The sequence below is a fragment of the Ruegeria sp. AB10 genome (genome assembly GCF_056542745.1).
Genome location: NZ_JBQGAI010000006.1, coordinates 165054 through 211899 on the forward strand (window position 1 = coordinate 165054; position 46846 = coordinate 211899).

Here is a 46846-nt window from a genome sequence, read left to right on the forward strand (position 1 = left end):
CAGCCGAAGTCGCGGTATTTTTCGGTGCGATAGCCGATCATGCTGTCGGCGGTGTTGACCGCCTTGTAGATCAGCAGGCCCGGCAACCCGGCGACCAGAAACCAGAAAACAGGCGCGATGACACCGTCGCTGAGGTTTTCCGCGGCGCTTTCGATTGCGGACCGGGCCACCTGCGCCTCGGTCATGTCGCGCGTGTCGCGCGAGACGATCATGGCGACCTTCGCCCGCCCTTCGGCAAGCGATGCGCGCAGCCCTTCACCCACGTCCCGCACATGGGTCACCAGAGATTTCTGGGCCAGCAGGATGGCGCAGATGACGATCTCAACCACCGGTCCCAGCAGGGTCAGCAGCCGCCCGAGAATCAGCGCGCCGCAAATCAGCAGGATCGCCACACCGACACCTTTCAACTGCCGCTGCGCCCCATGATTCAGGCGCCGGTCCAGCCAGCCGATTAGGTTACCCGTCATCACCGCCGGATGTTTCACCCGCGACCACAACCAGTCCGGTTCACCCAAAGCGGCGTCCATGCACATGGCACAGACGAGCAGGAAGGCCGTGCTCACAACGCGGCCTCCAACCTGCTCCAACCGTCAGCGGGGGGCAGGCCAAGCCGCAGGTAGGTTTTGGAATAGGGGAAGATGCGGCTCCAGATATGGGCGCGGGCCAGTCGGTCCTGCCAACCGGCGGCGCTGTCCACCTCATACAGGCGGAACAGGGTGGTGCCGCCCACAAGGGTCGCGCCCTTGGTGGTTATCAGATCGTCCAATCGGGCGGCCTCGGCGGTCAGGTGCCGTCGGGTGGCCTTGGCCCATTCATCGTCCTGTAACGCGCGTGTTCCGATCCGCAGGGCGGGGCCGGACACGGCCCAGGGTCCGGTCAGGTCGTTCAAGCGCGAGATCAGGTCAGGCTGACCAATGGCGAAACCCAGCCGCAATCCGGCCAGGCCCCAGAATTTGCCGAAGCTCTTCAGTACGATCACGCCGGGCCGGGCAGCAAGATGGATCAGCGACGCCTCGGGGCTGACATCGCAAAAGCTCTCGTCGATCACGGTCAGCGGGGCGTTTGCGTCCGCCTCGGTCCAGATCCGCCCGTCGGGGTTGTTCGGGTGCACGATAACGCGGGCCTCGGCCGGAGTGTCGGGCTGTACGGACCAACCCTGTGCGGCAAAGGCGGCGGCGTGTTCGTTATAGGTGGGCGTCGTGATCTGCACTCGGCCCTTCGGTGCAAGTGCCGGAATGCGCGCAATCACGGCCGAGGCGCCGGGCGCGGGCAGGATCGCCGCGCTTTTGGGAACGGACCAGAACCGTCGGGCGGCCTCTGTCAGGTGTTCGAACGCGCCGTGATCGGGCAATTCGGTCCAGTCCGAGGGGATCAGGCCGTTAACCTGATACGGGTGCGGGTTGATCCCGGTGGACAAGTCCATCCATTCGGCGCGGGTTCCGCCATAGCTGGCGATGGCCCCGTCCAGTCCCCCGCCATGATCGCGCGCGGCGCGTGGGTTCAAATTCTCGTTATCGCCTGCCATGGGGTTTCTCGCCGGAATCGCTTGTTTCGGCCTGCTTCAAGCGGATTTTTGCCGTTTATACAAGCAAATCCGCCCGTTCGGAGCCGCCAACTGATGCCGTTAACACTTTGTTAAGGATTAAGCGTGATCACGATTAATGGGGGACGGCACCAGACACCACATCATGGGCCGAGGTTGTTGCGAATGAATGTTTTGATTGTTGAGAGTAACCCCGATCTTGCGCGGGTCTGGAAAAGGCATCTGGAACGGCACGGCGCCGAAGTGACGCTGGTGCCGGGGCAAGAGGCCGCGATTCTTGCGCTTTATGGCCAGGATTTCGATATCATCGTGCTGGATCTGGTGCTGGAAACCGGCAGCGCGCTGGCGGTGGCCGATTTCGCCAGCTACCGCCGCCCCGAGGCACGGGTGATCTTTGTCACCAACACCACATTTTTCTCGGACGGGTCGATCTTTGCCCATAGTCCCAACGCCTGCGCCTATGTGCAAAGCGCAACGCCGCCAGAGGATCTGGCGGCGATGGTCGAACATTACGCCGCGGGCCGCTGATCGCGCCTGTGCGGTTCCAGATAATCCAGAACAGGGTTCACCGGGATGATCCGGTGCGGGTTTATCGTGTCGTGGCTGTAGTGGTAATGACGCACGATATGGGTCATGTTCACGGTCCCCGCGACACCCGGCCACTGGTACAACTCGCGGGTATAGGCCCATAGGTTCGGGTAATCGACCAGCCGCTGGCGGTTGCATTTGAAGTGCAGGTGGTAGACCGGGTCAAAGCGGATCAGGGTGGTGAACAGGCGCCAGTCTGCCTCGGTCACGCGGTCGCCCATCAGGTAGCGGTTCCGGGTCAGGCGATCTTCGAGCCAGTCCAGCGTGTCGAACAGCGGGGTTACGGCTGCGTCATAAGCCTGTTGGGTGGTGGCAAAGCCCGCTTTGTAGACGCCGTTATTGACGTCGGAATAGATGCGCGCGTTGACCTTTTCGATCTCGTCCCGCATCGCTTTGGGCCAATAGTCGTCGGTGTTGCCGGTGATCCCGTCAAAGGCCGCGTTGAACATGCGGATGATTTCCGAGCTTTCGTTGGAAACGATGGTCTCTTGCCGTTTGTCCCACAGGATCGGCACGGTGACACGGCCCGTATAGGCGGGGTCGGCCTTGGTATAAATCTGATGCGCGAAGTCGAAGCCATAGAGCGTATCCCCGGTCGCACCGTAATCATCCGTTTCGAAGGTCCATCCCTTGTCCAGCATGTCCGGATGCACAACCGAGACCGAGATCAGGTCGCTCAGCCCTTTCAGTTCGCGGAAGATCAGCGTGCGGTGCGCCCAGGGGCAGGCGTGGCTGACATAGAGGTGATAGCGGTCAGCCTCTGCCTTGAAGCCGCCCGTACCGGATGGGCCTACGCTGCCATCGGCGGTCAGCCAGTTGCGAAACTGCGCGGCGCTGCGTTTGAAGGCGCCGCCGGTGGATTTGGTGTCATACCAGGTGTCGTGCCATTTGCCGTCGACCAACAGGCCCATTGCGTATCCTCCGCTTATACGTTTCGGCAAACATAGGGTTCCGAAAGGGGCCTTCCCACGTCAGGTACCGCGCACCAAGTCTGCGTGGGTGCACAAGCCGGATTGAGATTTCCGCGCAACAGATCGAATTGCTGCCACGCTATGTGACCGTCTTCACTGGATTTTTACAGTCAATGCCGCACAATGGAGTCCGTTTTCCGGGGGGAATTTATTATGACAACCTATGTTTCTAAGGAGATGAGCGCCGAATTGTATGCGGCGCGAATCGCGGGATTAAAGAAAACCAGCCGCCTTCGCGTCGAATTTGGCGACAATACCTTTAAAATTCTGAGATTGTGGAAAGATGGTTTTACGGTTGAGGCCGAAACCACGCCACAACTGCGCGGGCTGGTCGATATCTACGATGGCGCGCGCCACCTCTACCAATGCCTGATCATCGCGGATGACGAGGAAGCGGGTGAGATGCGTTACGAGTTCAAGCGCAGTACCGCCGCCGCCGACAAGGCTCCGCTGGATTTCTACCGCGCGCCGGACGCTCCGATCGCGTTGCTGGGGTATGAGGACTAGGGGGCAACTAGGGGCGGATTTCAACCACTGTGCCGTTGCGTGTCAGGCTCCAAAGCTGCGTCATCTCGGCATTTGGCAGGGCGATGCAGCCCGCCGTCCAGTCTCCGGGCAATGTCAGACCTGCGACGCCGTTCGGTTGCCCGTGGATGAAGATGTCTCCGCCGGGATCAATGCCCTGACTTTGGGCGCGGTCGATATCTTCGGGTAAGGGGTAGTTGATCCCGAGTGAGAGGTGAAAAGCGCTCTGCGGATTGCGCCGGTCGATCCGAAATATCCCAACCGGGGTCTTGCCGTCACCTTCCTGCTGTTTATCGCCTTCGGGCTCGAACCCCAAGGCCACATCCGCCTGCATGACAATTGCACCGTCCAGAGATGCGGTCAGTCGGCGGGCGGATTTCTCGATCAGGATATGGTCGATCTGCGTGGCCTCAGGGGCCATTGGCGGCGCGGGCGCGCGCGGGCCGTAACGATGCCAGCCAATCCACGCCGCGCCCATCAGGCCGATCAGCAGGGCAATACGGGTGATCCGCCGCATGGTCTTATTGCAAATCGGCAAATGCATGTTTCAGGCGGGCGCAGGCCTCTTCCACGCGCACGCGTTGGGTGGCGAGGTTGAACCGTTCGAAATTCTCTCCGCCCGGGCCGAAACCGGGGCCGGAGGAGGTGGCGATCCTGGCGTCTTCGCGTAGCCGGCGAACGAACTCATCGTGATCCATGCCGGTGCCTGAATAATCGACCCAGGCCAGATAGGTTGCCTGCAGGGGCATCGACCACAGGCCGGGGATTTCGGCGATGGCCGCGTCGAACAGTTTTCGGTTGCTGTCCAGATGGGCGATCTGCTCATCGACCCAAGCCGCGCCTGCCGGAGAATAGGCGGCGGTGATCATGGCGACACCCAGCGCGCTGGGTGCATAATCCAACGTGTGCAGCCGATAGCGCATGGCCGCGCGCAGCTCGGGGTCGGGGATGATCATGTTGCCGGTGCGCTGGCCTGCAATGTTGAACGTCTTGGATGCTGCCGTCAGCGTCACTGTCCACGGCCGCGCATCGGGGGCGGCCACGTCCATCGGCACAAACGTGTGGCCGGGATAGACCAGATCGTGGTGAATCTCGTCCGAAACAAGGATCAGCCCGTTCCGTTCGGCAAACGCGGCCACGGCGCGCAGTTCGTCCGGTGTCCAGACCCGCCCCGAGGGGTTCTGCGGCGAGCACCACAGCAACATCTTTTCCGATCCGTCCAGCCGCGACTGTGCGTCTTCCAGATCGACGCCATAGCTGTCGCCTTCTCGGGCCAGCGGACACTCGACCACGCGGCGACCGGTTTTATTCACCTTGTAGGCAAATTCATGGTAGACGGGTGTGAAGATCACCACCCCGTCCCCGGGTTCAGTCCAGACGTCCAAACATAGGGCGATGGCATTGCCCAACCCCTGTGACGTGAGCGCCCAATCGGTGTCGATGTCCCAATCGTGCCGGTTCTTCATCCACCACTGGACCGAGGCCAGATAATCGGGGTGCGTCCAGGAATAACCAAACACACCGTGTTCGGCCGCTTCGCGCACCGCTTCGATCACGCAGGGTGCGGTGGCATAGTCGGAATCGGCCGTCCACATGGCCAGCCCGTCCTGCGGCGACACGCCGTACAGGTCCTCCATCTTGTCCCATTTGGAACTGTTGGTTCCGCGGCGGTCGGTCAGGTCGTTGAAAGTCATGTCTGCTCCGTCTGTTGGGGGAAAGCTAGCCACAATTGCGGCAGGCGCAAGGGGGGCGTTGCGGCGGGGGGCGGGATGGCCTACATCAAGCCCATGAAACGCAATATCCTGATCCATCCCGACCCCCGTCTGAAAAAGGTCTGCGCCCCGGTGGCCGACCTGTCGGACGAGCTGCGCAAACTGGCCGACGACATGCTGGAAACGATGTATGACGCCCCCGGTATCGGGCTGGCGGCACCGCAGATCGGCGTGCTGGATCGCCTGATCGTAATGGACTGTGTCAAGGAAGAAGGTGAGACCCCGCGCCCGTTGGTGATGTTCAACCCCGAGGTCATTGCGTCCTCGGACGAAACCAACGTCTATGAAGAAGGCTGCCTGTCGATACCTGAGCAATTCGCCGAGGTGACCCGGCCCAAAGTGGTCGACGTCACGTGGATGGATCGCGATGGCAATTTGCAGCAGGAGTCTTTCGACGGGCTTTGGGCGACCTGCGTGCAGCATGAGATCGATCATCTGAACGGCAAGCTGTTCATCGATTATCTCAAGCCGCTGAAACGTCAGATGATCACGCGCAAGATGCAGAAGCTGAAACGCGAACAGGCCCGCGCATGACCGTCCGTACCTGCCTGCCCTGGCCCGACAATCGCCTGCGGACCAAGGCCGAGGACGTGGCCGAGATCACTGACGACATCCGCGCCATCTGGGAGGACATGATCGACACGATGGAGGCGATGCCCGGCGTTGGCCTCGCTGCGCCCCAGATCGGGGTGATGCTGCGGCTGGCGGTTGTGGATGGCTCGACCGAGCGGGGCAAGGCGGTGCGGTTGGCGAACCCTGAAATCCTGCACAGTTCGATCGAACTGCGCGAGCATGAAGAGGCCAGCCCAAACCTGCCCGGCGTGTCGGCCAAGGTGAAACGCCCCCGCGCGGTGACGGTGAAATTCCTGAACGAACAGGGCATGATTGATCGCCGCGACTTTGTGGGGATCGAGGCCACCAGCGTGCAGCATCAGATCGACCATCTGAACGGCCGGATGTATTTTGATCGGCTCAGCAAAGTGAAACGCGACATGCTGCTGCGAAAAGCCAGGAAACTGGGGTGACCATGCGCGTTGTTTTCATGGGAACACCCGATTTCTCGGTGCCGGTGCTGGACGCGCTGGTCGAGGCCGGGCATGAGATAGCCGCCGTCTACTGCCAGCCCCCGCGTCCGGCGGGGCGGGGCAAGAAAGATCGCCCGACGCCCGTTCATGCACGGGCCGAGGCCTTGGGCCTGACCGTCCGCCATCCGGTTTCGCTGAAATCCCCCGAGGAACAGGCCGCCTTTGCCGATCTGAAAGCCGACGTTGCGGTGGTCGTGGCGTATGGGTTGCTGCTGCCGCAACCCATTCTGGATGCGCCCACGCATGGCTGCCTGAACATCCACGCCAGCCTGCTGCCGCGCTGGCGCGGTGCCGCGCCGATCCATCGCGCGATTATGGCGGGGGATGCGCAGACCGGTATCTGCATCATGCAGATGGAGGCCGGGCTGGACACCGGGCCTGTCCTGCTGCGGCAGGCCACCGATATCGGGCCGCAGGAAACTACGGCGCAGCTGCATGACCGGCTTGCGCCCATGGGGGCCGATCTGATCGTCGAGGCTCTGGCCCGTCTGTCGGAACTGACACCCGAACCTCAGCCCGAGGACGGTATCACCTATGCCTCGAAAATCGACAAGGCTGAGGCGCAGGTGGACTGGACCTGCCCCGCTGTTGAGGTTGATCGCCAAATCCGCGGCCTGTCACCTTTCCCCGGTGCCTGGACCGAGATTTCGGGCGACCGGGTGAAACTGCTGGCCTCAACATTGGCCGACGGGCAGGGCGCGCCCGGAGAGGTTCTGAACGACACACTTCGCGTGGCGTGTGGCGAGGGGGCGATTGACCTGTTGCGCTTGCAGCGGGCAGGGAAGGGTGCGCAGGATGCGGAAACCTTCCTGAGGGGCTGGCCGGTCGCGGCCGGAACCCGCCTGAATTCGGAGTAAGCCAGATGTTCATGGTCCTGATGGGCACCGTCGTGATTGCCGGTATCGTGGGATATCTGTCCGAAAAAACCGGGTTCACGCATAACGGATACCTGCCCTCGATCATCATTTGCGTGGGCGGTGCTTTCCTGTTCTATTTCGTCCGCATCATGTTCGGCATCAGCTTTGGCCCGCCCGGCCTGAACGCCGTAATCTCATCCGTCGGGGCGCTGATCATCGTGCCGACGCATTGGAGGAAATAACGTGCCCGTCATCGCCCTGATCGTTATCGGAGCCGCCGCCGGATTTCTGGCCACCCGCCTGATGCGGATCGAGGCCGACATCCCCACGACCATGCTGATCGGCATTGTGGGTGCGCTGGTGGGCGGCTTCCTGCTGCGCGCACTGATCACTGTGGCGGGCTGGCTGTCGGGCTTTGTCGGCGCCGTGTTGGGCGCGTTGCTGGTGATCTGGATCTGGCAAACCTATCTGCGTCGCTAACCTCTTGACCTTCGGGCGGGTTATCGGCCAGATCGCCGAAACTTTCAATCCGAAAGACCCGCCATGTCAAATGACTTGAACCCCGGTGACGTCGCCCTGATGGGGGTGCCGCTGGACCTGCATTCCTCGTTCCTGCAGGGGCCTGCCTTTGCGCCGGGCCGCATCCGTGAGGCGCTGCATTCCGGGGCGGCCAACTTGACAGCCGAGGATGGCACCGATCTGGGCGCGACCGACCGTTTCAAGGACACAGGCGACCTGGATGTGTTCGAGATGGCTGGACAGGAGCCGATCGACCGGATCGAGGCCGGGGCAGCTATGCGCATCGAAACCGGTGCGCGGCTGTTGTCGCTGGGTGGCGATCACTCGGTGGCCTTTCCGCTGATCAAGGCGCATGCCGAGCGGTATGAGGGGCTGAACATCCTGCATATCGACTCGCACCCCGATCTCTATGACAGTCAGCAGATCGGCCCGCTGGGCCATGGCTGCCCATTCGCGCGGGTGATGGAGACCTGTCAGATCAACCGTCTGGTTCAGGTCGGCATCCGCACCATGAACAAGCACCAGCAGGAACAGGCCGACAAGTTCGGGGTTGAGGTGATCGACATGCAGAACTGGCACCCCGATCTTGAGATCAGTTTTGACGGCCCGGTCTATCTGTCGCTTGATCTGGACGCTCTGGATCCGGCCTTTGCGCCGGGCGTGTCGCATCATGAACCCGGCGGGCTCAGCACGCGTGAGGTGATCAACCTGATCCACCGGTTCAAAGGCCAGTTGGTCGGCGCGGATATTGTCGAGTTGAACCCGCACCGCGACCCGTACGGGATGACCGCGATGGTGGCAGCGAAATTCGTCAAGGAAATCGGCGGGCGGTTGCTGTCACGCTGACGCACACGGGCTTTGCTGTCGAACCCTGACACCGAAAAGGTGTGAAATCAGGGCAAATCGCTGTTGAAGATGGAAATCTTGACCTTCCACGTCCCGTCGGGCTGGCGTTGCAGGACGTTGACGAATTTCCCCTGTTCCGGAGGGTCCGAGTCTTCGATGGCATAAGTCCCGACCTGATACGCCGTATCCCCGCTGACCCCGAAATCGATCAATTCGTTTTTATGCGTGCCTCCGGCGTTTTCTTTGATCCGGGATCGGTAAGTTTCAAGAAAAGCTGCCTTGCCGCGCGTCATAGGCTCGCCGGGTGGCAAAAGCATAATGTCCTCGGTAAAGAATGCAGCGCAGCCTTCTGCATCACCGCGATTGAAGGCCTCGTTATAGGCGGCGTCAAAATCTTCGAGCGTTTTCTTCATATCCATGGGCACTCTCCGTGACGGCTCATGATGAGAACGGAAAGCTGTATCGTGCCACGCAGGGCGCTGAACCACAAACGCGCGTTATTTTGTTCAGCTACTGGCGCGGCGGTCGGCTTTTGTAGACGGGCAACTGCCAGCCAAACATCAGCGACCCGGCCCTCAAGGCCCAGCAGATCAACGCACAGGCGGCCAGCGCCAAAAGTTCCTCAAACCCAAGACGGTCTGCCACCACGGCGGTCAGCGCGCCTGCAAATGCGCAGGAGACATACAGCTCACCCTGTTTCAGAACCAATGGTACCTCGTTGCAGACCACGTCGCGCATCAGCCCGCCCAGACAGCCGGTTGAGATGCCCATCAACACGACAATCACGCCCGATTGGCCCAGCGACAGCGCGGCACCTGTACCGGCGGCCACGGCGACGGACAGGGCGAAACTGTCCAGCCAGATCAGCCAGTTATAGCGGCTTTCGACCAGATGGGCGGTAAAGAACACCAGAACTGCTGCGCCGACAGCGATGAGGATATAGTCAGGCTGCCCGACCCAAAAGATCGAATCCCGGTTCAACAGCAGGTCCCGTACCGTGCCGCCGCCCACTGCCGTCAGGCAGGCGATGAAGGCAAACCCCACCAGATCCAGCTGTGCCCGGCTGGCGACCAATGCGCCGGTCAGGGCAAATACCAGAACCGAGGCATAGTCCAGCAGGGCCAGCCCGCTCACGTCTGCGCCTTTTTCGGCTTGAACGGCGCCATGCCCGCGCGGGCCAGTTCATCGGCTTTTTCGTTTTCGGGGTGACCGGCGTGGCCCTTGACCCATTCCCAGGTCACATCATGGCGGGTCTGCGCCTCATCCAGCCGCTGCCACAGATCGACATTCTTGACCGGTTTCTTGTTCGAGGTTTTCCAGCCGTTCCGCTTCCACCCGAAAATCCAGCCGGTGACGCCGTTTTTCACATAAGCGCTGTCGGTGACAACGGTGATCTTGGACGAACGCTCCAGCGTTTCCAGCGCGCTGATTGCGGCCAGAAGTTCCATGCGGTTGTTGGTGGTCTCGGCCTCGCCGCCCTTCAGCTCGCGCTCTTTCAGGACTTTGTCGCCGTCGGTCGCGCGCAGCAGCACGCCCCAGCCGCCGGGGCCGGGATTGCCGGAACAGGCGCCATCGGTATAGGCAAACAGCTCAGGCATGGGCCAGCACCAGAATGAACCCGTCATAAGACCCGGCCAGACCGGTGCCCATGCCGGTGGTGATCCGGTCGATGATGAAACCAGCCTGTTCCAGCGCCTCTTCGATCTCGGTCTGTGAGAAATAGGTATAGTAGCGATCCAGTTCGTCGCGATGTTCGCCCGTGCCCAGTTTCAGGCCAAGGAACAAGATACCCTCGGGTTTCAGCGCCCGGTGAATCGCCGCCAGATGGCGCGGGAAGTCTGCGCGGGGGGCGTGCAGCAGGGAAAAGCTGCAATAGATGCCGTCATACTCGGCCTCTTCGGTCACGTCGTCAAACGTGCCCAGATGCGCATCAACGCCGTTTTCACGGGCGTGTTCGACAAAGGCCGGAGTTGCGTCCAATGCCCGTACCGTCAGGCCCTCGCGCATGAAAAATCCGCTGTCGGATCCGGGGCCCGCGCCGAGATCCAGAATGTGACCCGCGCCGACGGCCTCGGCAAAGGCCATGCGGGCCTCGATCTGTTCCGGGGGCAGGGGGACCTGAAGATAGTCTGCCACGCGGGTCGTATAGGCGTTGATGGTTCTTTTGTCGCTCACAGGTAAACTCCCACGGCAAGGCAGGCCAGTACGATGGCGGTCAGTGTCACGCGCAGCCGCAACCACCAGGTTGGGGTCAGGCGCCAATAGGCAAAGAGGGCGTCCAGAACCAGTACTCCGGCAAATCCGTACATCAGGTTGATGCCGGTGCTGACCGGACCGCCGCCGGTTTTGAAGAAAACCCACAGCGCGGGCAGAACCGACAGCAGATAGCAGGTCGCCGCCTTGCTGCCCGAGGTCTTGGTGGCGAACCCCCACAGGACACCCGACATAAAGCTGAGGATTACCGAACCGTAAAACAGCTGCACATACGGCCCCACAAAGCGCGATCCAAGCGCCTGTGTTCCCCAGGCGTGCAGATCATCGCTTAGATAGGTCAGCGCGCCCCAGATGAACGGAATCAGCCCGGCCAGTCCCAGGACCAATGGGGCCCTTGGAATGCCTCTCATGCGGGTTGCCTCAGAACGCGAGGGACCTTGAATTCGACGTTTTCAACGGCGGTTTCGACCAGTTCGACGGTGACGTCGTAATGGTCGCGGAACGCGTCTATCACCTCGTTGACCAGCACTTCGGGGGCCGAAGCGCCCGCGGTGATGGCAACGGATGAGATGCCTTCCAGCGCCCGCCAATCTATATCGGTCGCACGTTGCACCAGTTGCGCATAGGTGCACCCGGCGCGCGAGGCGACCTCGACCAAACGACGCGAGTTCGATGAGTTCGGTGCGCCGACCACCAGCAGAGCGTCCGATTTCGGGGCCACGGCCTTCACGGCCTCCTGCCGGTTGGTGGTGGCATAGCAGATGTCTTCCTTGTGCGGGCCGACAATGGCCGGAAACCGGGCCTCGAGCGCGGCCACGATATCCTTGGTGTCGTCCACCGACAGGGTGGTCTGAGTGACATAGGCCAGCTTGTCCGGATCGCGCACCTGCACGGTGGCCACATCTTGGACGGTTTCGACCAACAGAACCTCACCGTCGGGCAATTGGCCCATGGTGCCGACCGTCTCAGGGTGGCCCTTGTGGCCGATCATGATCATCTGCAGCCCGGCATCGGCGTGGCGCTGGGCTTCGACATGGACCTTCGAGACCAGCGGGCAGGTGGCGTCGACATAGATCATCTCGCGCTGCGCAGCCGTCGAGGGCACGGATTTCGGAACGCCGTGGGCCGAAAAAATCACCGGTCGGTCATCGGGGCATTCGTCCAGCTCCTCGACGAACACCGCACCCTGCGCGCGCAACCCGTCGACGACGAACTTGTTGTGCACGATCTCGTGGCGCACATAGACCGGCGCACCCCATTTCTGCAGCGCCATTTCGACGATTTTGATCGCCCGGTCCACACCGGCGCAAAAGCCACGCGGAGCGGCAAGGTAAAGGGTCAGAGTGGGCTTGGTCATGTCGCGATCTCCATAGGCCACAGGTAAGTCTTTTCCCGGCCTTGGTCCAGACGCCACATTGTCATTTGCCTGACATGAATCGGTGCTAGCCAGAGGGCGTTTTCAGCACCTGTTCTTAGTTAAAAAAAGCGCGGTCAGGTTTCCATCCCCTGACCGCGCCTGTTTCTTTCCCCGGCTTGGTGAGCGCTCGGGGCGTTACTGTCCGCCAGCAGCGGCAACGCTGCGCGGCTCCATCGGCATTTCACGCGGAGGCCGCCCGATCACGTCGCGCAGGTCTTCCAGTTCGATGAAATTGTCGGCCTGGCGGCGCAGCTCGTCCGAGATCATCGGCGGCTGACTGCGGATGGTCGAGACGACCGACACGCGCACGCCCTGACGTTGTAGGCTGGCTATCAGCGGGCGGAAATCCCCATCGCCCGAAAACAGCACGATATGATCGACGCGCGGCGCCAGTTCCATGGCATCGACAGTCAGTTCGATATCCATGTTTCCTTTGACTTTCCGACGCCCCATGCTGTCGGTGTATTCTTTTGCCGGTTTTGTCACCATGGTGAAGCCGTTGTAATGCAGCCAGTCAACCAAGGGACGGATCGGCGAATACTCGTCATTTTCGAGCAGCGCTGTGTAGTAAAAAGCACGAAGCATCTTGCCGCGGCGCATGAACTCCTGGCGCAGCAATTTGTAGTCGATGTCAAACCCCAGTGCTTTTGCGGCCGCATAAAGATTCGAGCCGTCGATGAACAGCGCTAGCCGTTCGTCTTTATAAAACATAAATAGATCCTTCCGGTACAAACCAGCGACACCGGTTGTTAGGTGAGTGAGCTAGATAATATGCGGCGCGCTGATAATCCTATAATTAGGGCATTTGATGTGTATCGCAAGCATGCAATTCGCCGAATATAGGGAGTCTAATGAGCAATTTAATGTCAGAAGCGGTGATTGCACTGGGCGGAAATCTCAGTTTGAGAGAATTAGAGCCCAAGGTGACACTTAAAAGGGGAATTGACGCGATTTTGCGTCATGGGGTGGTGATTCGCGCCGTCAGCCGCTTTTTCGAGACCCCTTGTTTCCCGCCCGGCGCGGGGCCGGATTACGTGAATGCAGCCGCTCTGATCGAGACCGACAAGACCCCGGAAGAGCTGTTGCAGGTGTTGCATGCGGTCGAGCATGAATTCGGCCGCGAAAGGGTGCAGCGCTGGGGGATGCGCACGCTGGATCTGGATCTGGTCTGCTACGGCGATCGGGTTCTGCCGGACCGCAGCGTATATGATCGATGGCTGGCACTGCCACCCGAGGCGCAGACGCAGCAAACGCCGGATCAGTTGATCCTGCCGCATCCGCGCCTGCAGGATCGCGCCTTTGTGCTGGTTCCGATGGCGGATGTAGCCCCTGACTGGCGCCATCCGGTGCTGGGCCGGACTGTCACCGAGATGTTGGCAGAGCTGCCTGCCGAAGATATTGCGGCGGTGACCCCTCTGTGAATGATGCATTTGCGGCATTTCTTGCTTGTCAAGGCGGGGATTCGCGCTTAGATAAACGTCTTCCTGACATGGATTCAGTAACGGAGAGCGCCCCATGGCCCGCGTGACGGTTGAAGATTGCGTAGACAAGGTTCCGAACCGGTTCGAACTGGTGATGCTTGCCGCCCATCGTGCGCGCGAGATTTCCGCCGGTGGCCCGATCACCGTCGACCGTGACAACGACAAGAACCCTGTCGTGTCGCTGCGCGAGATCGCGGACGAAACCCAGAGCGCCGACGAATTGCGCGAGCGCCTGATCGAGGCCAACCAGACCCAGATCGAGGTTGATGAGCCGGAAGAAGATCAGATGGCTCTGCTGATGGGTGCGGAATCGGACAAACCGGCCGAAGATGACATGTCAGAAGAGAAGCTGCTGCGCGCTCTGATGGAGGCTCAAGGCCAGGGGTAATTCCCAAAAACGAAGGTGCGGACCGGATGATTTCTGCTGACGACCTGATTGCGCTGGTCCGCAACTACAACCCCAAGACAAATGCCGACCGCATCACCCGCGCTTACGAGTTCGGACGCGAGATGCACGAAGGTCAGTTCCGCCACTCCGGCGAGCCCTATTTCACTCATCCCGTTGCCGTTGCCGCCATCCTGACCGAACAGCGTCTGGATGATGCGACCATTATCACGGCACTGCTGCACGACACGATCGAGGACACCAAAGCCAATTACAGCAAGGTGGCCGAGCTGTTCGGGGATGAGGTCGCCAAGCTGGTCGATGGCGTCACCAAGTTGACCAACCTGCAGCTTTCCAGCCGTGAGACCAAGCAGGCCGAGAACTTCCGCAAGCTGTTCATGGCCATGTCCAAGGACCTGCGGGTCATTCTGGTCAAGCTGGCCGACCGTCTGCACAACATGCGCACGATCAAGGCGATGCGCCCCGAAAAGCAGATCGTCAAAGCGCGCGAGACGATGGACATCTATGCGCCACTTGCAGGCCGGATGGGGATGCAGTGGATGCGCGAGGAGCTGGAAGATCTCGCGTTCCGCGTGCTGAACCCCGAAGGCCGTCAGTCGATCATTCGGCGCTTTATCACTCTGCAACGCGAAACCGGTGACGTGATCCATCGCATCACCGGCGACATGCGGCACGAATTGGAGAAAGCCGGGATCGACGCCGAAGTATTCGGCCGCGCCAAGAAACCCTATTCGATCTGGCGCAAGATGCAGGAAAAAGATCAGGGTTTCTCGCGCCTGTCCGATATCTATGGCTTCCGCATCATCACCCAGACCGAGGAAGATTGCTATCGCACCCTTGGCGCGATCCACCAGCGCTGGCGCGCGGTGCCGGGGCGGTTCAAGGATTACATCAGTCAGCCAAAATCGAACGGGTATCGCTCGATCCACACCACGGTTTCGGGGCGTGACGGCAAGCGGGTCGAGGTTCAGATTCGCACCCGCCAGATGCACGACGTCGCCGAAACCGGTGTTGCGGCGCATTGGTCCTATCGTGATGGTGTGCGCTCGGAAAACCCGTTCGCGGTCGATCCGGCGAAGTGGATTGCAAACCTGACCGAACAGTTCGACAGCGAGGATGACCACGAGGATTTCCTCGAGGCCGTGAAGCTGGAAATGTACTCGGACCAGGTGTTCTGCTTCACGCCCAAGGGGGATGTGGTCAAGCTGCCGCGCGGCGCGACGCCGATTGATTTTGCCTATGCCATCCACACCCGTATCGGCCATGCCTGTGTGGGTGCCAAGGTCGACGGCATCCGCGTGCCGCTGTGGACCCGGATCAAGAACGGGCAATCGGTGGATATCATCACTGCCGATGGCCAGACCCCGCAGGTCACATGGCTTGAGATCGCGGTGACCGGCAAGGCTCGCACTTCGATCCGCCGTGCGCTGCGCGAGGTAGACCGCGAGCGTTTCATCAAGCTGGGCAAGGAATTGGCGCGTTCGGGGTTCGATCATGTGGGCCGCAAGGCTACGGACAAGGCTTTGGATACTGCGGCGAAACACTTGCGGCTGAAGGATCGGCACGAACTGCTGGCCCGTTTGGGCAGTGCCGAATTGACCGCGCATGAGGTGGTCAGTGCGGTCTATCCCGAGCTGACGCAGGATGAAGGCGATGCCATTTCCCCACGCCGCGCGGTGATCGGTTTGGAGCCGGGGCAGAAGTTTGACCGGGCGCCTTGTTGTCAGCCGCTGCCGGGTGAACGCATCGTTGGCATCACCTATCGCGGCAAGGGCGTGGTCGTGCACGCCATCGACTGCGACCGCCTGTCTGAATTCGAAAGCGAGCCCGACCGCTGGGTCGATCTGCACTGGCACTCGGGCACGCACCCGGCCGCTTATGGTGTGACGCTGGATCTGACCATCGGCAACGATGCCGGGGTACTTGGGCGCATTTGCACATTGATCGGTGAGAAAAAGGCCAATATCTCGAACCTGGAATTCGTTGACCGCAAACCGGATTTTTACCGTCTGCTGATCAGTGTCGAACTGCGCGATCTTGAACAGTTGCACTCGCTGATGCTGATGCTTGAGGCCGAAAGCGACGTTGCCGCGGTCGAACGGCATCGGGACAGGGAAAAAACCGCGGTTGCGGCTGGCTGAGAAGGGGTGATCAGGAGTGGTTTTCAAGCGCCGAGACCGACGCTCGCCCATTCGGATCGCTTCGGAGTTTGTCTATCCGCGCGGCGGCTGGACCCGCGCCTTTCACTACGTCAAGCACCGTATCCGGCGGTTGCCGGATTCACCTGAACGTATCGCGCGCGGTGTCGGGGCGGGCGTGTTCACTGCGTTTACGCCGTTTTACGGGTTCCATTTCGTCATAGCGGCCCTGATCAGCCGCCTGATCAACGGCAACCTTCTGGCATCCCTCAGCGGTACGTTTTTCGGTAACCCGCTGACCTATGTGCCCATCGGCGTCATCTGTCTGCAAACCGGGAACTACCTGCTGGGCGACGATTTTGACGAAGGTGAAACTCACGGCCTGATGGACAGCTTTTTCAAGGCGCTGAGTGATCTCAAGAACAATTTCATGGCAATGTTCACCGACCGCGTTGCCGACTGGCGCGGCCTTGCCGTGTTTTATGATGAAGTGTTCTTTCCCTACCTGATCGGGGGCATCTTGCCGGGGCTTCTGGCGGGGTTCATCTGCTATTACCTCAGCCTGCCGGTGGTTCGCACCTACCAACAGCGCCGTCGTGCCCGGATCAAGGCGAAATTCGAGGAAATCAAACGGTTGGCGGAAACCGAACCTGCCGGTCCTGCGGCGAACCCGCTAAATTCGGATCGGAAATCGGAAAAGGAAATAAACGATGTCTGACAACCCCCTGCGCCTGGGTGTAAATATCGACCACGTGGCCACGGTGCGCAACGCTCGCGGCGGGGCTTACCCGGACCCGTTGCGTGCTGCCAAGCTGGCCGAAGATGCCGGGGCGGATGGCATCACCGCCCATCTGCGCGAAGACCGCCGCCATATCTCGGACGCTGATATCGACGGGTTGATGGAGGTTCTGTCGGTGCCGCTGAACTTTGAAATGGCCGCCACGCCCGAGATGCAGAAAATCGCCCTGCGCCACAAACCGCACGCGGTCTGCATCGTGCCCGAAAAACGCGAGGAACGTACGACCGAAGGCGGGCTTGAGGTCGCGCGCGAGGAAAACAAGCTGACCCACTACATTGCCCCCCTGCGCGAGGCGGGTTGCCGCGTGTCCATCTTCATCGCCGCCGATCAGCGCCAGATCGAAGCCGCCCACCGCATCGGGGCCGAAGTGATCGAACTGCACACCGGCGCCTATTGCGACGCCCATGCCGAGGGCCGCACGGACGAGGCTGCGCGCGAACTGGAAAGCCTGCGTGACATGTCCGCCTTTGCCCATTCACTGGGGCTTGAGGTCCATGCCGGGCACGGCCTGACTTACGAAACGGTGCAGCCCATCGCGGCATTCCCCGAGGTGCGTGAGCTGAATATCGGCCACTTCCTGATCGGCGAGGCGATCTTTCGCGGCCTCACCCCGGCCATTGCCGAGATGCGCCGACTGATGGATGAGGCGCGCGCATAATGGCTCGAGAGATCCCTGCACCCGCGACAAAAGCGACTGTAAAGTTTGACCACGTTACCTACGTGGGTCTCGTCTTTGCGGTTTTGGTGGCCTTTTCCGTCGCAAGGCGCGTTCTTGAATTTGATCTGCCTTTCCCGCTGATGCCAATGAGTGTCGCACTTGTGGCGGCGGCGTTCTTTTACGGGGTATGGGCCGGTCGGACCGGCAAGCATTGCGACCCTTCGTTCAAAAGTTGGATCATTGCCAGAAAAATGGTCCTGACCGGGCTGTGCATCGTTCTGGGGCTTTTCCTGTTCCAGGTTTTTGTGTTGGGTCTTTGGACTCTGATGGATGACGGAACAGTGCTGATCGGATATGCCGTCCAGATCGTTGCCGTCGGTTTTATCTCATTCGTTTTTTGTCGATTTGCTTTCATGCTTGGCGTCAAAAGGGGCTTTGCGGTGTATCTGAAAAAGAACCAAAGCGCATGATCCTTGGTATTGGCACGGACCTTGCGAATATCGACCGCATTCAGGGCACGCTTGATCGGTTTGGCGACCGGTTTCGCAATCGCGTTTTCACCGACATCGAACAAAGCAAGGCCGAACGTCGCGCCGATACGGCGGGGACTTACGCCAAACGCTGGGCCGCAAAAGAGGCGTGTTCCAAAGCGCTGGGCACCGGTCTGCGCATGGGCATTGCGTGGAAGGACATGGCGGTCACCAACCTGCGCACCGGTCAGCCGGTCATGCACGTCACCGGCTGGGCCGCAGAACGTTTGAAAGAGATGACGCCCGACGGGCATGAGGCGATCATCCACGTCACCCTGACCGATGATCACCCCTGGGCGCAGGCCTTCGTGGTGATCGAGGCCAGGCCGCTGCAAGATCAGGGCGCGCAGCCTTGACTTGCCCCCTGTGGCCCCGCATGTAGCACCCAACAACGCAAGGACCGGAGAGCAGTATGGCCGAGGACGTGAAAACCGGAAATCCCGTATGGGAGACGATCAAAACCATCGTCTATGCCCTGCTGATCGCGGGTGTTTTCCGCACCCTGTTCTTTCAGCCGTTCTGGATTCCCTCGGGATCAATGAAACAGACCCTGCTGATCGGGGATTTCCTGTTCGTCAACAAGATGGCCTATGGCTATTCCTACGCGTCCTGTCCCAGCCTGATCATTCCCCGCGTTGGTCTGGACATCGACGCCGAAGATATCTGTGGCTGGATGCAGGGCAACGAGAATTCCCGCTTTCTGGGCGGAGAGCCCGAGCGCGGCGACGTCATCGTCTTTCGCCATCCGGCCACCGGGCGCGACTATATCAAACGCCTGATCGGCCTGCCGGGTGACCGCATTCAGATCCGGGCAGGTCAGATCATCCTGAACGGCACGCCGGTGCCGCAACAGCCCGATGGTGTCTTTACCGAAACGGCCGCGCCGCAAGGCCCGCAACGCCTGCGCCCGCGCTGTGAAAACGGACCGGTCGGCGTTGGCGGCGCCTGCGAGAAATCCCGTTCGATTGAAACTCTGCCCAATGGCGTCACGTACGATGTGCTGAATATCGGAAACCAGGCGTCCGACAACACAGGCATCTATACCGTACCCGAAGGCCACTATTTCTTTATGGGCGATAACCGCGACAATTCCAGCGACAGCCGCCTGCCGCTTTCCGCCGGCGGTGTGGGGTATGTGCCTTATGAAAACCTGATCGGTCGGGCCGACCGGATCATGTTCTCGTCCGCTGGCCGGTCGATGCTGTTCTTCTGGACCTGGCGCAGCGATCGCTTCTTCAAGGCGGTCAATTGAAGCTCTCGGCCGATATCAAAGCGTTTCAGAAGCGTTTGGGGTATGAGTTTACCAAACCCGAGCTTCTGGTGCGTGCTCTGACGCACGGGTCCGTCTCATCTGCCACGCGGCCCGACAACCAACGGTTGGAGTTTCTGGGCGACCGGGTTCTGGGCCTGGTCATGGCCACCGCGCTGCTTGAGGCCGACAAGAAAGCCTCGGAAGGGCAGCTTGCTCCTCGTTTCAATGCGCTGGTCCGCAAAGAGGCCTGCGCCGATGTCGCCCGCCAGATCGATCTGGGCGCGGTGCTGAAACTGGGCCGGTCAGAGATGCTGTCAGGCGGCCGCCGCAAACAGGCCCTGCTGGGCGACGCGATGGAGGCTGTCATTGCCGCCGTCTACCGCGACGCCGGGTTCGAGGCGGCGCGTGATGTGATCCTTGCGCTTTGGGGGAACCGCATCCACACGGTTGAGGCAGACGCCCGCGATGCCAAGACGTCGCTGCAGGAATGGGCACAGGCGCGGGGGCAGAAACCGCCCAGCTATGTCGAGATCAAACGCAGCGGTCCGGACCACGCACCCGTTTTCACAATCGCTGCCCGCTTGCAGGACGGGACCGAGGCGCAGGCCACTGCGGGATCAAAGCGTCAGGCCGAACAGGCCGCAGCCAAGGCCTTGCTGGAAAACCTGCCCAAGTAGACGCTCCAGACGCCAACGGGATCCGTCTTTATCTGGCCCCCTGCCGGTCGGATTGGCGCAGCCAATTCGACCCTCAAACCACCCGGATGAACCCGGTCAACCCGGTTTTCTGATGCTCGATTACATGGCAGTGGAATGCCCAGTCCCCGCGATTGTCTCCAACCAGGGCGATGTCCACAACCTCATCCTTCAGCAGCAACATCGTGTCTGTCATCAGCGGCGGCAAGCTGCGCAGGTTTGACGTCAACGGCAAGAAAGCCAGCCCGTGCAAATGGATCGGGTGCAGGTTCGGAGACTCATTGCGCAGACGCAGAACATAGCTTTTGCCCATCTCCAGTGTCGCCAATGGGCCAACTCCCTGCGCCGCGTCACCGGGCCACGGGGTTCGATTGATGGACCAGAAATTATACCCCAGCGAGCCACAGAACCCGTTGACCGGCTCACCCCCCTCGGGCGTCCAGCCGAAGACAAATTCATGCAGTTCCGCCGTGCTCAGATCGGGCTTGGCCACCGGGTTTGCCGGCAAGGGGCGCAATTCGCGCAGATCGCGTGCCACGGACGCCCCGACCGCACGCAAGCGAGTCATCGCCCGAGGCGGCTGACCTGGGAATTTTGCCATCAAATCAACAGTCTGTCCTTCGTCAGAAGGCATATGAACCGCAAAATCCACCCTTTGCCCCGGGCCAACCAACAGTGGCGCTTCGGCGCTGGGCATTTGCACCTCGACCTCGACAGGGTGGCCGTCCCAGGCAATGATCCGGGCCTCGGCACCCTGCAAATGGATTTTATAGATGCGGGTCGTGTCCGTGTTGACCACCCGCAGCCGCACCAGACCGCCAGCCGCGTGATCATAGACCGGCCCGTCCAGCCAGTTCGCCGTCTGCACGTTGCCGAATGTTCCGGCCCGTGCTGCCCCGCGTGCCGTGTAAGCAGGCAGAAAGCCCCTATCCTCATCCAGCCGGAAATCGCGCAGGTTGACCACCTGCTCGCTGTCAAAGCCGGGGTCTTCAGCCTCGGCAACCACCATAACGCCGGTCAGGCCATGGGCCATCTGCTCCATCGTCATGCAATGGGGGTGATACCAGTAGGTGCCCGCGTCTGGCGGGGTGAATTCATAGTCGAACAGCTCACCCGGCCCGATTGGCATCTGGGTCAGATAGGGCACTCCGTCCATCCCGTTGGGAATGCGCAGCCCGTGCCAGTGCATCGCCGTGTAGTCGGGCAGGGTATTGCGCACCGGCAGACGCATCACTTCGCCTTGTTTGCCATAAAGAACCGGGGGCGGCGCATCCGGCGACAGGCTGACCATACCGGTGGTGGCACGCTCGCGGAGGGCAAAGCTGGCCGGTTGGACAACCAGTTCCTGAGCGCCAGCTGCCAGTTCGATTCCACCCAAGCCCAACGCGCCAGCGGCGGCGCCGCTGCCCAAGAGAAACTCACGACGTTTCATATCTGCCTCATAGAAGGGTTGCCGCCTGGCTGGGTCTGGCACGGCGTGATGCGGTTCTGCCACCGTAACCTCATGGCTGCAATGCGACAAATCCCTCTGGTCCAAAGGGTCAATCTGCTATAGGGGTGCGCACTTGCAAATAGGATCGCAGGACACATGACCACACGCGCCGGATTTATCGCCCTGATCGGAGAGCCCAACGCAGGCAAATCCACCCTTCTGAATCGCATGGTCGGGGCCAAGGTCTCGATCGTGACGCATAAGGTGCAGACCACCCGCGCCCGCATCCGCGGCGTGGCGATGGAGGGTGATGCGCAGTTGGTGTTCGTGGATACGCCCGGCCTGTTCAAACCGCGCCGCCGTCTGGACCGCGCCATGGTCGCCGCCGCCTGGGGCGGGGCGGCGGATGCCGATGTCGTGGTGCTGATGGTCGAGGCGCATCGCGGCATAACTGAAGGTGTGGAACGCATCCTGGAAGGTCTGGAAGAGATCGGGCAGGGCCGCACCATCGCGCTGGCGATTAACAAGATCGATAAAGTACCCTCCGAGAAGCTGCTCGCGCTGACCAGCGACCTGAACGGGCGCTATCCCTTTGCCGAGACATTTATGATTTCCGCCGAAAAGGGCTATGGCGTGGATGACCTGCGCGCGTGGCTTGCGGCGGAATTGCCCGAAGGTCCTTGGCTCTACCCCGAAGATCAGATCGCCGATCTGCCCCTGCGCATGATCGCAGCCGAGATGACGCGCGAGAAACTGACCCTGCGCCTGCATCAGGAACTGCCTTACCAACTGACCGTCGAGACCGAGAAATGGGAGGAACGCAAGGACGGTTCCGCCAAGATTGACCAAGTCATCTATGTCATGCGCGACGGCCACAAAGGCATCGTGCTGGGTAAACGCGGCGAGACGATCAAGGCCGTCAGCCAGGCTGCACGCGCTGAATTGGAAGAGTTTCTGGATCGTAAGATTCACCTGTTCCTGCAGGTCAAGGTCCGGCCCAACTGGTTGGAGGAGTCCGAGCGCTATTCGGAAATGGGTCTGGATTTCAAAGACGGCAACGCATGACCCGCCTGACGGCTGAATTCTGGGTCCACGCCTATCTGGCGCGGCTTCGCTTTCAGGAAATCCCGGCCTTTGTTGTCGCACATGGCGATGACACGGCGGGGGCAGTTCTGGTCAAACTGAACACGCTGAACGGTCAGGCAGTAGCATTCCAGCGCAGCTTTGACCTGATGAGCGGTGATCGCAAATGGGTCGAACTGTCCACCGGCCCCGAGGCGGATGTGGACACCGCCATCGAACGCCAGCGCAGCTTTGACCCCGACCTATGGGTGATCGAGGTCGAGGACCGGCAGGGGCGGCATCTGCTGGGCGAAGAGGGTTTGGAGTAGGGCGCGCGTGGGCCGTCAATCCAACCGGTAAAGCGTATTGCGACCGAACTTTCCCCGAAGCTCATAGCCTGACCGCAGAAGAAGCCCCTCAAGATCTGCGGCCCAATGCTTGTCATGTTGAACCTCGAAGAACAGCGCTTTGGGGCGTTGCGCGACCGGTGCTTCGGAAATCAGCGGGGCCAGAACCCGATCTTCCTGACCCTCAACATCCACTTTGACAAAATCAATCGCCGTTTTGGGGTCTGGGGGAAGGAACTCGGTCAGTTTACGGACCTCGACCTGTATTTTGTGCGCTCCGCGCATCGGTTCATTGAGACGAGCCAGGCCAAGGTTTCCGTTGGCGGGTACAAACAGGTCCATCTCTGCGTGCTCGTCGGAAATGGCACAATCGTGCACCTCGACAGATTTGAATTCGTTGAGACGGATGTTTTCCTCGAGCCGCGCGCGCATCACAGGGTTCGGTTCGAAGGCATGTATCACTGAACCTGGGGCGGCCACCGCAGCCAGCCGCAGTGTATGGGCCCCGGCATTCGCGCCGACATCGTAGGCGACAATCGGTCTGTCGCGGGGCAAACCCTGTAGGATGTGCCGCAATGCCCGTTCCTCCTGCGTGCGCCCCATGCGCCAGATCTGAAACTCTGTGTTGTTGTCCGCAGGGTGGATGCGCATGCGGCACCCTTTGTAATCCGTTTCGGTCGGCTTCAACTCGCGCCGGATGCGTTTTCTGGTGTGGTTCGGTGTCTTTGGATCATTGAAAATGTCGCGGAGAAGGTCGTTCGGCCAGTCCATATGTAATGGTCCCGTTTTTTAGAATGCGCATCTTTAGGGGATGTCTAACAGGCGGGCCAAACGTGGAAAACGGCAAACTGCCCTTTACCCGTGCAACTTTGCACATGCAGATGTTGTGCCGGTGCCACAAGCCTGCGCGGGGTCTCATTGTCAGCCCACGCTTGCGCCCGGCGCGCGGGTGGGCTTTCTATGGGCATCATCCACTGAATACCGGAGCCCACGATTTGGACTGGCGCGATCACGGCATACTATTGACGACTCGCCGCCACGGCGAAACGGCCGCGATTATCGAGGTCTTTACCGAAGGCCACGGGCGTCATGCCGGTGTCGTGCGCGGTGGGACCAGCCGCAAGATTGCACCGATCCTACAGCCCGGTGCGCAGTTGGATGTGCTCTGGCGTGCGCGGCTTGAGGAGCATATCGGCACGTTTCAGGTAGAACCCCTGCGATCGCGGGCGGCGGCTGCGTTTTCGGGGCGGCTGGCGTTGGCCGGGTTGAACGCGGTGGTGTCGCTGCTGTCGTTTTGCCTGCCCGAGCGCGAGCCGCATCCGGCGATCTACAGGCAGACCGAACAACTGATGGACTTGCTGGGGCAGGATGAGGTCTGGCCGCTGGCCTATCTGCGCTGGGAACTGGCGCTGCTTGAGGATCTGGGCTTTGGTCTGGACCTGTCTGGCTGTGCGGTGACCGGCGCGACCGAAGGGCTGGCCTACGTCTCGCCCAAGACTGGCCGGGCCGTCAGCGCCCAAGGTGCGGGACAGTGGGCGGACAAGCTGTTGCCCCTGCCGCCTTGTCTGCGCGGTGAAGGCGCCGCGCCGGATGCCGAGATTGCCGAGGCGCTGCGGACGACCGGGTATTTTCTGAAGCACCGGGTTGCGCCCTCATTGGGCCACCATCCGCCGCCCGAGGCGCGGGAGCGGTTTGTGGATCAGTTCACTCGGCGGCTGTGAACACCATCTCGTGCCCGTCATCGTTGCGCAGGATCAGCACATCCCCTGACACTTCGGATTGGGTCATGGCCATGAGAGCGGCGAAGTAAAAGCCCTCGGCCTCAAGCCCGGCACAGGCGGCGCGGGTGGCGGCCAGATCCACAATCTCGAACCACGGATAAGGTGCGTTCAGAGTGCCGCTGTAGCTGTTGCAGGGAGCGTTGCCTTCGATCTTTCCTGTCTCGGGAAAGCGTAGCAAGGCGCTGGCCTCGTAAGGCTGCCCGTCGATCTCATACAGCGTCCATGTCCGATCCGCCGCGCCATAGGCGGCGACCGTCTCATCCTTTTCGCATTGGAACAGGGCAAGCAGGGGCAGGGTCAGGATCAGGCGTGTCATGGATCGGTCTTAGCTTAACAGGGTGATCTGCGAAACGGTTAGTAGGGAAGCTCGCCGCTGATCAACTCTTCCCGCACGTCCAGACGGGGGCGCCAATTGTACCTAGTGTCCTCTCGCACGGGTGCCCATGTCAGCGCGCCGCTTGCGCGCCACGGATCAAGGATGATCCCGTCATACATCGAATCCCCCTTGGCGCTGATCAGGGCCGAGTGGTGGATGATCCGGAACTGCGTCGGCGGAGACGTGGCCCAGTGCAGGTCCAGCGTGCGGAAGTTTTCCTGCCGCAGGCGTGTCGTCATGGCTTGCGCCCAGTCGTTGCACAGGCCCTTTTCACGAAAGCCATTGATGATCTTGGCGTTGTGAATGATGGCCGAGTCGGTGACGTTCCATTCGTGCTTCAATTGCCTCGAATAGCTGTAGGCGATTGTGGCAGCGGTTTGCGCCTCGACCGGGTCGACCTTTGGGTCGAGGGATTGGATGGCCTGAGCCAGATCGTCGATATCGTTCTGCGTCGCGGTCGGCTGTGTCTTGGCGCAGCCACTCAGGGCGAGGGCTGTGAGGACCGCCCAAAGTGCGAAAAATCGTCTGGTCATTTCGTGTGCCATTCTTTTTGAAGCGCAGGGTGCTCTAACCGGGTTGCCGCCTGAGATCAAAGGGGAAGTTCACGTATCGGCGGATCACAACCTGTATCCAAGAGAAAAAGACCCGGCGCTAAGGCCGGGTCAGTCGGGGAAACAGGAATGCCGAATTCGGTCATCCGAGCAGACGTCGTGCGATGACCTGTGCCTGAATTTCGGCAGCCCCTTCGAAAATGTTCAGAATGCGCGCGTCGCACAGAACGCGGCTGATCTTGTATTCCAGCGCAAAGCCGTTGCCGCCGTGGATCTGCAGACCGTTATCCGCAGCCGCCCACGCGACGCGTGCACCCAGCAGCTTGGCCATCCCGGCCTCAAGGTCACAGCGCTGGCCGTGATCCTTTTCCCAGGCCGAGAAATAGGTCAGTTGGCGTGCGATCATGATTTCAACCGCCATCATCGCCAGCTTACCCGAGACACGCGGGAAGTTGATCAGAGATTTGCCGAACTGCTTGCGGTCAACCGCGTATTGCATGGCGATATCCAGCGCGCTTTGCGCCACGCCAATGGCGCGGGCGGCGGTCTGGATGCGGGCGGATTCAAAGGTTTCCATCAGCTGTTTGAAGCCTTTGCCCTCTTCGCCGCCCAACAGGTTCTCGCCTTTGACTTTGAAGCCGTCAAAACCCAGCTCGTATTCCTTCATGCCGCGATAGCCCAGAACCTCGATCTCGCCGCCGGTCATGCCGGGAGTGGGGAAGGGGTTCTCGTCGGTGCCCGGCGTTTTCTCGGCCAGGAACATGGACAGGCCGCGGTGGTCGGTTGTGTCGGGGTTGGTACGGGCCAGCAGGGTCATAACATGGGTGCGCGCCGCGTGGGTGATCCATGTCTTGTTGCCGGTGATCTCGTAATCGCCGTCCGCGTTCTTGACCGCGCGAGTGCGCAGGCTGCCAAGGTCCGATCCGGTGTTCGGTTCGGTGAATACGGCGGTCGGCAGAATTTCTGCACTGGCCAGCTTCGGCAACCAGTTTGCTTTCTGCTCGTCGGTGCCGCCTGCGATGATCAGCTCGGCCGCGATCTCGGACCGCGTGCCCAGCGAGCCGACGCCGATATAGCCGCGTGACAGTTCCTCGGACACCACGCACATCGAGGCTTTGGACAGGCCGAAGCCGCCGAACTCTTCGGGGATGGTCAGGCCGAACACACCCATTTCGGCCAGTTCCTCGATGATCTCGATCGGGATCAGCTCGTCCTTGAGGTGCCAGTCATGGGCATTCGGTTCGACCTTTTCCTGCGCATAGCGGCGGAACTGGTCGCGGATCATTTCCAGCTCTTCATCCAGACCCGAGGCGCCGAACATGGTCGCGCCGGCCTGATCCTCCATCAGGGCTACCAACCGCGTACGGGCGGCCTGAGAGTTGGCCTGCGCCATCAAGGTCTGCACTTCAGAACATTGGAAGCCCGACAGCGCGTCCCAGCCAAGACCCATATCCTGCAGACGTACGACCTCGCCCTGGTTCATCGGAATGCCGCCCGCGACCTGATGCAGGTATTCACCAAAGGCGATCTGGTGCAGCAACTGTTCCATCTCGCCAAACTTGCCATCCGCCTCCAGCGCGTCGGCCCAGCGTTGCATCTGTTGCAGAGACTGGTTGTACGTTGCCAGCCAGGCCAGACCATGTGCGGCGGTCTGGTTCGCCTCGATCAGCGCGCCAGAGACCCGGCCATCGTCGGTGACCATCTCACGAACCGTTTCGCGGGCGCGTTCAAACACGGTTTCGACAGCGGGCAGAGCTGCGCGGGTCAGCGTCAGAAGCTCGGGCAAAATCGCGGATGTTGTCATCTGGGTCATATCCTGTCCGTCATGGGCCATGAATCAGGTCCTTCTCTGGTGTCGTCCGGTCATATCATGCTGCACGTGCAGCGCAACAAAAATACGTATAGAGCTGCTAGAAAGTTCGAAAATTGCTTTGACAATTTTGCGGTGCAGCGCCCGCCAAGAGTGATATCACGGGCGTATGACCCTGTTTTCGTTGCTCACTCCGCAAGATCTGATGTTGGCCCTTGTCGTCGCCTTTGTGGCGGGGTGGGTGAAAGGCATGGTCGGGTTTGCCATGCCGATGGTTCTGGTGTCCGGGCTCAGCATGTTCCTGCCGCCTGATCTGGCGATTGCCGGGCTGATCCTGCCGACACTGGTGACCAACGGCGTGCAGGCTCTGCGCGAGGGCGTACCCGCCGCTGTCTCGGCGATCAAACAGTTCCGGGTATTTCTGATGGTCGGGCTTGTGTTCCTGCTGCTTGGCGCTCAGTTGGTCAGCGCAGTGCCTGCCCGGGCCTTCTTGCTGATGATCGGGATTCCGGTCACGTTTTTCGCGCTGATACAGGTGCTGGGGGTGCAGCTTTCGCTTGGCAAACCGTCTGCGCGGATCGAGGCCGGAATCGGTGCGGTTGCCGGGTTTGTCGGCGGGATGTCGGGTATCTGGGGGCCGCCGACCGTTGCCTATCTGACCGCGTTGAACACACCCAAAGCGGTGCAGATGCGTGTGCAGGGGGTGATTTACGGTTTGGGGGCTGTTGCGCTGATGCTGGCGCATCTGGGCTCTGGCATCCTGCGGGCCGAGACGGTGCCGTTTTCGGCGATCCTGATCCTGCCGGCGCTGGCGGGGATGTGGATCGGACTGGGGTTGCAGTCGCGCATCGATCAGGCCGTGTTTCGCAAGGTGACGCTGCTTGTTCTGCTGATCGCAGGCGTGAACCTTTTGCGGCGCGGGGTGCTCGGCTAACTGCGCCTGTCGGCAAACCGGAAGGTATAGTAAAGCCCCAGCATCAGGAAAAACAGGCCCGAGATGTCGCCGATCAGAAAGGCAACGTATTCGACGCGTGCGCTGCCGAATGCCAGGTTGGTCAGGCCAGAAACAAGGAAGGACGTGATGATCCCCACCCCCATGACACAAGACCAGCAGGGTCTGCGGTCCGGTCGGGGAAACAGATCCCAACCGACCCATTTGCACAGATAAAACACGGCTGGCACCGTAGTGACGGCAATCACAATCGCCATCAACCGGCTTGGCAGGAACACGTCACTGCCGCCGAGAAAGGCAAAGACCACAAAGACTCCGGGCAGCAGTGCAAAGATTGCCCGCCACCCCAAAAGCCACGCCGACAGCACCCGCACCCCATGTGGCAGGAACAGCAAGCTGGCCCGACTTGGATATTCAGGAAAGAACACATTCTGAAGCGGCATCAGCACCTCGAATGTAAGGTACGATGCCACCACATACGCCAGTGAGGCACAGAATGTGTCAGTCGCCCACCTGCGCGTGTCGATCATCAGCTACCTTTGCGCAGTTTAAAGGCGTCACTTGGGGGCATGAACGATATACCGGCCCCGGTTGGCGCTGCCGCTTTGCGACAAGTAGCCTTTCTGCACCAAGGATTTCAGTGCACGAAAGAAGGTCGGCCGCGAGACGCTTTTGACAAGTGTGTGCTCAATCAGCCCGAAGGTGCGCACCTCTTCGTCGGATTTGGACAGCTCTTCGGCCGCGTAATAGATGTCGCGCTCAACCGGAGACAGTTGCTCCAGCCCCAGCGTCTGCTCCATGCTCTGCATCAGCTTGCGCAGTTCGGTCAGTTTCGAGATTTCGGTCATATTCTACCCATCGCTTCAAGTGCCGTCAGCCGCATGTCCGCGACGAAAATCGACATACTGAGTTGAGTGTTTTCAGCACGTCTCATCTTGACACTTATTCCCTTTATAATACAGTACTTATTTGATTAGGTTGCTCATTATGCTGATGTGATCGTCTGCTCGAGCTGCCCCAAGGTCTTTTCAAGTTTGGTCCGGTGCAGAATTGCGCCGGACTTTTTCGTCATAATGACGTCATCAAATACCCCACGAACTGTCCTCGGGCAACGCATTTGTAACCGAACTGTGCGCAATACAACCTTGGGGTGATCGCATCGCGATAGACATTCCAAGAAAAAGGGGGCGAAACCGCCCCCTTTTCCGGTTAGCCGATGGCGACGGCTTTGATGTCTTCGTCGATGAAGGGCAGGTACTGTTCGAAGTTCTCGGCGAACATCTGCACCAGTTTTTCCGCCTGTTTGTCGAAGGCGGCTTGGTCGTCCCAGGTGCGGCGCGGGTCCAGCAGAACCTCGGCTACGCCGGGCACCGATACCGGTACGTCAAAGCCGAAATTGGCGTCCTTGCGGAATTCGGCGTCACGCAGCGACCCGTCCAGCGCTGCGGTCAGCAGGGCGCGGGTGGCCTTGATCGGCATCCGCGAACCAACGCCATAGGCACCGCCGGTCCAGCCGGTGTTCACCAGCCAGCAGGTCGCGCCGTGCTGGGCGATCTTGTCCCGCAGCAGGTTGCCATAAGCCTCAGGCCGACGCGGCATGAACGGCGCGCCAAAGCAGGTCGAGAAGGTCGGTTGCGGTTCGGTGATGCCACGCTCGGTTCCGGCCACTTTCGAGGTGAAGCCGGACAGGAAGTGATACATCGCCTGCGCTGGGGTCAGCCGCGCGATCGGAGGCAGAACACCAAACGCATCACAGGTCAGCATGATGATGTTCTTGGGGTGACCGCCCAGAGCGCTGCTGGACGCGTTCGAGATATATTCGAGCGGGTAGGCGCAACGCATGTTCGCGGTCAGCGAGTCGTCGTCGAAATCCAGCTCCTTGGTTTCGGGATCGAAGACCATGTTCTCGATCACGGTGCCGAACTTGCTGGTGGTGGCGTAGATTTCGGGTTCAGCCTCGGCGTTCAGGTTGATCGTCTTGGCATAGCAGCCGCCTTCGAAGTTGAAAGTGCCGCGATCCGACCAGCCATGTTCGTCATCACCGATCAGGGTGCGCGCCGGATCAGCGGACAGGGTGGTCTTGCCCGTGCCCGACAGGCCGAAGAACACGGCGGTGTCGACCGGGTTGCCAACGGCGTGGTTGGCCGAGCAGTGCATCGGCATCACGCCTTTTTCCGGCAACATGTAGTTCAGCAGGGTGAACACGGACTTCTTGTTCTCGCCGGCATATTCGGTGCCGCCGATCAGGATCATCTTGCGATCAAAGTTCAGCGCGATCACGGTCTCGCTGTGGCAGTCGTGCTTGGCCGGGTCGGCCTGGAAGCTGGGGCAGTTGATGACAGTGAAATCAGCGATGAACTCGTTCAGATCCTCGCGATCCGGGCGGCGCAGCAGGTGGCGGATGAACAGGTTGTGCCAAGCCAGCTCGGTGACCATGCGCACGTTGATCGAATAGGCCGGATCGGCACCGCCGACGAGGTCCTGTACGAAATAGTCGCGGCCTTTCATATGGGCCAGCATGTCTTCGTACAGCGCGTCAAAGCCCTCGGGGGTCATCGCGGCGTTGTTTTCCCACCAGATGGTGTCGGCGACGCTGTCGGTCTTGACGACGTGCTTGTCCTTGGGCGAACGGCCGGTGAACTTGCCGGTGGTGACCAGAAAGGCTCCGCCATTGCCAAGTGTGCCTTCGCCGCGCTTCAGCGCCTCTTCGATCAGCGCCGGTTCCATGAAGTTGTAATAGACATTTCCCAGACCCTCGATGCCCTGATCTTCGAGGCGGAATTGCGGGTTAACCCGTCCAGATGTCATGTGTGTCTTCTCCTGTGGCGGCGCGGCGGCTGTTGGGGCCACGTGCGCTCTTGGGGCAGTGTGCCGGGAAAGTCCGGCGGCTGGGCGCCTCTTATCACGGTCGTTTGGGGCATGAACAGGAGGGTTTGCCGCAGTTAGCGCAACCAAGCTCAGGTTTAGCGCCATCAGGAAATTCCTGTCGAAAAACAAGGCACTTTTCCGCGCGGGTTAACGGCTTTTTTGCCGCAGCTATGTGACAAGAAACGCGCGATTCGCAGATACGGATTGATTCGCGGCCATAAAACCGACAAAGATGCCTTACTAATAAGCGAAATATTGCATGAGAGAGCAGGAATAGGGGTATCCCCGATGTCAAAGATTGCACTGGTGGACGATGACAGAAACATTCTGACATCCGTGTCCATGACGCTCGAAGCCGAAGGATTCGAGGTCGAAACTTATAACGACGGGCAAGCAGCCCTGGATGCATTCAACAAGAAACTGCCCGATATGGCCGTGCTGGATATAAAGATGCCGCGCATGGACGGCATGGATTTGCTGCAACGGCTGCGGCAGAAAACCCAGATGCCGGTGATCTTTCTGACGTCGAAGGACGATGAGATCGACGAGGTTCTGGGCCTGCGCATGGGCGCGGATGACTATGTGAAAAAGCCGTTCTCGCAGCGTTTGCTGGTCGAACGCATCCGCGCATTGTTGCGCCGGCAAGAGGCGACGGCGGGCGATGTGACCAATGCCAACACCGGCGATACCAAGGTGATGGAGCGGGGCGACCTGCGGATGGACCCGTTGCGCCATGCGGTCAGCTGGAAGGGTGCGGATGTCTCGTTGACAGTGACTGAGTTCCTGCTGCTGCAGGCGCTGGCGCAGCGTCCGGGCTTTGTCAAAAGCCGCGATCAGCTGATGGATGTGGCCTATGACGATCAGGTTTATGTGGACGACCGGACCATCGACAGCCATATCAAGCGTCTGCGGAAAAAGATGCGGGCGGCAGATCCCGAGTTTTCGGCGATCGAAACGCTCTATGGCATCGGATACAGGTATAACGAAGAATAAGCGTAGCCGCTGAAAAAGGGTAACCGGGTCTGGTGCGCGATACGGAACAAGTGACCAAATTACAGGACGGAGATGTTGTTCTGGGGGATGACTGGGTCATCCCGCAAGATTCCGAGTCTGCCGAACTGCGTGCTACGCGACGGCGGCGCAACCTGTTTTCGCTGCGCGGCTCACCGCTGGCGCGGAAGATCATCACCTTCAACCTGATCGCGCTGGTCATCCTTGTCACCGGCTTGCTGTATCTCGACGATTCCCGTGACGAGCAGGTCCAGCAGACCGCGCGCAACCTGATCGGGGACGCTCAGCTGGTCAGCAACGTGTTCGAGGCCCAGCTGCGTCAGAACCAGGCCGCCAGTTCACCCGAAACGGCCGCGCTGGATGTGAAGGATACGCTTGCAGGCCTCAGCCTTCCCGACGGGGGTGAGGTCTTTGTCTATGACGCTGGCGGAACTCTGATCGGTTGGACGCGGGGGGCATCGGCCTCATCGCAGATGCCGGTTCTTCTGAGGCCTGACGCCGAGGTTCAAACCGGCAGCACACTGATCAGCGACGCGCTGAATGCGGTTTGGACCGGTTTGTCCCGAGTCTTTGCAGGCGGGGGCGGCACTGATGCGCCGACCCTTGCGCAAAGGGTGCAGGAGATCATTCCGCAGGCGCTGCAGGGCCAGATGCAGGTGCAGGCGGTTCAGGATGACATGGGCAAAACCGTCATCGTCAGCGCGGCTCCGATCCTGCTGGACGGGGCACCGGTCGGCGCGGTCGCAATGGCTGGTCCTGCTGGTGAGATTGACGCGCTGGCCCGGCGCGAACAAGAACGCATTCTGCAGATGTTCGTTGTGGCGCTGCTGGTGTCCATCGGGCTCAGCCTTGTGCTGGCCTCGACCATCGCCAACCCGCTGGCCGATCTGGCCGCCGCTGCCGAAATGGGCAAGGATCGCGGTGCCGGGGTCAATCCGGGCCGTATCCGCATCCCCGACCTCAGCGCCCGCCCGGATGAGATCGGGCGCCTCAGCCGCGCGCTGCGGGGGATGGTGACGGCGCTGTATAGTCGCATCGACGCCAACGAACAGTTTGCGGCCGACGTGGCGCATGAGATCAAGAACCCGCTGGCCAGTCTGCAATCGGCGGTGGGCACCCTGCGTATGGTCAAACGCGACGATCAGCGCGACAAGCTGCTGGGCGTGATCGAACATGACGTGCGGCGTCTGGACCGTCTGGTCAGCGACATCTCGAACGCGTCCCGGCTGGATGCAGAACTGGTCAAAGAAGAGGAACAGCCCTTCGACCTGCTCAAACTGCTGGGCAATATCAGCCAGTTTCTGGGCGAAGATGCCCGCGCCAAAGGCATCGACTATATCACCGACCTGCCGTCTCAGCCGATCACGATCAACGGGCTTGAGGCGCGGCTGGCGCAGGTTTTCGTCAACCTGATCACCAACGCGATTTCCTTTTGCGAGGAAAGTGATGCCATTCGGCTTTGGGTGCGGCGGCGCGAAAACCGCGTACTGATCGTGGTCGAGGATACCGGTCCCGGCATTCCGGAACAGGCGTTGACCAAGATATTCAAGCGGTTCTATTCGCAACGCCCGGCCGAGCATTTTGGCAATAACTCGGGTCTTGGCCTTGCGATCTCGAAACAGATCGTCGAAGCGCACGGCGGCGTGATCTGGGCCGAGAATATTCGCCCGACCGAAGCGGATATCACGTCGGACCCGCAAGGCGCGCGTTTCGTCGTGGGCCTCCCCGTATAAGCGCATGAGCGGTCAGACCCTCTTGGACATCCAACAGCAGGACACCGCCATACTCCACGCCACATGTGTTGCCGTTGGTGGGCAGGGTGCCCTGATCCTCGGGCGCTCGGGGACGGGGAAATCGGCGCTGGCCCTGCAGATGATGGCGCTTGGGGCCGAGTTGGTCGGCGATGACCGGGTCGAGCTGCGAATGGCAGGCGACAAGGCCATAGCCGACGCTGCCCCGAACCTGCGCGGGTTGATTGAGGCGCGCGGCCTCGGCTTGCTGCGTGCACATGCTGCGGGGGCGACGCCGGTCCGCTATGTGGTCGACCTTGACCAGATCGAACCGGCGCGCCTGCCAGAGCCGGCAAAAACCGTGGTGCTGAGGCAAACTGTTCCCTTGCTTCGTGCGGGGGGCGTGCCCAATTTAGCTGCGGCACTAATGCAATTGTTGAAGATGGGGCGCGTGGACCCGGAATGGCCCAGCACATGACAACGCAACGGCGCATCGTCCTGGTGACGGGCCCCTCGGGTGCGGGCCGCTCGACGGCGATCCGGGTTCTTGAAGATCTGGGCTTTGAAGCCATCGACAACCTGCCGATGGGCCTTTTGATGCGCTTGCTGGAAGGCCCGCAAAGTGACCGCCCGATGGCACTGGGTATAGACGCGCGCAACCGTGATTTCTCGACCATCGGCTTTATCGAACTGGCTGTCAGGCTGCGGCGGATGGAGCAGGTCGACCTGACGACGCTGTATCTGGATTGCAGTGACGATGTTCTTTTGCGGCGGTTTTCGGAAACCCGTCGCCGGCACCCGGTTGCAGCGGATGCCAGTCCGGAAACCGGTGTGCGTCAGGAAAAGGAATTGCTGGCCCCGATCCGTGAAATCGCCGATATCCTGATCGACACCAGCCCGCTGAACATTCACCAACTGCGCCAGGAGGTCGAACGCTGGTTCGCCCCGCAGGGTGGGCGGCACCTGTCGGTGGCCATCGAATCCTTTTCGTACAAGCGCGGTCTGCCGCGGGGCCTGGACATGGTGTTCGACTGCCGGTTTCTGGCCAATCCCTATTGGCGGCCCGAGTTGCGGGCAGAAGATGGTCGAAACCCGGACGTGGCGCACTATGTTCAGTCGGATACGAACTACGCGCCGTTTTTCGACCGGGTGGTTGACCTGCTGAAAGTCCTGCTGCCGACCTTCCGGGCCGAAGGCAAAGCGCACCTGTCCGTGGCCTTTGGCTGTACCGGAGGGCAACACAGATCGGTGGCAATGGCCGAAGCGGTTGCAAAGGCCCTTGCAGAAGAGGGGCAGCAAGTGGCAATTAGGCACCGCGAAATGGAACGACGATCATTGAATGTGAGGCCGGATTGATCGGGATTGTACTCGTAGCACATGGGGGGCTGGCGCAGGAATACCTGGCCGCCATGCAGCATGTGGTCGGAAAGCAATCCGGCCTGGCCGCGATTTCGATCGAGCCCGATCACGATCGCGAGGCCAAGCAGGCCGAGATTTGCGCCGCTGCCGACAGTGTTGATGCCGGGGATGGCGTGGTTGTCGTGACCGACCTGTTCGGAGGCAGCCCGTCGAATCTGAGCCTGCGGGCCTGCGCGCCGCAGGACCGTCGCATCCTTTACGGTGCAAATCTGCCTATGTTGATTAAATTGGCTAAAACCCGCCACCTGCCCATTGCTGATGCGGTGCGGCAGGCGATGGAGGCTGGACGCAAATATATCAATGCGCAAAATGTGACATTACAAGAAGACCGGATTGATTAAGAATGACCAATCGAAGCCTGAAAATCATTAATGAAAAAGGTTTGCACGCCCGCGCCTCGGCCAAGCTGGTTGAGGTGGTCGAGGGCTTTGACGCGCAGGCCGAGGTTTCCAAGGACGGCTTTTCTGCATCGGGCGACAGTATTATGGGCCTTTTGATGTTGGCAGCCTCTCGCGGAACGACTATTGACGTCGAGACGTCCGGACCGGATGCTGAGGCGTTGGCTGATGCATTGGAAACCCTGGTGAACGACAAGTTCGGGGAAGGGTTCTGACCAGACCAGCCGCGATACGAAGAACGGGAAGACCAGGAATTGGCGGAAACGACGCACGAGACCAAGACAGGCCCGATGGTGGATGGGACAGCGGACCAGGGCGAAATCTACGACCGTAGAACCCTGACCTACGCGAACTCGTTCGATGATGCCTGGACGTCCACGGCCATTCGCGCCATCGAATGGTGCACGGGCAAGCTGACCATCCTGCGCATGGTCAACAAGTTCGAGAAAAAGAACGAATACTATCGCGGCCAGCGGTTCTGGGGCGGTGCGCTCGAGGTCATGGGCATCGACCTGACCACGCCGGAAGAGCAGATTGCCCGCATCCCGAAAGAAGGCCCCGTGGTCGTGGTGGCGAACCACCCTCATGGCATGGTCGACGGCATGATTTTCGCCGAGCTGATCGGTCGGGTGCGCAGCGACTATCGCATCCTAACCCGCTCGGTCCTGACAGGGCTGGACGAAGCGGCCACCTCGTTCATGATTCCGGTGCCGTTCCCGCATGACCCCGAAGCACAGGCCAAGATGCTGGAAATGCGCGGCAAGGCGATGGACCATCTGAAAGAGGGCGGCGTTGTGGCCCTGTTCCCATCGGGCGTGGTGATGTCCTCGGACGACTGGTTCGGCCCGGCGCAGGAACGCGAATGGAACGTGTTCACCGCCAAAATGATCCGCCGCTCCGGGGCACGGGTTGTTCCGATTTTCTTTCCTGGCAGCAACTCGCGCGCTTATCAGATCGCCAACAAGCTGTCACCGATCCTGCGGCAGGGGCTTTTGCTGCATGAAATCGTACGCTCCTGCAACAAACCGCAATCCCCGGTGATCGGCGATCCGATCTCGGACGAGGATATGCAGTTGTTGGAACGCGACCCGCGCGGCTTCATGGCTTGGCTCAGAAAGCACACACTGTCGCTGGGCCAGTCAATCAAACGCTGATCCGCCTCTTCATCTGGCCAAAAATATCCTGGGGGTGAGCCCGGATAAAATCCGGGCGAGGGGGCTGGCCCCCTCTGCCTTAACGTGTCGGAACCGGAACCTCGCCCCGGTAATCATAAAACCCACGCTCGGTTTTGCGGCCCAGCCACCCGGCTTCGACATATTTGGTCAGCAACGGGCAAGGGCGGTACTTGGTATCGGCCAATCCGTCATGCAACACGTTCATGATCGCCAGACAGGTGTCCAACCCGATGAAATCGGCCAGTTCCAGCGGCCCCATCGGATGGTTCGCGCCCAGCTTCATCGACTGGTCGATGGACTGCACGTTGCCGACACCTTCATACAAGGTGTAGACCGCCTCGTTGATCATCGGCATCAGGATGCGGTTCACGATAAAGGCGGGGAAATCCTCGGCGCTGGCGGCGGTCTTGCCCAGACGGTCCACCACCGCCTTGCAGGTGCCGAATGTCTCTTCGTCCGTGGCGATGCCGCGGATCAGTTCGACCAATTGCATCACCGGCACCGGGTTCATGAAGTGGAACCCCATGAACTTTTCCGGTCGGTCCGTGCGGCTGGCCAGGCGTGTGATCGAGATCGACGAGGTGTTCGAGGTCAGTATCGTATGCGGCTGCAGATGCGGCTGCAGGTCCTCGAAAATGGCCTGCTTGATCGTCTCACGCTCGGTGGCGGCTTCGATCACCAGATCCGTCTGACCCAGTTCCGGTAGCTGCAGCGTGGTCTTGATCCGGCCCATTGCGGCTTGCATCGCCTCATCGGTGATTTTCCCGCGCGAGGCCTGGCGCGCCATATTGCCTTCAATCGTCGCTACGGCAGCGTTCAGCGCGTCCTGGTTCACATCGGTGAGCAGAACGTCATAGTCCGCCAGCGCCAGAACATGGGCGATACCGTTACCCATCTGGCCCGCGCCGATCACTCCGACTGATTTTACATCCATTTTCTGAGGCCTCTGTGTCTCGGGGTTGCGAGGACAGTATCGGCAGATCGGTGGGGGCGGCAAGGGGATCGAACCCATCCAATTTGCTTCAAATGCGCACATTAGCACTTTCTAAAGACATGGGGCTGCAAGATGGCAACCGGGTGAAAAATGGGTGAGTGTTATGAGCTATCATCAAACAGGCTCGGCGGGGGCCGGGCATGACGTATGCCAATACGGAGATTCGCGTCTTTGGTTCCGCGGGCCGGAACGGTCCTTGGACACGGCCTATATGGTCTGCGCCGGCGGGGATGAGACCTATGGCAGGTTTGTCGAACGCCCCTTTGCGGCGATTCTCGAAGACCGGCTGGACCGGCGGTGCCTGAATTTGGGCAGTTTGTTTTGTGGGCTGGACGCGCTCTGCGGTGATGCGGGGCTGTTCTCACTTCTGAACGGGGCAGAGCTGTGCATTCTGCAGGCCCCGGGCGTCCTGAGCCAGTCGAATCACTTTTATCGCGTCCATCCCCGGCGCAATGACCGGGTACTGGCTCCAACACCGGATTTGATCGATCTGTACCCCGAGGTGGATTTTGCCGATGTCCATTTCGTGTGCCACCTGATGCGCCTGCTGCAGGGCTATCAGGACGCCCGTTTCGAGGTTGTGGCCGAAGAGTTGCGCCGAAACTGGGTTCAAAAAATCAGCGATCTGCTGGGCAGGCTTGAGACACCGGTCATTCTGCTGGGCCTGCGCGTCTTGCAGGACAACGACAATCAGCGGGTTCCGGTCACCGTCACGGACGAGATGCTGGAGGCCGTCCGGCCGCTCATCACCAACTGTGTCGAGGTTGCGGCCCATGTGTCCGGTCAATCTGATGAACTTGAGGACATGCTGTTCGGCACCCTGCAACAGCCGATGGCCGAGCACATGATTGGCCCTGCCGCACATAAGACCATTGCCGATGCATTGGTTGGTCCAATTCGGAACCTGAATTGAAAAAGGCCCGCCTTTTGGGCGGGCCTTTCAAGGTTTCTCTAAGAAAAACCTAATCCTATGATCAGCCGAGTTTCTCGGTCAGTTCCGGCACGGCGTCGAACAGGTCGGCAACCAGACCGAAGTCAGCCACCTGGAAGATCGGGGCTTCTTCGTCCTTGTTGATCGCAACGATGACCTTCGAGTCCTTCATGCCCGCCAGGTGCTGGATCGCGCCCGAGATTCCGACGGCGACATACAGGTCCGGGGCAACAACCTTGCCGGTCTGACCCACCTGCCAGTCGTTCGGGGCATAGCCCGAGTCAACAGCCGCACGCGACGCGCCAACAGCGGCGCCCAGCTTGTCGGCTAGGGTTTCGATCAGTTTGAAGTCCTCTTCCGAGCCGACACCACGGCCGCCCGAGACAACCACGCCAGCCGAGGTCAGTTCGGGGCGGTCACTCTCGGCCACCTTATCCTCGACCCAGGACGACAGACCGGGGTTTTCACCGACCGAGATGGTCTCGACAGCCGCCGAACCACCTTCGCCCGCCGCGTCAAAGCTGGCGGTACGCAGGGTGACAACCTTCTTGGCGTCGTTCGACTTTACGGTCTGGATCGCGTTGCCCGCATAGATCGGACGCTCGAAGGTCGAACCGTCAACCACGCCGGATGCATCCGAGATGACCATCACGTCCAGCAGCGCGGCAACGCGCGGCATGACGTTCTTGGCGTCGGTGGTGGCGGGGGCAACGATGTGCTCGTACCCGTCAGCCAGCGACACGATCAGCGCTGCGGTCGATTCCGCCAGGCGGTGACCCAGCGAGGCGTCTTCGGCAACCAGAACCTTGGACACGCCATCGATCTTGGCAGCGGCCTCACCAGCGGCGGCGGCAGAACCACCCGCGGCCAGAACGGTGATGTCACCCAGACCCTTTGCGGCGTTGACGGCCTTGGCGGTGGCGTCCATCGACAGCTCACCATTGTTGACTTCAGCGAGAAGAAGAACAGCCATTACACAGCCCCCGCTTCTTTGAGTTTCTCGACCAGCTCGTCGACCGAGCCCACGACGATACCGGCGGCACGTGCCGGCGGCTCTTCGGTTTTGACAATCTCCAGACGCGGCGAGACGTCGACGCCGTAATCGGCGGCAGTTTTCTCATCCAGCGGCTTTTTCTTCGCCTTCATGATGTTCGGCAGCGACGCATAGCGCGGCTCGTTCAGGCGCAGGTCGACGGTCACGATGGTCGGCATCTTGACCGAGATGGTCTGCAGGCCGCCGTCAACCTCACGGGTGATCTTGGCGCTGTCGCCTTCGATGTCCAGCTCGGACGCGAAGGTGCCTTGCGACCAGCCCAGCAGGGCCGACAGCATCTGGCCGGTGGCGTTCATGTCGTTGTCGATCGCCTGCTTGCCCGCCAGAACGATGCCCGGCTGCTCTTCCTCGACCACTTTGGCCAGGATTTTCGCAACGGACAGAGGTTCGATATCGGTGTGCACGTCATCGGTTGCAACAACCAGGATCGCGCGGTCGGCGCCCATGGCCAGCGCGGTCCGCAGGGTTTCCTGCGCCTGCTTGACGCCGATCGAAACGACAACAACTTCGTCAGCCTTGCCCGCTTCTTTCAGGCGGATCGCCTCTTCCACCGCGATCTCGTCGAACGGGTTCATCGACATTTTGACATTGGCGAGATCGACACCGCTACCGTCCGCCTTGACGCGAACCTTAACGTTATAGTCAATCACGCGTTTGACAGGCACGAGTACCTTCATTTTGCGCTTGCTCCTCACAAAAAACGGTAAGCCGCGTTGCGACTCCACCAATGCTCTCGGACGTTTGAATAACGTCTGAATTCGCCGCGCAACAGAGCAAAATCGTCACGTCATGGGTTTGGGACGTCGCGTTTCGTGTTTTTTGACGCTGCGGCCCGAAACTTAGCGGTTCGCGCCGGGGATCCACAGCACATCCCGCGTGCCGTTTTCATTGGCGCAGCGCGCGGCCACGAAGAACCAGTCGCTGAGGCGGTTGAGGTACTTCACCGCGACCTCGTTCACCGGCTCCATGTTGGTCAGTTCCACGGCCAGCCGCTCGGCCCGGCGCGATACGGTCCGGCATACATGAAGCTGCGCCGCCAACCGCGACCCGCCCGGCAGGATGAAACTGCGCAACGGCTCCAGAGATTCGTTCATGGCGTCGATTTCAGCCTCGAGCCGGTCGATCTGAGAGGCAACGACGCGCAGGGGCGGATAGTCGGCCTCGGCATCCTTTTCCATTTCGGGGCGGCAGAAGTCGGCGCCCAGATCGAACAGGTCGTTCTGAATGCGCGACAGGGCGGCATCGACATCGCCTTCGGCCTCGGTACGGGCCACGCCGACAAAGGCATTCAGCTCGTCCACGGTGCCATAGGCGGCCACGCGACCGGAATATTTTGCAACCCGCTCACCATTGCCAAGCGCCGTCTTCCCGTCATCACCGGTGCGGGTGTAAATCTTGTTCAGAACGACCATTTACTGTGCTCCTTGTCCGCGCAGCCAGACGTAGAGCACGATCAGCACCACGGCAATGAACTGAAACAGGATGCGCAGCTGCATCATCCTGTTGCTTTTCATCGCGGCGCTTTTTCCGCTTTTGCCGAAGTTTGAGATGCCAATCGCCAGCACGACGACCACCGCCGCCATAGCCAACAGCAAAACGACCATCAAAAGGTCCATGGGTGCACCGTCCGCGTTTCTTGTTTCGTTGGTCTACCATCTAGACCCACAGGGCCAAAAAGCGAACGGTTAATTTCGCCTCAGACGTCCGAGAGGATGCGATCGATGGTACGGGTCGGCAGGATGCGACGCAGGCATCCGGCGATATAAGTAGGGGTCGTCACATAGTACCGCGCCCGGGGGCGTTTTGACCCGACCGCATGGGCCAGCTTGTCTGTCACGGCCGAGGCCGGCAGCTCGAACCGGTCGGGCCCCGAGGATTCGTACAGTCTTTTCAACAGGGACGCCTCGTACCGTTCGCGCAGGGCCGAATTCTGCCAATTGATGAACCGTTCGAAAAACGGGATCGAGTTTTCGCGGATCTTCGAGGTGATCGGGCCGGGTTCAATCAGAATGACCTTGATGTCGGTGTCGGCCAGTTCCAGGCGCAGCGTGTCCGTCAGACCTTCGACAGCGTATTTCGTGGCCACGTAAGCCCCGCGCCAGGGAAAGGCCACAAAACCGAGGACCGAGGAGTTCTGAACGATTCGCCCATGCCCCTGCGCCCGCATGACCGGAATCACCTGCCGGGTCAGTTCATGCCAGCCAAAGAAGTTGGATTCGAATATCGCGCGCAGACCCTCTGTCGGCAGGTCCTCGACCGCGCCGGGCAAGCCATGCGCGCCGTTGTTGAACAGTGCGTCCAGCGTGCCGCCGGTGGCCTCCAGAACCTCAGCAAGGCCCGAGGTGATGCTGTCTGCGTCGGTGTAATCAATCTGCGGGCTTTCGAATCCCTGCGCCCTCAGGCGGTCGCAATCGCGCTGCTGGCGGCAGGACGCAAACACCCGCCATCCACGCGCACGCATCCCATGGGCCGCGTCCAGGCCAATGCCCGAGGAGCAACCGGTGATAAGAATGGTCTTTTGCATGATCTTCCTGACTTTGAACCTGCGCCTAAGCTATGGCGCGGTTCGGGTCAGGACAATGACAGCACGACGTCAGTTCCGGGTTTTTCGTACCAGCGAGGCAGAAACCCACCCGACCTGTTGCTGCGGCAACACGCGCAGGCGCAGCCAGCCGGTGCCGGATTCGCTCAGCACTTCGACCTGCTGGCCGATGGTGGCCTTGCCGATGATCGGATAGATCGTGCCCGGCCCGTCGCGCATGTTCACGCGGGTGCCCGAGATTTCACGCATGTCCTTTTCCGGCTCGGGGAGGGCGGGCGTTTCCGCCACATCGTTCTGAACCTCGTCGGTGGTCTGGCTCAGACCGGCTACGCCGTCCTCAAGCGAGGCCAGCGTAATGTTGGCGCTCTGGTCTTCGAACACCGACAGGGTCGAGAAAGATTCGAGCGTGGCGTCATCGGCCACGAACTCGACCACCTCGTCCACCGCCGATTCCGGCTGAATGCGCAGGGTCGGAACGCGGGCCGCGACATTGGTCACAAGCTCTTCGGCGCGGGCAGGGGCGACAGATGGATTCGGAGCCGAGGCGATGCGAACGGGTTGTTCGGCCCGCAGGCCACGCGGTTCGAAATCCGGTCCACCGCTCATTACGTAAAAGCACCAACCAAGTGCAGCGAAAGTCATAACAATAAGGCGCGTCATGGCGCATCCCCCGGCAATCGTAAGAAACAACAAATAGGCAGTAGTCTAATCCGTTCAGGGTAACATAATTCGGGGGGCGTGTCGAAAAACCGGGGAAATCCGGGGGTTGCCTCCCCCTGTTGCAAAAAGCGCCACTTGTCCCCAGCAAAATATGCGCTGCTTGCTTTACCAAGGCGCTCTTGCGGCGTATCACATCATATATGAACGATACGATCGACGACCCCAACATGGAGGCCCCCGGGAACGGGGGCGAGGTAGCTGAACCGCTGCGCCGCGCGATTGGCGAACGCTATCTGACCTATGCGCTGTCCACCATCATGCACCGGGCTTTGCCTGATGCGCGCGATGGTCTGAAGCCGGTTCACCGGCGAATCCTATATGCGATGCGCGAGCTGCGACTCAGCGCGACGGGTGGGTTCCGGAAATCCGCCAAGATTTCGGGCGACGTGATGGGTAACTACCACCCGCATGGCGACGCCGCGATTTACGACGCAATGGCGCGTTTGGCGCAGGATTTTAACGTCCGTTATCCGCTGGTGGACGGGCAGGGGAATTTCGGCAATATCGACGGCGATAACCCGGCGGCCTCGCGATATACCGAAGCACGGATGACCATCGTGGCCGAGGCGCTGCTTGAGGGCCTGAACGAGGACGCCGTCGATTTCCGCGACAACTATGATGGCACCCTGACCGAGCCGGTCGTGCTGCCCGCGCAGTTCCCGAACCTGCTGGCCAACGGCTCCAGCGGTATCGCGGTCGGCATGGCGACGAATATTCCGCCGCACAATATTTCTGAGCTGTGCGACGCCTGCCTGCATCTGATCAAGGTGCCAGAGGCCCGCGACGATACGCTGCTGAACTACGTGCCCGGTCCGGACTTCCCGACCGGCGGCGTGATTGTCGAACCGCCCGAGAACATCGCGCAAGCCTATCGCACCGGGCGTGGATCGTTCCGCCTGCGCTGTAAGTTCGAGGTCGAAGATCTGGGCCGTGGTCAGTGGCAGATCGTGGTCACCGAGATTCCCTATCAGGTTCAGAAATCCAAGCTGATCGAAAAGATCGCCGAGCTGATCCAGACCAAGAAAATCCCGATCCTTGCGGATGTGCGTGACGAATCCGCCGACGATATCCGCCTGATCCTCGAACCGCGTTCCAAGAACGTGGACCCCGAGGTGCTGATGGGGATGCTCTATCGCAACTCGGACCTTGAGGTGCGGTTCAGCCTGAACATGAACGTGCTGATCGACGGCGTGACGCCCAAGGTCTGCTCGATGAAGGAAGTGCTGCGCGCCTTCCTCGATCACCGGCAAGAGGTGCTGATCCGCCGCTCGCGTCACCGTCTGGGCAAGATCGATCATCGTCTGGAGGTTCTGGAGGGCTTTATCATCGCCTTCCTGAACCTCGACCGCGTGATCGACATTATCCGCTATGACGACGACCCCAAAGCCGCGCTGATGCGCGAGGATTGGGGCATTACCCATGTTCGCGCGACCAGTGAGGCGGATTATGTCTCGCCCAAGCCGGGCGAGGGTGAGCTGTCCGAGGTTCAGGTCGACGCCATCCTGAACATGCGCCTGCGCTCCTTGCGTCGTCTCGAAGAGATGGAGCTGGTCCGTGAACGCGATGCGTTGATGGAAGAGCGCGCCAATCTCGAGGACCTGCTTGCCGATCCCGCCCTGCAATGGGCCAAGATCGCCGAGCAGTTGAAAGAGACTAAGAAGACCTTCGGCAAAGACTACGAAGGCGGCGCGCGCCGGACCCAGTTTGCCGAGGCCGGGCAGGTCGAAGAAGTTCCGCTTGAAGCGATGATCGACAAGGAACCGATCACGGTCGTCTGCTCTCAAATGGGCTGGATTCGCGCTATGACCGGTCATATCGACCTGAAGCGTGAGCTGAAGTTCAAGGATGGTGACGGCCCACGTTTCATCTTCCACGCAGAGACCACGGATCGCCTGCTGGTATTTGCTTCGAACGGGCGATTCTACACGGTCAGCGCCTCCAACCTGCCTGGTGGGCGGGGCATGGGTGAGCCGCTGCGCCTGATGGTCGATCTACCGAACGAGGCGCAGATCATCGACATCCTGATCCACAAGCCGGGGCGCAAGCTGCTGGTGGCCTCGGACGCGGGCAACGGCTTCATGGTGCCTGAAGATGAGGTGCTGGCCCAAACCCGCAACGGCAAACAGGTTCTGAACGTCAAAGGCGACGAAACCGCGATGATCTGTAAGCCGGTCGCAGGCGACCACGTGGCCGTGGTGTCCCAGAACGGCAAGTTCCTCGTCTTCCCGACCGAGGACCTGCCCGAGATGACCCGCGGCAAAGGTGTGCGCCTGCAGAAGTATAACATGGCACGCGGGCGTCAGGGGACGCTGGAGCTGGATGGCGGTCTGTCGGACCTGACGACCTTCAACTGGGAAGAGGGTCTGAAATGGTCCATGGGCGGTGACAAAACCCGACACGAAGCCGACATGTCCCAATGGCTGGCCAAGCGTGCCAGCGTCGGGAAAAAGCCGCCCTACGGCTTCCCGCGCGATTATAAATTCTCGTGATCGGACACGCGCTTCAGGTAGAATTTCGCCGATACGGCTTGGCACAGGCCGTATCGGTGCGCTAGATCAAAGCAAAACAGGCCTATCGAGAAGAGACCATGTTGCGCATTCTGACCTTGATCACCGGACTGGCCCTGATGGGCGCTTGCACCCAGACACAGGTTTACGAAGAACCTGAGTCGTTGGGTGAGTTCAAGCTGAGGGTCAACTACGCCTTTGCCGACAAGGCGGTTCAGGGGCCGGTGTCGCGTGACGCCACGCCGGGTGAATGGACCGAGGCCATTCAGAATGCAGTTGATATTCGACTTGGCCGGTACGAGGGCGCACAAGAATACGACATCGGCATCAGCCTCGAAGGTTATATGCTGGCTCCTCCGGGCATCCCGGTGATCTACAACCCGCGCAGCACCGCCATTGTGCTTGTGAACGTCTACGACGTGAACAAGAAAGAGTTCCTTGCCAAGGGAAAGCAGTTTCAGGTGCTGGAGGACACGACCGGCGGCAGCGCGTTCAAGGGCTCGGGCCATGAGCGCACCAAAGAGGAACAAATGAGCGGTCTCGCTCTCAAAGTGGCCGACCGGGTCGAAGAGTGGTTGGCCGAAGAACATGAAGAGAACGGCTGGTTCGATCGGCGCCCGGACCTGATCCAGCCGCTGGAATCCGACGTGTTGACGCAAAATCCGGCATCGTAAACGGGTTTTAACGCAGGATGTGCTTGATTTTCCCCTTTGAACCAAATATCTCGCGCGCGCAGATGTAACCACGGGACCAAGGGTCCCCCAAATCGCAAAAGGGTGCCTGAGGAATGGCAAAGGAAAAGTTTGAGCGTACAAAACCGCACGTCAACATCGGCACGATTGGCCACGTTGACCATGGTAAAACGACGCTGACCGCAGCGATCACCAAGT

59 protein-coding genes (1 of these 59 running past the window's edge) are annotated in these 46846 nt (G+C 60.5%); 32 read left to right on the forward strand and 27 right to left on the reverse strand.

Translation table 11 applies throughout. From position 1 onward, the window contains the following. Positions 1 to 563 carry the 5' portion of an adenosylcobinamide-phosphate synthase CbiB gene (gene cbiB, locus ACR0NT_RS13745; protein ID WP_170674068.1) on the reverse strand. It extends 358 nt beyond the left edge of the window, so 563 of the gene's 921 nt are visible here — the first part of the coding sequence; the start codon lies at positions 561 to 563; its stop codon lies off the left edge, out of view. Further along, positions 560 to 1525 (reverse strand): threonine-phosphate decarboxylase CobD, encoded by a 966-nt coding sequence (gene cobD / locus ACR0NT_RS13750; protein ID WP_170447986.1) that lies wholly within the window; start codon positions 1523 to 1525, stop codon positions 560 to 562. Before cobD ends, cbiB begins: the two co-directional genes overlap by 4 nt. 183 nt (positions 1526 to 1708) lie before the next feature. Between cobD and ACR0NT_RS13755 the strand changes: the two genes are divergently transcribed. Further along, a complete protein-coding gene (locus tag ACR0NT_RS13755) occupies positions 1709 to 2071 on the forward strand; it encodes a response regulator (RefSeq protein ID WP_170447988.1) in 363 nt (120 codons plus the stop codon). Here ACR0NT_RS13755 and ACR0NT_RS13760 read toward each other — a convergent pair. Next, positions 2053 to 3042 (reverse strand): glutathione S-transferase family protein, encoded by a 990-nt coding sequence (locus ACR0NT_RS13760; protein ID WP_170674066.1) that lies wholly within the window; start codon positions 3040 to 3042, stop codon positions 2053 to 2055. The genes ACR0NT_RS13755 and ACR0NT_RS13760 overlap by 19 nt on opposite strands. 213 nt (positions 3043 to 3255) lie before the next feature. Here ACR0NT_RS13760 and ACR0NT_RS13765 point away from each other — a divergent pair, with 213 nt between their 5' ends. Next, positions 3256 to 3609 (forward strand): hypothetical protein, encoded by a 354-nt coding sequence (locus ACR0NT_RS13765; RefSeq protein ID WP_170674064.1) that lies wholly within the window; start codon positions 3256 to 3258, stop codon positions 3607 to 3609. Positions 3610 to 3616: 7 nt separating this feature from the next. Here the strand turns inward: ACR0NT_RS13765 and ACR0NT_RS13770 are convergent, their stop codons facing one another. After that, positions 3617 to 4144 carry a L,D-transpeptidase family protein gene (locus tag ACR0NT_RS13770; RefSeq protein ID WP_170674062.1) on the reverse strand — a complete coding sequence of 176 codons (528 nt, stop codon included), beginning with the start codon at positions 4142 to 4144 and terminating at the stop codon, positions 3617 to 3619. A gap of 4 nt (positions 4145 to 4148) precedes the next feature. Further along, positions 4149 to 5321 carry a PatB family C-S lyase gene (locus ACR0NT_RS13775; protein WP_170674060.1) on the reverse strand — a complete coding sequence of 391 codons (1173 nt, stop codon included), beginning with the start codon at positions 5319 to 5321 and terminating at the stop codon, positions 4149 to 4151. 93 nt (positions 5322 to 5414) lie between these two features. Here ACR0NT_RS13775 and def (ACR0NT_RS13780) point away from each other — a divergent pair, with 93 nt between their 5' ends. The 6 genes from def (ACR0NT_RS13780) (at position 5415) to speB (ending at position 8706) form a co-directional block, all read left to right on the forward strand. Continuing rightward, positions 5415 to 5933, forward strand: a complete 519-nt coding sequence (gene def, locus ACR0NT_RS13780) for a peptide deformylase (RefSeq protein WP_170448116.1) — start codon at positions 5415 to 5417, stop codon at positions 5931 to 5933. Continuing rightward, positions 5930 to 6424, forward strand: coding sequence for a peptide deformylase (gene def, locus ACR0NT_RS13785; protein WP_170448004.1), 495 nt, complete (start codon positions 5930 to 5932; stop codon positions 6422 to 6424). Before def (ACR0NT_RS13780) ends, def (ACR0NT_RS13785) begins: the two co-directional genes overlap by 4 nt. Positions 6425 to 6426: 2 nt before the next feature. After that, complete coding sequence (gene fmt / locus ACR0NT_RS13790) at positions 6427 to 7341, forward strand: methionyl-tRNA formyltransferase (protein WP_170448117.1); 915 nt, start codon at positions 6427 to 6429, stop codon at positions 7339 to 7341. A 5-nt stretch (positions 7342 to 7346) separates the two neighbouring features. Next, entirely contained in the window at positions 7347 to 7583 is a 237-nt protein-coding gene (locus tag ACR0NT_RS13795) for a hypothetical protein (RefSeq protein ID WP_170448006.1), read from the forward strand. Between the two features lies 1 nt (position 7584). Then, positions 7585 to 7821 (forward strand): GlsB/YeaQ/YmgE family stress response membrane protein, encoded by a 237-nt coding sequence (locus tag ACR0NT_RS13800; RefSeq protein WP_170333744.1) that lies wholly within the window; start codon positions 7585 to 7587, stop codon positions 7819 to 7821. Positions 7822 to 7884: 63 nt separating this feature from the next. After that, on the forward strand, positions 7885 to 8706 hold the full coding sequence (gene speB, locus ACR0NT_RS13805) for an agmatinase (RefSeq protein WP_170448009.1): 822 nt from the start codon (positions 7885 to 7887) through the stop codon (positions 8704 to 8706). A gap of 47 nt (positions 8707 to 8753) precedes the next feature. Here the strand turns inward: speB and ACR0NT_RS13810 are convergent, their stop codons facing one another. From ACR0NT_RS13810 to ACR0NT_RS13840, 7 genes are all read right to left on the reverse strand, one after another. Beyond that, complete coding sequence (locus ACR0NT_RS13810; protein ID WP_170448013.1) at positions 8754 to 9125, reverse strand: DUF4440 domain-containing protein; 372 nt, start codon at positions 9123 to 9125, stop codon at positions 8754 to 8756. 91 nt (positions 9126 to 9216) lie between these two features. Next, positions 9217 to 9840, reverse strand: a complete 624-nt coding sequence (locus tag ACR0NT_RS13815; RefSeq protein WP_170448016.1) for a trimeric intracellular cation channel family protein — start codon at positions 9838 to 9840, stop codon at positions 9217 to 9219. Next, on the reverse strand, positions 9837 to 10304 hold the full coding sequence (gene rnhA, locus ACR0NT_RS13820) for a ribonuclease HI (protein ID WP_170448019.1): 468 nt from the start codon (positions 10302 to 10304) through the stop codon (positions 9837 to 9839). Before rnhA ends, ACR0NT_RS13815 begins: the two co-directional genes overlap by 4 nt. Further along, positions 10297 to 10881, reverse strand: coding sequence for a class I SAM-dependent methyltransferase (locus ACR0NT_RS13825; RefSeq protein WP_170674058.1), 585 nt, complete (start codon positions 10879 to 10881; stop codon positions 10297 to 10299). The genes rnhA and ACR0NT_RS13825 overlap by 8 nt, the downstream gene beginning before the upstream one ends. After that, positions 10878 to 11330 carry a DUF3429 domain-containing protein gene (locus ACR0NT_RS13830; RefSeq protein ID WP_170674056.1) on the reverse strand — a complete coding sequence of 151 codons (453 nt, stop codon included), beginning with the start codon at positions 11328 to 11330 and terminating at the stop codon, positions 10878 to 10880. The genes ACR0NT_RS13825 and ACR0NT_RS13830 overlap by 4 nt, the downstream gene beginning before the upstream one ends. Next, positions 11327 to 12277 (reverse strand): 4-hydroxy-3-methylbut-2-enyl diphosphate reductase, encoded by a 951-nt coding sequence (gene ispH, locus ACR0NT_RS13835; RefSeq protein WP_170674054.1) that lies wholly within the window; start codon positions 12275 to 12277, stop codon positions 11327 to 11329. Before ispH ends, ACR0NT_RS13830 begins: the two co-directional genes overlap by 4 nt. Before the next feature lie 195 nt (positions 12278 to 12472). After that, positions 12473 to 13048: a LabA-like NYN domain-containing protein gene (locus tag ACR0NT_RS13840; RefSeq protein WP_058283597.1), complete on the reverse strand. Its 576-nt coding sequence runs from the start codon at positions 13046 to 13048 to the stop codon at positions 12473 to 12475. Between the two features lie 140 nt (positions 13049 to 13188). On the opposite strand from ACR0NT_RS13840, the gene folK reads away from it, so the two are divergent. The 9 genes from folK to rnc all read left to right on the forward strand — a co-directional run bounded on the left by folK (position 13189) and on the right by rnc (position 20278). Then, positions 13189 to 13758: a 2-amino-4-hydroxy-6-hydroxymethyldihydropteridine diphosphokinase gene (gene folK / locus ACR0NT_RS13845; RefSeq protein ID WP_170674052.1), complete on the forward strand. Its 570-nt coding sequence runs from the start codon at positions 13189 to 13191 to the stop codon at positions 13756 to 13758. A gap of 94 nt (positions 13759 to 13852) precedes the next feature. Further along, positions 13853 to 14206 carry a DNA-directed RNA polymerase subunit omega gene (gene rpoZ / locus ACR0NT_RS13850; RefSeq protein WP_170380450.1) on the forward strand — a complete coding sequence of 118 codons (354 nt, stop codon included), beginning with the start codon at positions 13853 to 13855 and terminating at the stop codon, positions 14204 to 14206. Between the two features lie 26 nt (positions 14207 to 14232). Then, a complete protein-coding gene (locus tag ACR0NT_RS13855; protein WP_170448033.1) occupies positions 14233 to 16365 on the forward strand; it encodes a RelA/SpoT family protein in 2133 nt (710 codons plus the stop codon). Positions 16366 to 16381: 16 nt separating this feature from the next. After that, on the forward strand, positions 16382 to 17080 hold the full coding sequence (locus ACR0NT_RS13860; protein WP_170448035.1) for a DUF2062 domain-containing protein: 699 nt from the start codon (positions 16382 to 16384) through the stop codon (positions 17078 to 17080). Continuing rightward, a complete protein-coding gene (locus tag ACR0NT_RS13865; RefSeq protein WP_170674050.1) occupies positions 17073 to 17819 on the forward strand; it encodes a pyridoxine 5'-phosphate synthase in 747 nt (248 codons plus the stop codon). The genes ACR0NT_RS13860 and ACR0NT_RS13865 overlap by 8 nt, the downstream gene beginning before the upstream one ends. After that, entirely contained in the window at positions 17819 to 18289 is a 471-nt protein-coding gene (locus ACR0NT_RS13870; protein WP_170674048.1) for a hypothetical protein, read from the forward strand. Before ACR0NT_RS13865 ends, ACR0NT_RS13870 begins: the two co-directional genes overlap by 1 nt. Then, positions 18286 to 18705, forward strand: coding sequence for a holo-ACP synthase (acpS, locus tag ACR0NT_RS13875; protein WP_170448044.1), 420 nt, complete (start codon positions 18286 to 18288; stop codon positions 18703 to 18705). Before ACR0NT_RS13870 ends, acpS begins: the two co-directional genes overlap by 4 nt. Before the next feature lie 56 nt (positions 18706 to 18761). Next, positions 18762 to 19601 (forward strand): signal peptidase I, encoded by an 840-nt coding sequence (lepB, locus tag ACR0NT_RS13880; RefSeq protein ID WP_170448048.1) that lies wholly within the window; start codon positions 18762 to 18764, stop codon positions 19599 to 19601. Continuing rightward, on the forward strand, positions 19598 to 20278 hold the full coding sequence (rnc, locus tag ACR0NT_RS13885) for a ribonuclease III (protein WP_170674046.1): 681 nt from the start codon (positions 19598 to 19600) through the stop codon (positions 20276 to 20278). The genes lepB and rnc overlap by 4 nt, the downstream gene beginning before the upstream one ends. 73 nt (positions 20279 to 20351) lie before the next feature. Here the strand turns inward: rnc and ACR0NT_RS13890 are convergent, their stop codons facing one another. Then, positions 20352 to 21728, reverse strand: a complete 1377-nt coding sequence (locus ACR0NT_RS13890; RefSeq protein WP_170674044.1) for a multicopper oxidase family protein — start codon at positions 21726 to 21728, stop codon at positions 20352 to 20354. A 156-nt stretch (positions 21729 to 21884) separates the two neighbouring features. Between ACR0NT_RS13890 and era the strand changes: the two genes are divergently transcribed. Then, entirely contained in the window at positions 21885 to 22793 is a 909-nt protein-coding gene (gene era / locus ACR0NT_RS13895) for a GTPase Era (protein WP_170448057.1), read from the forward strand. Next, the gene (locus ACR0NT_RS13900) at positions 22790 to 23119 is read left to right on the forward strand and encodes a DUF1491 family protein (protein ID WP_170448060.1); all 330 of its coding nucleotides are present in this window, start codon (positions 22790 to 22792) and stop codon (positions 23117 to 23119) included. Before era ends, ACR0NT_RS13900 begins: the two co-directional genes overlap by 4 nt. Before the next feature lie 15 nt (positions 23120 to 23134). Here the strand turns inward: ACR0NT_RS13900 and ACR0NT_RS13905 are convergent, their stop codons facing one another. Next, positions 23135 to 23908, reverse strand: coding sequence for an FkbM family methyltransferase (locus ACR0NT_RS13905; RefSeq protein WP_170448062.1), 774 nt, complete (start codon positions 23906 to 23908; stop codon positions 23135 to 23137). Between the two features lie 224 nt (positions 23909 to 24132). Between ACR0NT_RS13905 and recO the strand changes: the two genes are divergently transcribed. Beyond that, positions 24133 to 24858 (forward strand): DNA repair protein RecO, encoded by a 726-nt coding sequence (recO, locus tag ACR0NT_RS13910; RefSeq protein ID WP_170674041.1) that lies wholly within the window; start codon positions 24133 to 24135, stop codon positions 24856 to 24858. Here recO and ACR0NT_RS13915 read toward each other — a convergent pair. The 3 genes from ACR0NT_RS13915 to ACR0NT_RS13925 all read right to left on the reverse strand — a co-directional run bounded on the left by ACR0NT_RS13915 (position 24842) and on the right by ACR0NT_RS13925 (position 27679). Further along, a complete protein-coding gene (locus ACR0NT_RS13915; RefSeq protein WP_170448068.1) occupies positions 24842 to 25234 on the reverse strand; it encodes an META domain-containing protein in 393 nt (130 codons plus the stop codon). The two genes, recO and ACR0NT_RS13915, sit on opposite strands and share 17 nt — an antisense overlap. A 38-nt stretch (positions 25235 to 25272) precedes the next feature. Then, entirely contained in the window at positions 25273 to 25827 is a 555-nt protein-coding gene (locus ACR0NT_RS13920; RefSeq protein WP_170448071.1) for a hypothetical protein, read from the reverse strand. Between the two features lie 160 nt (positions 25828 to 25987). Next, positions 25988 to 27679, reverse strand: a complete 1692-nt coding sequence (locus ACR0NT_RS13925) for an acyl-CoA dehydrogenase family protein (RefSeq protein ID WP_170448075.1) — start codon at positions 27677 to 27679, stop codon at positions 25988 to 25990. Between the two features lie 145 nt (positions 27680 to 27824). Between ACR0NT_RS13925 and ACR0NT_RS13930 the strand changes: the two genes are divergently transcribed. After that, the gene (locus ACR0NT_RS13930) at positions 27825 to 28589 is read left to right on the forward strand and encodes a sulfite exporter TauE/SafE family protein (protein WP_170674039.1); all 765 of its coding nucleotides are present in this window, start codon (positions 27825 to 27827) and stop codon (positions 28587 to 28589) included. Here the strand turns inward: ACR0NT_RS13930 and ACR0NT_RS13935 are convergent. The 3 genes from ACR0NT_RS13935 to ACR0NT_RS13945 form a co-directional block, all read right to left on the reverse strand. Further along, on the reverse strand, positions 28586 to 29137 hold the full coding sequence (locus ACR0NT_RS13935) for a hypothetical protein (RefSeq protein WP_480443242.1): 552 nt from the start codon (positions 29135 to 29137) through the stop codon (positions 28586 to 28588). The two genes, ACR0NT_RS13930 and ACR0NT_RS13935, sit on opposite strands and share 4 nt — an antisense overlap. Before the next feature lie 27 nt (positions 29138 to 29164). Continuing rightward, complete coding sequence (locus ACR0NT_RS13940) at positions 29165 to 29455, reverse strand: hypothetical protein (protein WP_170448080.1); 291 nt, start codon at positions 29453 to 29455, stop codon at positions 29165 to 29167. Between the two features lie 361 nt (positions 29456 to 29816). After that, the gene (locus ACR0NT_RS13945) at positions 29817 to 31415 is read right to left on the reverse strand and encodes a phosphoenolpyruvate carboxykinase (RefSeq protein WP_170674037.1); all 1599 of its coding nucleotides are present in this window, start codon (positions 31413 to 31415) and stop codon (positions 29817 to 29819) included. A gap of 348 nt (positions 31416 to 31763) precedes the next feature. Here ACR0NT_RS13945 and ACR0NT_RS13950 point away from each other — a divergent pair, with 348 nt between their 5' ends. From ACR0NT_RS13950 to ACR0NT_RS13980, 7 genes are read left to right on the forward strand one after another with little or no spacing between them, the layout of a single operon-like run. Further along, positions 31764 to 32468 (forward strand): response regulator transcription factor, encoded by a 705-nt coding sequence (locus ACR0NT_RS13950; RefSeq protein WP_170448085.1) that lies wholly within the window; start codon positions 31764 to 31766, stop codon positions 32466 to 32468. Positions 32469 to 32500: 32 nt separating this feature from the next. Continuing rightward, positions 32501 to 34219, forward strand: coding sequence for a sensor histidine kinase (locus tag ACR0NT_RS13955; RefSeq protein ID WP_170448087.1), 1719 nt, complete (start codon positions 32501 to 32503; stop codon positions 34217 to 34219). 4 nt (positions 34220 to 34223) lie between these two features. Beyond that, positions 34224 to 34694 (forward strand): HPr kinase/phosphatase C-terminal domain-containing protein, encoded by a 471-nt coding sequence (locus ACR0NT_RS13960; RefSeq protein WP_170448089.1) that lies wholly within the window; start codon positions 34224 to 34226, stop codon positions 34692 to 34694. Further along, positions 34691 to 35572, forward strand: coding sequence for an RNase adapter RapZ (rapZ, locus tag ACR0NT_RS13965; RefSeq protein ID WP_480443245.1), 882 nt, complete (start codon positions 34691 to 34693; stop codon positions 35570 to 35572). Before ACR0NT_RS13960 ends, rapZ begins: the two co-directional genes overlap by 4 nt. Then, positions 35569 to 35976 carry a PTS sugar transporter subunit IIA domain-containing protein gene (locus ACR0NT_RS13970; protein WP_170674033.1) on the forward strand — a complete coding sequence of 136 codons (408 nt, stop codon included), beginning with the start codon at positions 35569 to 35571 and terminating at the stop codon, positions 35974 to 35976. The genes rapZ and ACR0NT_RS13970 overlap by 4 nt, the downstream gene beginning before the upstream one ends. A 2-nt stretch (positions 35977 to 35978) precedes the next feature. Further along, positions 35979 to 36248, forward strand: coding sequence for an HPr family phosphocarrier protein (locus ACR0NT_RS13975; RefSeq protein ID WP_170328297.1), 270 nt, complete (start codon positions 35979 to 35981; stop codon positions 36246 to 36248). A gap of 39 nt (positions 36249 to 36287) precedes the next feature. Further along, complete coding sequence (locus tag ACR0NT_RS13980) at positions 36288 to 37187, forward strand: lysophospholipid acyltransferase family protein (protein ID WP_170674031.1); 900 nt, start codon at positions 36288 to 36290, stop codon at positions 37185 to 37187. Positions 37188 to 37266: 79 nt separating this feature from the next. Here ACR0NT_RS13980 and ACR0NT_RS13985 read toward each other — a convergent pair whose 3' ends face one another. Then, on the reverse strand, positions 37267 to 38142 hold the full coding sequence (locus ACR0NT_RS13985; protein ID WP_170448098.1) for a 3-hydroxybutyryl-CoA dehydrogenase: 876 nt from the start codon (positions 38140 to 38142) through the stop codon (positions 37267 to 37269). Between the two features lie 163 nt (positions 38143 to 38305). Between ACR0NT_RS13985 and ACR0NT_RS13990 the strand changes: the two genes are divergently transcribed. Further along, positions 38306 to 39115 carry a DUF6473 family protein gene (locus ACR0NT_RS13990; protein WP_480443249.1) on the forward strand — a complete coding sequence of 270 codons (810 nt, stop codon included), beginning with the start codon at positions 38306 to 38308 and terminating at the stop codon, positions 39113 to 39115. A gap of 61 nt (positions 39116 to 39176) precedes the next feature. On the opposite strand, the gene ACR0NT_RS13995 is transcribed toward ACR0NT_RS13990, so the two are convergent. The 6 genes from ACR0NT_RS13995 to ACR0NT_RS14020 form a co-directional block, all read right to left on the reverse strand. Then, the gene (locus ACR0NT_RS13995) at positions 39177 to 40106 is read right to left on the reverse strand and encodes an electron transfer flavoprotein subunit alpha/FixB family protein (RefSeq protein WP_170448100.1); all 930 of its coding nucleotides are present in this window, start codon (positions 40104 to 40106) and stop codon (positions 39177 to 39179) included. Then, positions 40106 to 40864, reverse strand: a complete 759-nt coding sequence (locus ACR0NT_RS14000; protein ID WP_170448102.1) for an electron transfer flavoprotein subunit beta/FixA family protein — start codon at positions 40862 to 40864, stop codon at positions 40106 to 40108. Before ACR0NT_RS14000 ends, ACR0NT_RS13995 begins: the two co-directional genes overlap by 1 nt. 162 nt (positions 40865 to 41026) lie before the next feature. After that, the gene (locus ACR0NT_RS14005; protein WP_170674029.1) at positions 41027 to 41599 is read right to left on the reverse strand and encodes a cob(I)yrinic acid a,c-diamide adenosyltransferase; all 573 of its coding nucleotides are present in this window, start codon (positions 41597 to 41599) and stop codon (positions 41027 to 41029) included. Continuing rightward, positions 41600 to 41803, reverse strand: coding sequence for a twin transmembrane helix small protein (locus ACR0NT_RS14010; RefSeq protein ID WP_170448106.1), 204 nt, complete (start codon positions 41801 to 41803; stop codon positions 41600 to 41602). A gap of 80 nt (positions 41804 to 41883) precedes the next feature. Beyond that, positions 41884 to 42711 (reverse strand): SDR family NAD(P)-dependent oxidoreductase, encoded by an 828-nt coding sequence (locus ACR0NT_RS14015; RefSeq protein WP_170674027.1) that lies wholly within the window; start codon positions 42709 to 42711, stop codon positions 41884 to 41886. A gap of 69 nt (positions 42712 to 42780) precedes the next feature. Beyond that, positions 42781 to 43389, reverse strand: coding sequence for an SH3 domain-containing protein (locus ACR0NT_RS14020; RefSeq protein ID WP_480443252.1), 609 nt, complete (start codon positions 43387 to 43389; stop codon positions 42781 to 42783). Between the two features lie 200 nt (positions 43390 to 43589). Between ACR0NT_RS14020 and ACR0NT_RS14025 the strand changes: the two genes are divergently transcribed. From ACR0NT_RS14025 to ACR0NT_RS14035, 3 genes are all read left to right on the forward strand, one after another. Then, positions 43590 to 45938 carry a DNA topoisomerase IV subunit A gene (locus ACR0NT_RS14025; protein ID WP_170674025.1) on the forward strand — a complete coding sequence of 783 codons (2349 nt, stop codon included), beginning with the start codon at positions 43590 to 43592 and terminating at the stop codon, positions 45936 to 45938. Between the two features lie 98 nt (positions 45939 to 46036). Beyond that, a complete protein-coding gene (locus ACR0NT_RS14030; RefSeq protein WP_170674024.1) occupies positions 46037 to 46630 on the forward strand; it encodes a hypothetical protein in 594 nt (197 codons plus the stop codon). A 113-nt stretch (positions 46631 to 46743) separates the two neighbouring features. Further along, the coding region (locus ACR0NT_RS14035) for a GTP-binding protein (RefSeq protein WP_377181647.1) at positions 46744 to 46846 on the forward strand (103 nt) is incomplete at its 3' end.

Bases quoted from the DNA above. Each gene is read 5' to 3' on its own strand.
- era (WP_170448057.1), top strand. From the start codon at position 21,885: ATGACCACACGCGCCGGATTTATCGCCCTGATCGGAGAGCCCAACGCA.
- ACR0NT_RS13810 (WP_170448013.1), bottom strand. From the start codon at position 9,125: ATGGATATGAAGAAAACGCTCGAAGATTTTGACGCCGCCTATAACGAG.
- ACR0NT_RS13945 (WP_170674037.1), bottom strand. From the start codon at position 31,415: ATGACATCTGGACGGGTTAACCCGCAATTCCGCCTCGAAGATCAGGGC.
- fmt (WP_170448117.1), top strand. From the start codon at position 6,427: ATGCGCGTTGTTTTCATGGGAACACCCGATTTCTCGGTGCCGGTGCTG.
- ACR0NT_RS14000 (WP_170448102.1), bottom strand. From the start codon at position 40,864: ATGAAGGTACTCGTGCCTGTCAAACGCGTGATTGACTATAACGTTAAG.
- ACR0NT_RS13855 (WP_170448033.1), top strand. From the start codon at position 14,233: ATGATTTCTGCTGACGACCTGATTGCGCTGGTCCGCAACTACAACCCC.
- ACR0NT_RS13830 (WP_170674056.1), bottom strand. From the start codon at position 11,330: ATGAGAGGCATTCCAAGGGCCCCATTGGTCCTGGGACTGGCCGGGCTG.
- lepB (WP_170448048.1), top strand. From the start codon at position 18,762: ATGGCCGAGGACGTGAAAACCGGAAATCCCGTATGGGAGACGATCAAA.
- ACR0NT_RS13920 (WP_170448071.1), bottom strand. From the start codon at position 25,827: ATGACCAGACGATTTTTCGCACTTTGGGCGGTCCTCACAGCCCTCGCC.
- rapZ (WP_480443245.1), top strand. From the start codon at position 34,691: ATGACAACGCAACGGCGCATCGTCCTGGTGACGGGCCCCTCGGGTGCG.
- ACR0NT_RS13840 (WP_058283597.1), bottom strand. From the start codon at position 13,048: ATGTTTTATAAAGACGAACGGCTAGCGCTGTTCATCGACGGCTCGAAT.
- folK (WP_170674052.1), top strand. From the start codon at position 13,189: ATGAGCAATTTAATGTCAGAAGCGGTGATTGCACTGGGCGGAAATCTC.
- rpoZ (WP_170380450.1), top strand. From the start codon at position 13,853: ATGGCCCGCGTGACGGTTGAAGATTGCGTAGACAAGGTTCCGAACCGG.
- def (WP_170448004.1), top strand. From the start codon at position 5,930: ATGACCGTCCGTACCTGCCTGCCCTGGCCCGACAATCGCCTGCGGACC.
- ACR0NT_RS13960 (WP_170448089.1), top strand. From the start codon at position 34,224: ATGAGCGGTCAGACCCTCTTGGACATCCAACAGCAGGACACCGCCATA.
- ACR0NT_RS13950 (WP_170448085.1), top strand. From the start codon at position 31,764: ATGTCAAAGATTGCACTGGTGGACGATGACAGAAACATTCTGACATCC.
- ACR0NT_RS13865 (WP_170674050.1), top strand. From the start codon at position 17,073: ATGTCTGACAACCCCCTGCGCCTGGGTGTAAATATCGACCACGTGGCC.
- ACR0NT_RS13795 (WP_170448006.1), top strand. From the start codon at position 7,347: ATGTTCATGGTCCTGATGGGCACCGTCGTGATTGCCGGTATCGTGGGA.
- cobD (WP_170447986.1), bottom strand. From the start codon at position 1,525: ATGGCAGGCGATAACGAGAATTTGAACCCACGCGCCGCGCGCGATCAT.
- ACR0NT_RS13765 (WP_170674064.1), top strand. From the start codon at position 3,256: ATGACAACCTATGTTTCTAAGGAGATGAGCGCCGAATTGTATGCGGCG.
- ACR0NT_RS13925 (WP_170448075.1), bottom strand. From the start codon at position 27,679: ATGGCCCATGACGGACAGGATATGACCCAGATGACAACATCCGCGATT.
- ACR0NT_RS14025 (WP_170674025.1), top strand. From the start codon at position 43,590: ATGAACGATACGATCGACGACCCCAACATGGAGGCCCCCGGGAACGGG.
- ACR0NT_RS13905 (WP_170448062.1), bottom strand. From the start codon at position 23,908: ATGGACTGGCCGAACGACCTTCTCCGCGACATTTTCAATGATCCAAAG.
- ACR0NT_RS14015 (WP_170674027.1), bottom strand. From the start codon at position 42,711: ATGCAAAAGACCATTCTTATCACCGGTTGCTCCTCGGGCATTGGCCTG.
- speB (WP_170448009.1), top strand. From the start codon at position 7,885: ATGTCAAATGACTTGAACCCCGGTGACGTCGCCCTGATGGGGGTGCCG.
- ACR0NT_RS13890 (WP_170674044.1), bottom strand. From the start codon at position 21,728: ATGAAACGTCGTGAGTTTCTCTTGGGCAGCGGCGCCGCCGCTGGCGCG.
- ACR0NT_RS14020 (WP_480443252.1), bottom strand. From the start codon at position 43,389: ATGACGCGCCTTATTGTTATGACTTTCGCTGCACTTGGTTGGTGCTTT.
- rnhA (WP_170448019.1), bottom strand. From the start codon at position 10,304: ATGCCTGAGCTGTTTGCCTATACCGATGGCGCCTGTTCCGGCAATCCC.
- ACR0NT_RS13760 (WP_170674066.1), bottom strand. From the start codon at position 3,042: ATGGGCCTGTTGGTCGACGGCAAATGGCACGACACCTGGTATGACACC.
- acpS (WP_170448044.1), top strand. From the start codon at position 18,286: ATGATCCTTGGTATTGGCACGGACCTTGCGAATATCGACCGCATTCAG.
- ACR0NT_RS13775 (WP_170674060.1), bottom strand. From the start codon at position 5,321: ATGACTTTCAACGACCTGACCGACCGCCGCGGAACCAACAGTTCCAAA.
- ACR0NT_RS14005 (WP_170674029.1), bottom strand. From the start codon at position 41,599: ATGGTCGTTCTGAACAAGATTTACACCCGCACCGGTGATGACGGGAAG.
- ACR0NT_RS14010 (WP_170448106.1), bottom strand. From the start codon at position 41,803: ATGGACCTTTTGATGGTCGTTTTGCTGTTGGCTATGGCGGCGGTGGTC.
- ispH (WP_170674054.1), bottom strand. From the start codon at position 12,277: ATGACCAAGCCCACTCTGACCCTTTACCTTGCCGCTCCGCGTGGCTTT.
- ACR0NT_RS13870 (WP_170674048.1), top strand. From the start codon at position 17,819: ATGGCTCGAGAGATCCCTGCACCCGCGACAAAAGCGACTGTAAAGTTT.
- ACR0NT_RS13995 (WP_170448100.1), bottom strand. From the start codon at position 40,106: ATGGCTGTTCTTCTTCTCGCTGAAGTCAACAATGGTGAGCTGTCGATG.
- ACR0NT_RS13935 (WP_480443242.1), bottom strand. From the start codon at position 29,137: ATGATCGACACGCGCAGGTGGGCGACTGACACATTCTGTGCCTCACTG.
- ACR0NT_RS13755 (WP_170447988.1), top strand. From the start codon at position 1,709: ATGAATGTTTTGATTGTTGAGAGTAACCCCGATCTTGCGCGGGTCTGG.
- ACR0NT_RS13975 (WP_170328297.1), top strand. From the start codon at position 35,979: ATGACCAATCGAAGCCTGAAAATCATTAATGAAAAAGGTTTGCACGCC.
- ACR0NT_RS13900 (WP_170448060.1), top strand. From the start codon at position 22,790: ATGACCCGCCTGACGGCTGAATTCTGGGTCCACGCCTATCTGGCGCGG.
- def (WP_170448116.1), top strand. From the start codon at position 5,415: ATGAAACGCAATATCCTGATCCATCCCGACCCCCGTCTGAAAAAGGTC.
- ACR0NT_RS13770 (WP_170674062.1), bottom strand. From the start codon at position 4,144: ATGCGGCGGATCACCCGTATTGCCCTGCTGATCGGCCTGATGGGCGCG.
- ACR0NT_RS13915 (WP_170448068.1), bottom strand. From the start codon at position 25,234: ATGACACGCCTGATCCTGACCCTGCCCCTGCTTGCCCTGTTCCAATGC.
- ACR0NT_RS13930 (WP_170674039.1), top strand. From the start codon at position 27,825: ATGACCCTGTTTTCGTTGCTCACTCCGCAAGATCTGATGTTGGCCCTT.
- ACR0NT_RS13940 (WP_170448080.1), bottom strand. From the start codon at position 29,455: ATGACCGAAATCTCGAAACTGACCGAACTGCGCAAGCTGATGCAGAGC.
- ACR0NT_RS13990 (WP_480443249.1), top strand. From the start codon at position 38,306: ATGAGCTATCATCAAACAGGCTCGGCGGGGGCCGGGCATGACGTATGC.
- ACR0NT_RS14030 (WP_170674024.1), top strand. From the start codon at position 46,037: ATGTTGCGCATTCTGACCTTGATCACCGGACTGGCCCTGATGGGCGCT.
- ACR0NT_RS13985 (WP_170448098.1), bottom strand. From the start codon at position 38,142: ATGGATGTAAAATCAGTCGGAGTGATCGGCGCGGGCCAGATGGGTAAC.